The organism is Halorubrum sp. CGM5_25_10-8B, from assembly GCF_005435095.1.
GTDB classification, from domain to species: domain Archaea; phylum Halobacteriota; class Halobacteria; order Halobacteriales; family Haloferacaceae; genus Halorubrum; species Halorubrum ezzemoulense.
The window spans coordinates 1-54,796 of sequence record NZ_SGTY01000001.1; the positions used below are offsets into that span (position 1 = coordinate 1).

At 70.7% G+C, this 54,796-nt stretch carries 61 protein-coding genes and 1 pseudogene (1 of these 62 cut by a window edge); 33 read left to right on the plus strand and 29 right to left on the minus strand.

All coding sequences use genetic code 11. The features are described from left to right. Positions 1-258, minus strand: a pseudogene (locus EXE51_RS00005) (hypothetical protein); the annotation flags it as partial. A gap of 130 nt (positions 259-388) precedes the next feature. Between EXE51_RS00005 and EXE51_RS00010 the strand changes: the two are divergent. Then, entirely contained in the window at positions 389-1,186 is a 798-nt protein-coding gene (locus EXE51_RS00010; RefSeq protein WP_137691820.1) for an aldo/keto reductase, read from the plus strand. Positions 1,187-1,210: 24 nt separating this feature from the next. Here EXE51_RS00010 and EXE51_RS00015 read toward each other — a convergent pair whose 3' ends face one another. Continuing rightward, positions 1,211-2,260: a phosphotransferase family protein gene (locus EXE51_RS00015; RefSeq protein WP_137691821.1), complete on the minus strand. Its 1,050-nt coding sequence runs from the start codon at positions 2,258-2,260 to the stop codon at positions 1,211-1,213. Positions 2,261-2,403: 143 nt separating this feature from the next. Between EXE51_RS00015 and EXE51_RS00020 the strand changes: the two genes are divergently transcribed. Together EXE51_RS00020 and EXE51_RS17620 are read left to right on the plus strand one after the other, a co-directional pair. Continuing rightward, complete coding sequence (locus tag EXE51_RS00020; protein ID WP_137691822.1) at positions 2,404-4,551, plus strand: hypothetical protein; 2,148 nt, start codon at positions 2,404-2,406, stop codon at positions 4,549-4,551. Between the two features lie 67 nt (positions 4,552-4,618). After that, the gene (locus tag EXE51_RS17620) at positions 4,619-4,768 is read left to right on the plus strand and encodes a hypothetical protein (RefSeq protein ID WP_017342927.1); all 150 of its coding nucleotides are present in this window, start codon (positions 4,619-4,621) and stop codon (positions 4,766-4,768) included. 46 nt (positions 4,769-4,814) lie between these two features. Here the strand turns inward: EXE51_RS17620 and EXE51_RS00025 are convergent, their stop codons facing one another. The 3 genes from EXE51_RS00025 to EXE51_RS00035 all read right to left on the minus strand — a co-directional run bounded on the left by EXE51_RS00025 (position 4,815) and on the right by EXE51_RS00035 (position 7,388). Continuing rightward, a complete protein-coding gene (locus tag EXE51_RS00025) occupies positions 4,815-5,270 on the minus strand; it encodes a DUF5799 family protein (protein WP_089307777.1) in 456 nt (151 codons plus the stop codon). Between the two features lie 73 nt (positions 5,271-5,343). Continuing rightward, positions 5,344-6,462 carry an o-succinylbenzoate synthase gene (locus tag EXE51_RS00030; RefSeq protein ID WP_089307776.1) on the minus strand — a complete coding sequence of 373 codons (1,119 nt, stop codon included), beginning with the start codon at positions 6,460-6,462 and terminating at the stop codon, positions 5,344-5,346. Beyond that, the gene (locus EXE51_RS00035; protein WP_086215680.1) at positions 6,459-7,388 is read right to left on the minus strand and encodes a 1,4-dihydroxy-2-naphthoate polyprenyltransferase; all 930 of its coding nucleotides are present in this window, start codon (positions 7,386-7,388) and stop codon (positions 6,459-6,461) included. Before EXE51_RS00035 ends, EXE51_RS00030 begins: the two co-directional genes overlap by 4 nt. Positions 7,389-7,605: 217 nt before the next feature. On the opposite strand from EXE51_RS00035, the gene EXE51_RS17865 reads away from it, so the two are divergent. The 14 genes from EXE51_RS17865 (at position 7,606) to EXE51_RS00105 (ending at position 21,007) form a co-directional block, all read left to right on the plus strand. Then, a complete protein-coding gene (locus EXE51_RS17865) occupies positions 7,606-7,755 on the plus strand; it encodes a carboxymuconolactone decarboxylase family protein (protein ID WP_233125168.1) in 150 nt (49 codons plus the stop codon). A 273-nt stretch (positions 7,756-8,028) separates the two neighbouring features. Further along, entirely contained in the window at positions 8,029-8,307 is a 279-nt protein-coding gene (locus EXE51_RS00045; RefSeq protein WP_086215681.1) for a hypothetical protein, read from the plus strand. Positions 8,308-8,606: 299 nt separating this feature from the next. Continuing rightward, a complete protein-coding gene (locus EXE51_RS00050; RefSeq protein ID WP_049929884.1) occupies positions 8,607-9,584 on the plus strand; it encodes an aliphatic sulfonate ABC transporter substrate-binding protein in 978 nt (325 codons plus the stop codon). Between the two features lies 1 nt (position 9,585). Continuing rightward, positions 9,586-10,455 (plus strand): ABC transporter permease, encoded by an 870-nt coding sequence (locus tag EXE51_RS00055; protein WP_086215682.1) that lies wholly within the window; start codon positions 9,586-9,588, stop codon positions 10,453-10,455. Beyond that, positions 10,439-11,191, plus strand: a complete 753-nt coding sequence (locus tag EXE51_RS00060; protein WP_137691823.1) for an ABC transporter ATP-binding protein — start codon at positions 10,439-10,441, stop codon at positions 11,189-11,191. The genes EXE51_RS00055 and EXE51_RS00060 overlap by 17 nt, the downstream gene beginning before the upstream one ends. 392 nt (positions 11,192-11,583) lie before the next feature. Continuing rightward, entirely contained in the window at positions 11,584-12,744 is a 1,161-nt protein-coding gene (locus EXE51_RS00065) for a LeuA family protein (protein WP_179235213.1), read from the plus strand. 370 nt (positions 12,745-13,114) lie between these two features. Further along, positions 13,115-14,926, plus strand: coding sequence for a biosynthetic-type acetolactate synthase large subunit (gene ilvB, locus EXE51_RS00070; RefSeq protein ID WP_086215685.1), 1,812 nt, complete (start codon positions 13,115-13,117; stop codon positions 14,924-14,926). After that, entirely contained in the window at positions 14,923-15,666 is a 744-nt protein-coding gene (gene ilvN / locus EXE51_RS00075; protein ID WP_094494945.1) for an acetolactate synthase small subunit, read from the plus strand. The genes ilvB and ilvN overlap by 4 nt, the downstream gene beginning before the upstream one ends. Before the next feature lie 33 nt (positions 15,667-15,699). Next, complete coding sequence (ilvC, locus tag EXE51_RS00080) at positions 15,700-16,758, plus strand: ketol-acid reductoisomerase (RefSeq protein ID WP_049929877.1); 1,059 nt, start codon at positions 15,700-15,702, stop codon at positions 16,756-16,758. A 58-nt stretch (positions 16,759-16,816) separates the two neighbouring features. Beyond that, on the plus strand, positions 16,817-18,277 hold the full coding sequence (leuC, locus tag EXE51_RS00085; protein WP_049929875.1) for a 3-isopropylmalate dehydratase large subunit: 1,461 nt from the start codon (positions 16,817-16,819) through the stop codon (positions 18,275-18,277). Further along, on the plus strand, positions 18,277-18,900 hold the full coding sequence (gene leuD, locus EXE51_RS00090; RefSeq protein WP_049929874.1) for a 3-isopropylmalate dehydratase small subunit: 624 nt from the start codon (positions 18,277-18,279) through the stop codon (positions 18,898-18,900). The genes leuC and leuD overlap by 1 nt, the downstream gene beginning before the upstream one ends. A gap of 5 nt (positions 18,901-18,905) precedes the next feature. Continuing rightward, positions 18,906-19,904: an isocitrate/isopropylmalate family dehydrogenase gene (locus tag EXE51_RS00095; RefSeq protein WP_049929873.1), complete on the plus strand. Its 999-nt coding sequence runs from the start codon at positions 18,906-18,908 to the stop codon at positions 19,902-19,904. Between the two features lie 95 nt (positions 19,905-19,999). Beyond that, positions 20,000-20,371 (plus strand): DUF555 domain-containing protein, encoded by a 372-nt coding sequence (locus EXE51_RS00100; protein WP_006113355.1) that lies wholly within the window; start codon positions 20,000-20,002, stop codon positions 20,369-20,371. Between the two features lie 96 nt (positions 20,372-20,467). Next, positions 20,468-21,007 carry a CBS domain-containing protein gene (locus EXE51_RS00105; RefSeq protein WP_137691824.1) on the plus strand — a complete coding sequence of 180 codons (540 nt, stop codon included), beginning with the start codon at positions 20,468-20,470 and terminating at the stop codon, positions 21,005-21,007. Between the two features lie 19 nt (positions 21,008-21,026). Here the strand turns inward: EXE51_RS00105 and EXE51_RS17625 are convergent, their stop codons facing one another. Continuing rightward, the gene (locus tag EXE51_RS17625; RefSeq protein WP_199234015.1) at positions 21,027-21,203 is read right to left on the minus strand and encodes a hypothetical protein; all 177 of its coding nucleotides are present in this window, start codon (positions 21,201-21,203) and stop codon (positions 21,027-21,029) included. Beyond that, a complete protein-coding gene (locus EXE51_RS18090) occupies positions 21,200-21,325 on the minus strand; it encodes a hypothetical protein (protein ID WP_255509785.1) in 126 nt (41 codons plus the stop codon). The genes EXE51_RS17625 and EXE51_RS18090 overlap by 4 nt, the downstream gene beginning before the upstream one ends. A 216-nt stretch (positions 21,326-21,541) precedes the next feature. Here EXE51_RS18090 and EXE51_RS00110 point away from each other — a divergent pair, with 216 nt between their 5' ends. From EXE51_RS00110 to EXE51_RS00120, 3 genes are all read left to right on the plus strand, one after another. Continuing rightward, the gene (locus EXE51_RS00110; RefSeq protein WP_089307769.1) at positions 21,542-21,853 is read left to right on the plus strand and encodes a hypothetical protein; all 312 of its coding nucleotides are present in this window, start codon (positions 21,542-21,544) and stop codon (positions 21,851-21,853) included. Between the two features lie 86 nt (positions 21,854-21,939). Then, on the plus strand, positions 21,940-23,703 hold the full coding sequence (locus tag EXE51_RS00115) for a nitrite/sulfite reductase (protein WP_137691825.1): 1,764 nt from the start codon (positions 21,940-21,942) through the stop codon (positions 23,701-23,703). A gap of 31 nt (positions 23,704-23,734) precedes the next feature. Continuing rightward, complete coding sequence (locus EXE51_RS00120; protein WP_089307767.1) at positions 23,735-24,031, plus strand: DUF6360 family protein; 297 nt, start codon at positions 23,735-23,737, stop codon at positions 24,029-24,031. Between the two features lie 328 nt (positions 24,032-24,359). On the opposite strand, the gene purM is transcribed toward EXE51_RS00120, so the two are convergent. From purM to EXE51_RS00135, 3 genes are all read right to left on the minus strand, one after another. After that, on the minus strand, positions 24,360-25,391 hold the full coding sequence (gene purM, locus EXE51_RS00125; protein WP_137691826.1) for a phosphoribosylformylglycinamidine cyclo-ligase: 1,032 nt from the start codon (positions 25,389-25,391) through the stop codon (positions 24,360-24,362). Between the two features lie 82 nt (positions 25,392-25,473). Next, a complete protein-coding gene (locus EXE51_RS00130; RefSeq protein ID WP_086215691.1) occupies positions 25,474-26,148 on the minus strand; it encodes a metalloprotease in 675 nt (224 codons plus the stop codon). Then, a complete protein-coding gene (locus EXE51_RS00135) occupies positions 26,145-27,929 on the minus strand; it encodes a TraB/GumN family protein (protein WP_094553265.1) in 1,785 nt (594 codons plus the stop codon). The genes EXE51_RS00130 and EXE51_RS00135 overlap by 4 nt, the downstream gene beginning before the upstream one ends. A 123-nt stretch (positions 27,930-28,052) precedes the next feature. Here EXE51_RS00135 and EXE51_RS00140 point away from each other — a divergent pair, with 123 nt between their 5' ends. The 3 genes from EXE51_RS00140 to EXE51_RS00150 all read left to right on the plus strand — a co-directional run bounded on the left by EXE51_RS00140 (position 28,053) and on the right by EXE51_RS00150 (position 29,835). Next, entirely contained in the window at positions 28,053-28,742 is a 690-nt protein-coding gene (locus EXE51_RS00140) for a winged helix-turn-helix domain-containing protein (RefSeq protein ID WP_049929867.1), read from the plus strand. Between the two features lie 72 nt (positions 28,743-28,814). Beyond that, positions 28,815-29,273: a bifunctional nuclease family protein gene (locus EXE51_RS00145; protein WP_049929866.1), complete on the plus strand. Its 459-nt coding sequence runs from the start codon at positions 28,815-28,817 to the stop codon at positions 29,271-29,273. A 79-nt stretch (positions 29,274-29,352) separates the two neighbouring features. Next, a complete protein-coding gene (locus EXE51_RS00150; protein ID WP_049929865.1) occupies positions 29,353-29,835 on the plus strand; it encodes an acyl-CoA thioesterase in 483 nt (160 codons plus the stop codon). A 62-nt stretch (positions 29,836-29,897) separates the two neighbouring features. Here the strand turns inward: EXE51_RS00150 and EXE51_RS00155 are convergent, their stop codons facing one another. The 14 genes from EXE51_RS00155 to glpA all read right to left on the minus strand — a co-directional run bounded on the left by EXE51_RS00155 (position 29,898) and on the right by glpA (position 43,534). Continuing rightward, the gene (locus tag EXE51_RS00155; protein WP_086215694.1) at positions 29,898-30,410 is read right to left on the minus strand and encodes a DUF123 domain-containing protein; all 513 of its coding nucleotides are present in this window, start codon (positions 30,408-30,410) and stop codon (positions 29,898-29,900) included. Positions 30,411-30,447: 37 nt separating this feature from the next. Beyond that, positions 30,448-30,891: a hypothetical protein gene (locus tag EXE51_RS00160; RefSeq protein WP_049929861.1), complete on the minus strand. Its 444-nt coding sequence runs from the start codon at positions 30,889-30,891 to the stop codon at positions 30,448-30,450. Between the two features lie 78 nt (positions 30,892-30,969). Continuing rightward, complete coding sequence (locus EXE51_RS00165) at positions 30,970-31,254, minus strand: hypothetical protein (RefSeq protein ID WP_049929859.1); 285 nt, start codon at positions 31,252-31,254, stop codon at positions 30,970-30,972. A gap of 98 nt (positions 31,255-31,352) precedes the next feature. Continuing rightward, positions 31,353-32,429, minus strand: coding sequence for a metal ABC transporter permease (locus EXE51_RS00170; protein WP_049929856.1), 1,077 nt, complete (start codon positions 32,427-32,429; stop codon positions 31,353-31,355). Next, positions 32,429-33,169 carry a metal ABC transporter ATP-binding protein gene (locus tag EXE51_RS00175; RefSeq protein WP_137691827.1) on the minus strand — a complete coding sequence of 247 codons (741 nt, stop codon included), beginning with the start codon at positions 33,167-33,169 and terminating at the stop codon, positions 32,429-32,431. The genes EXE51_RS00170 and EXE51_RS00175 overlap by 1 nt, the downstream gene beginning before the upstream one ends. Before the next feature lie 100 nt (positions 33,170-33,269). Continuing rightward, entirely contained in the window at positions 33,270-34,313 is a 1,044-nt protein-coding gene (locus tag EXE51_RS00180) for a metal ABC transporter solute-binding protein, Zn/Mn family (RefSeq protein WP_137691828.1), read from the minus strand. 133 nt (positions 34,314-34,446) lie between these two features. Next, complete coding sequence (locus EXE51_RS00185) at positions 34,447-34,932, minus strand: YbaK/EbsC family protein (RefSeq protein ID WP_086215698.1); 486 nt, start codon at positions 34,930-34,932, stop codon at positions 34,447-34,449. A 160-nt stretch (positions 34,933-35,092) separates the two neighbouring features. Then, entirely contained in the window at positions 35,093-35,818 is a 726-nt protein-coding gene (locus tag EXE51_RS00190; RefSeq protein ID WP_049929848.1) for a ribosome assembly factor SBDS, read from the minus strand. A gap of 98 nt (positions 35,819-35,916) precedes the next feature. Then, on the minus strand, positions 35,917-36,117 hold the full coding sequence (locus EXE51_RS00195; protein WP_049929846.1) for a hypothetical protein: 201 nt from the start codon (positions 36,115-36,117) through the stop codon (positions 35,917-35,919). 92 nt (positions 36,118-36,209) lie between these two features. Next, positions 36,210-37,616 carry a CRTAC1 family protein gene (locus EXE51_RS00200; protein ID WP_137691829.1) on the minus strand — a complete coding sequence of 469 codons (1,407 nt, stop codon included), beginning with the start codon at positions 37,614-37,616 and terminating at the stop codon, positions 36,210-36,212. 80 nt (positions 37,617-37,696) lie between these two features. Next, positions 37,697-38,689 carry a hypothetical protein gene (locus EXE51_RS00205; RefSeq protein WP_049929843.1) on the minus strand — a complete coding sequence of 331 codons (993 nt, stop codon included), beginning with the start codon at positions 38,687-38,689 and terminating at the stop codon, positions 37,697-37,699. A 128-nt stretch (positions 38,690-38,817) separates the two neighbouring features. Further along, positions 38,818-40,326, minus strand: coding sequence for an anaerobic glycerol-3-phosphate dehydrogenase subunit C (locus EXE51_RS00210; RefSeq protein WP_086215701.1), 1,509 nt, complete (start codon positions 40,324-40,326; stop codon positions 38,818-38,820). Continuing rightward, complete coding sequence (gene glpB / locus EXE51_RS00215; RefSeq protein WP_137691830.1) at positions 40,323-41,702, minus strand: glycerol-3-phosphate dehydrogenase subunit GlpB; 1,380 nt, start codon at positions 41,700-41,702, stop codon at positions 40,323-40,325. Before glpB ends, EXE51_RS00210 begins: the two co-directional genes overlap by 4 nt. Continuing rightward, positions 41,702-43,534, minus strand: a complete 1,833-nt coding sequence (gene glpA, locus EXE51_RS00220; RefSeq protein WP_137691831.1) for an anaerobic glycerol-3-phosphate dehydrogenase subunit GlpA — start codon at positions 43,532-43,534, stop codon at positions 41,702-41,704. The genes glpB and glpA overlap by 1 nt, the downstream gene beginning before the upstream one ends. Before the next feature lie 380 nt (positions 43,535-43,914). Here glpA and glpK point away from each other — a divergent pair, with 380 nt between their 5' ends. Next, complete coding sequence (gene glpK / locus EXE51_RS00225) at positions 43,915-45,453, plus strand: glycerol kinase GlpK (protein WP_049929837.1); 1,539 nt, start codon at positions 43,915-43,917, stop codon at positions 45,451-45,453. Next, a complete protein-coding gene (locus EXE51_RS00230; protein ID WP_080508546.1) occupies positions 45,454-46,620 on the plus strand; it encodes a hypothetical protein in 1,167 nt (388 codons plus the stop codon). 113 nt (positions 46,621-46,733) lie between these two features. On the opposite strand, the gene EXE51_RS00235 is transcribed toward EXE51_RS00230, so the two are convergent. Continuing rightward, positions 46,734-47,132 carry a hypothetical protein gene (locus EXE51_RS00235; RefSeq protein WP_049929835.1) on the minus strand — a complete coding sequence of 133 codons (399 nt, stop codon included), beginning with the start codon at positions 47,130-47,132 and terminating at the stop codon, positions 46,734-46,736. Positions 47,133-47,292: 160 nt separating this feature from the next. Between EXE51_RS00235 and EXE51_RS00240 the strand changes: the two genes are divergently transcribed. From EXE51_RS00240 to EXE51_RS00250, 3 genes are all read left to right on the plus strand, one after another. Beyond that, the gene (locus tag EXE51_RS00240) at positions 47,293-47,496 is read left to right on the plus strand and encodes a hypothetical protein (protein ID WP_049929833.1); all 204 of its coding nucleotides are present in this window, start codon (positions 47,293-47,295) and stop codon (positions 47,494-47,496) included. Between the two features lie 94 nt (positions 47,497-47,590). Then, positions 47,591-48,763 (plus strand): Cdc6/Cdc18 family protein, encoded by a 1,173-nt coding sequence (locus EXE51_RS00245; protein ID WP_049929831.1) that lies wholly within the window; start codon positions 47,591-47,593, stop codon positions 48,761-48,763. Between the two features lie 84 nt (positions 48,764-48,847). Then, positions 48,848-49,531, plus strand: coding sequence for an HAD-IIB family hydrolase (locus tag EXE51_RS00250; RefSeq protein WP_094582996.1), 684 nt, complete (start codon positions 48,848-48,850; stop codon positions 49,529-49,531). A 115-nt stretch (positions 49,532-49,646) separates the two neighbouring features. Here the strand turns inward: EXE51_RS00250 and EXE51_RS00255 are convergent, their stop codons facing one another. Together EXE51_RS00255 and EXE51_RS00260 are read right to left on the minus strand one after the other, a co-directional pair. After that, positions 49,647-50,309, minus strand: coding sequence for an HAD family hydrolase (locus EXE51_RS00255; protein WP_137691832.1), 663 nt, complete (start codon positions 50,307-50,309; stop codon positions 49,647-49,649). Positions 50,310-50,417: 108 nt separating this feature from the next. Then, complete coding sequence (locus tag EXE51_RS00260) at positions 50,418-50,702, minus strand: ribonuclease P protein component 4 (protein ID WP_049929827.1); 285 nt, start codon at positions 50,700-50,702, stop codon at positions 50,418-50,420. Positions 50,703-50,844: 142 nt separating this feature from the next. On the opposite strand from EXE51_RS00260, the gene EXE51_RS00265 reads away from it, so the two are divergent. The 5 genes from EXE51_RS00265 (at position 50,845) to EXE51_RS00285 (ending at position 54,056) form a co-directional block, all read left to right on the plus strand. Next, entirely contained in the window at positions 50,845-51,039 is a 195-nt protein-coding gene (locus EXE51_RS00265; RefSeq protein ID WP_004596226.1) for a methytransferase partner Trm112, read from the plus strand. A 137-nt stretch (positions 51,040-51,176) separates the two neighbouring features. Then, positions 51,177-51,758: a hypothetical protein gene (locus EXE51_RS00270; protein ID WP_176454919.1), complete on the plus strand. Its 582-nt coding sequence runs from the start codon at positions 51,177-51,179 to the stop codon at positions 51,756-51,758. 100 nt (positions 51,759-51,858) lie between these two features. Further along, positions 51,859-52,047, plus strand: a complete 189-nt coding sequence (locus EXE51_RS00275) for a DUF1918 domain-containing protein (RefSeq protein WP_137691833.1) — start codon at positions 51,859-51,861, stop codon at positions 52,045-52,047. A gap of 21 nt (positions 52,048-52,068) precedes the next feature. After that, the gene (locus EXE51_RS00280; protein WP_086219220.1) at positions 52,069-52,506 is read left to right on the plus strand and encodes an RNA-binding protein; all 438 of its coding nucleotides are present in this window, start codon (positions 52,069-52,071) and stop codon (positions 52,504-52,506) included. Positions 52,507-52,628: 122 nt separating this feature from the next. Next, positions 52,629-54,056 (plus strand): FAD-dependent oxidoreductase, encoded by a 1,428-nt coding sequence (locus EXE51_RS00285; RefSeq protein WP_137691834.1) that lies wholly within the window; start codon positions 52,629-52,631, stop codon positions 54,054-54,056. A gap of 36 nt (positions 54,057-54,092) precedes the next feature. Here EXE51_RS00285 and EXE51_RS00290 read toward each other — a convergent pair whose 3' ends face one another. Next, positions 54,093-54,560 carry a hypothetical protein gene (locus tag EXE51_RS00290; RefSeq protein ID WP_137690320.1) on the minus strand — a complete coding sequence of 156 codons (468 nt, stop codon included), beginning with the start codon at positions 54,558-54,560 and terminating at the stop codon, positions 54,093-54,095. Further along, positions 54,557-54,796 carry the end of a phosphopantetheine adenylyltransferase gene (locus tag EXE51_RS00295; RefSeq protein ID WP_094579638.1) on the minus strand. The gene runs 255 nt beyond the window's last position, so only the last 240 of its 495 coding nucleotides appear in the window; its start codon lies beyond the right edge, outside the window; the stop codon is at positions 54,557-54,559. The genes EXE51_RS00290 and EXE51_RS00295 overlap by 4 nt, the downstream gene beginning before the upstream one ends.

Here is a 54,796-nt window from a genome sequence, read left to right on the forward strand (position 1 = left end):
GGCGTCGACTGCGGGCTCGCCTGCGAACACGTTCAGCGGCGGGAGACCGGACGGGTCGCGGTCTCCCTCCCCGCCCTCCCCGTGCGCCTCACCGGCAAGCTCCGCGACGCTCGGCTCGACGAGCGCCGGGGCGGCCTCCCGGTACGCCTCGACGACCGCGCGGAGCAGTCGTGGTCCGGGGTCGACAAGGATCGGGTCGGAGAGCGCGCCCAGCGGGAGCGTATCCGGGGTCGAGGGGAGCGCGGGTCCGGTCGCCATCGACCCGTCCTACGGGCGCGACGGATTAAGGGTGCGGGGCGCGACAAGCGCACGGGACGCGCACGGAACTGCGGGATCGTGACGTGCCGGCTCGCGCGCCTTTTTCACCCGGCGGCCGGAACGCGAACGCGTGCCACCGCTCGACCTGTCGATCGGGCTCGGAACGTCCGGGCTCGACGACCCCGAGACCTGTACCGACACCGTCGCCGCGGCGCTGGACGCCGGCTACCGTCACGTCGACACCGCGCAGATGTACGACAACGAGGCGGCGGTCGGCGAGGGGATCGCCGCGAGCGACGTCGATCGCGACGACGTGGTCGTCGCGACGAAGGTCCACCCCGAGAACCTCGCGCCCGACGACGTCCGCGAGACGGCGCGGGCGAGCCTGGATCGGCTCGGCCTCGACCGCGTCGACCTCCTGTACGTCCACTGGCCGATCCGAGCGTACGACGCGGAGACCACGCTGCCCGCGTTCGACGAACTCCGCGATGAGGGGGTGACCGACCACGTCGGCGTCTCGAACTTCACGCCCGATCTGCTGCGCGAGGCCCGCGAGATCCTCGACGCGCCGATCGCGGCCCACCAAGTCGAGTGTCACCCGCGGTTCCGGCAGCCGGAACTGCGCGCCCTCGCCGACGAGTTCGACCACCGGCTCGTGGGCTACTCCCCGCTCGGCCGCGGGGAGATCCTCGACGATCCGGCGATCCTCGAAATCGCCGAGCGAAACGACCTCTCGCCGGCGGTCGTCGCGCTCGCGTGGGCGCTCGATCGCGGTATCGTGCCGATCCCGAAGGGGCGAGGCGACCACCTGCGGGAGAACCTGCGCGCAGTCGACGTCGACCTGCCCGACGAGGACCTCGATGAGATCGATGCGCTCGATCCGGGGGAACGTCAGATCGACCCCGACGACGCGGCGTGGAACCGCTGACGGGGCGGCCGGCTGACACCGCGATCAGACCGCGTCGAGCCGCGCCCGCAGCTCGGCGTCCGCCCGATCGACCAAGGCATCGAGGGGCTCGTCGAGGTACGGTACCCACTGATCGATAAATCCCGAGCGTCCGAGCATTCTGACGACCTCGTAGACGGGGCGCCGCCGTTCGAACCCCTCGGGAAGCCCCCCGGCGCGCTCGCGGTATCCCTCGCGGAGGGCCGCGGCGAACCGTTCCGAGCCGGTCGAGTCGAACCCGTTGAGCAGCTGGTCCTCCGCGCGCACCAGGTCCCGAGCCGGGTCGCCGACGTGGGACAGCTCCCAGTCGATCGCCGCGACGCCCGGGCCGTCGGTAGCGTCCGCCCCGTCCCCTTCGGCCGTCACGAAGAGGTTCGGCTTCGTGATGTCGCCGTGGAGCAGCGCCGCCGGCGCGCCGTCGAGCAGGTCCCGGTTCGCGCGCACGCAGTCGACGACGGCGTCGTAGTGGTCGGCGAGCCGCTCCGAGGTGCCGATCTCGCGCGTCCGCTCGACCGTCGCGAGCAGCACGTCCGTCCACGGCGCGAACTCGATCGCGAGTCCGGTCTGCGCGTCGGGTCCCGCGGTCGCCGCTCCTTCCGCCGCGCTCCCGCGCTCCGTCCCCGCGCCGACGATCTCCCCGTGGCTCGCGAACCGGTCGGCGTGGAGCGCGGCGAGCGCGCCCCCGACGCGGCGGAGCAGTCGCTCGCGCTCGTCGTCGCTCGCGGCCTCGTAGGCCTCCAGCAGCCCGCGGCCGGGGGCCGGCGCCGTCGCGAGGTACGCCGGGTCCCCGTCCGGATCGGCCGCCAGCACCTCGGGGACCGGGAGGAGGCCGTGCGCTCCGACGTATCGGAGCACGGCGCGCTCCCGGGTGAGCCGGTGGCTCTCGTCGGCGAGCGCGATCTTGAGGAACGCCCGTCCGCCGTCGGCGAAGGCGACGCCGACCGTCTCGTTGGCGCCGTTCCACGAGGGGCCGACGCCGGTCAGCCGGTCGACCTCGCGGTCAGGAAACGCCGCGGCGAGCGCGCGGTCGATCGGTTCCGATCCGGGCCCGTCCATGCGTGCTCGTCCGAGTCGGCCGATGTTAAGATTGTTGTCAGGGCTGGTCTAAAGCGAGCAAGAACCACGGTAGCACGCTTCAGAACTCCGAAACGAGATAATTACCAACAACCTCATACGTGTTGGCGAATCAGACTAATCTAGTGAACGACGGGTCATCCGAGGGGCGTATCGCGTTCGAGGTCGACGGGACGACGCTCACCGTCCGAGACGTGATCGAGGGCGAGGAGCTGCGGCTCGGCGTCGACCGCGAGCCGGATCTCCGCCCGGCGCTGCCCGCGCTGTTCCCCTCTCCGGTGGACCGCGCGGTCAGCTTCGAAGCGGAATCGCTGGTGCTACTCGACTACGCGTCGATCGTCTTCCGGGACGTTAACGGTGACCATGTCGCCAGACACAACGATTCGATAGAGCTCGAACGCGGCTCGTACTGTATCGAAGTGAACGGGGTGACGAAGGTACTCATCCGCGTGACGGACGTTGAGGTCTCGGCGACCAGTGGCGGAGGTCCCGACCCGGTTACTATCTCGTTCGACCGCCCCCGGACCGTCTCGGTCGGTGCGCGCTCGTTCCACACGCGCCCCGAGGCGACGATCACCGTCCCCGACGACCCGGCAGCGCTGACCGAGGCCGTGTCGCTGCTCGGGTCGTCAGTCAAAGAATTCACCCCGGAGCGGTCGTGGCCGACGTTGCGCGGCTATCCGCCTCGGATCGAGCCCGGCGACTCCCTCGACGTCCCGAGCCCGCTGTCGGTACCCGACACGGGCGTCGAGGTCGTCGTCCGACCGACGTACGCCGACGTGTACCGCCTCTCGACGCTGTCGTACTACCTCGGGGCTCGAATGGTGACGGGCGACGCCCCGGCGATCCGACTGGACACGGGGTACGAGGAACGGCTCCCGACGGAGGGGGAAGCCCTCGGGGAACGGGTCACGGAACTGTTCCGAACGTGGTTCTTCCTCGACACGCTCGCGCGGACGGAGGGGTACGTCCCGTCGGACCGGTACGAGTACGACGCGGTCGGTCCCGATCTCCCGTTTTACCCTCCGAACCTCGCCGACCGATCCATGAGCGAGCGGCTGATGGAGTACCTAGAGGTCGATCCCGAGACGGTCGAACCTCATCTGCCGGCGTGGCCGACCGAGGCCGTCCTCCGGCCGGTTCCCGCGTCCGCGGAACTGCTGCCGCACCTCGCTCACGTCCTCGCGCCGGTCCGCGTCCGGGGCGACGCCGGTTCCTCCGCGTCGGACGCGCCAGTGGGGATTGCGACATCGCCTCAGGCGTCAGCGGATCTGTCCGCCTTTGGCCCTTCGAACACCTCATCGGGACCGGGAAAGACGGCTCCCTCTCGTTCGAGTCGGGTTCCGTCTCCGGACGCGGACCCGATTCCTGCGGGCGCATCCGTGATATCCCCCGACGCGTACGAGAACCGACTTCGGAGACAGATCCCAGAGCGCGGCACCCTCTCGGTCGTGTTCCTCTTCGAGGACGAGGAACGCGCCCGATCCCTTCGGGGGTCGATGGTCGAACCTGCGGAACTCGATGGTATCGGGTCGTTGGACGTGATCGGTTCGCCGTCTCGCGACGCGGTCGTCGAGACGCTGTCCGACCCCGAACTCGACATCGTACTCTGCGGGGCTTCGGTAACCGCCGGCGCCGTGGGACCCGACGGTTCCCTTCCTCTCGACGGGAGGACCGAGGCACCGAAACTGACCGTGTTCGAAGGCACGAGGGACACCGCCGCCGGCATCGACGCCGTCGAGCGCGGCGGGTCGAGCGCGATTCACCTCAGCGACGTCGTGTCCCCGGAGCGGCTCCGGACCATGATCGGCTTGATCGCGGCCGGATCCCCGCTCAGAGTGGCGACTCGACTGAGTCTCCGCGACGGACCTGTGACCGCTCGACACGTCGGTGACCCGGGGACCGCGATCGCCGTCGACCGCGGACTTACGACCCAGCTGTATTCCTGCCGATCACAGACGAACGACACCTATCGCGTGGGCTGTTGGTCGTTCCTCTCGACCGAAGTGTTGATCGGGAGCGAGTACCGGTTCACCGGGGTTTTCAGCGACCGGAAATCGATCCTGAACGGAACGGGCGTGAAGGCCGGGATCACTGACGCTTCGGGGATTCTCGATATCCACAGCGACAAGTCACCCGTCCTCGAGTTCTCGGACGAACTCGTCCTCTGGAGCGACGATCTCTCCGCGGATGAGATCGCAGCGATGGCCCGAAGCCGACGGTCAGACGTCAGCTCAACCGAAGCCGCGTGCGAAGCGGGTAGAGAGGAGTGAATGGCCGCACTCTCGGGACCTCGTTTCCGTCGACATCTTTTATTCTCCGGACGACGAACCGCCGCGTATGCCCCAGATACACCTCGACGAGGAGACGGTCGAGCGGCTGGACGCGCTCCGGGTCGACGACGAGGAGTACGACGAGATCGTCAGCGAGCTCATCAGCATCTACGAGGCGGAGGAGCTCACCCTGTTCCGCGGTAGCGACGTGGAGTAACGAGCCGGGGCGAGCGTCCGCCCGCCGGTCGGACGGCGACCGCCGGCTACTCTTGGTACGCGACGCGGACCTGTTCCCACTTGCCGACTTCTTCGAGGTGCGCCTGTAGCTCGTCGGCGTACTCCTGAACGAGCCGCTCGGCGGCCTCCAGCTCCTCGTCCGAGGGACCGCCGGATCCGCCCCCGCCGCCGAGCCCGAGTGCGCCCTTAATCGAGTCGACCACGCCCCCGCCGGACCCGCCGGAGTCGCCGCCGGGAGCGCCGCCCATCCCCGCCATCTGCGACCGGAGGTTCTCCAGTTCCGGCATGATCGCGGGGAGGTTCGACGTGTCCGCGACGACGCGGGCGGCGTCGGGGTCGTCGGCGTTCTCGATCTCCAGATCGGTGGCCGTCATGATCAGGCCCCACTCCTGGCTGGAGAAGCGCGACGCGGCGACGCGCTCGTTGAACTGGTTGTCGACGGTCATCCGCTCGCCGACGATGGCGTCGGTCCACTCGCTCATGCGACTCCGTTCGCCGGTCGCGGTGAAAAGTCCGTCCCCCTCGCGTCAGGGTGCGGACGCCGACGGGGCGCGCTCACGACCGCCGGAGATCGTCGAACGCGGCGCCCGCGAGTCCGGGTCCCAACGGCACGGCGACCGCGCCCTCTGCGACCGGAGAGGGATCGGGGGCGAGGTCCTCGTCGAGCAGCGTCCCGGTCGCGAGCCCGCAGGGCGACACCTCGGGGACCGCGGCCGCCACGTGGACGGCGGCCGTCCGCGCGACGACCGCGTCGATCGTGGTGGTGACCACCGGGTCGACGCCGGCCGACCGCGCCCGTAGCGCGGCCGCCAGCGCGCGGTCGGGGCCGCCGAGCGCCATCGGCTTGAGGACGACCGCGTCGGCGGCGTCCGCTTCGAGGACGGCGTCGACCCCGTGGACCGCGACCGACTCGTCGGCGGCGATCGGGACCCGCTCGCCGCCACCGTCGCGGCGAAGTTCCGCCAGCCCGCCGAGGTCGTCCGCCGGGAGCGGCTGCTCGACGTACGCGAGGTCGAACGCCGCCAGCGCGCCGAGCGCGTGACGCGCCGTCTCCCGGTCCCACGCTCCGTTCGCGTCGGCCCGGAGCGCGACCCGGTCGCCGACCGCGTCGCGGACCGCGCGGAGGCGCTCGACGTCGGCGTCGACGTCGCGGGCGCCGACCTTCAGCTTCAGGCAGTCGAACCCCTCCTCGACCGCACGCGTCGCCTCGGCGGCGGTCTCCGCCGGCCCGCCGTCCCCGACGGTCGCGTTGACCGGGACGGCGTCAGCGGGCGTCGCGGTCACGCCGGCCTCGACGGCGAGTTGCTCCGCGAGCGGCCGTCCCGCGTCGCGAGCTGCGGCGTCGGCGAGCGCGAGCGAGACGCCGTGTCGCGCGGCTGGCGTCGATTCCGCGTCCGGCACTCCCGGGACCGGTTCGGACATGTTCCCGGCTTCGAGGTCGCCGAGCGCCGCCGCACAGGCGTCGCGCGACTCCGTCCACCCCGGGAGCGGAGTCGCCTCGCCGAGGCCGACCGCGCCTGACTCGTCGCCGCCGCGTCTAGCCGTGATCACGAACCCTTCCCGGCGACGGATCTCGCCGCGTGCGGTTCCGAGCGGTCGGGTCAGGTCGAGCGCGAACGGGCGGTGGCGCACGACCGTGACCGAGGCCTCGCCGCGAGGGTCGTCGTCGGTCACACCGCCAACCCGACGGCGAACGCGACGGCGTACGCCGCGAGCAGTTTGCCGGTCGACTCTAACGCGGGGTTGAGCGCCTCGCCCGAGGTCTCGGTGAGCACCGTCCGCGCGACGGTCGCCGCGAGCGGGAGAGTGACGAGCGGGAGCAGCGTCGCGAGCCCGTCGCCGCGCGCGGCGAACCAGACGGGGACGAGGTACGCGACGGCGAGCAGCGCGAGGTACTCGGCGCGAGCGAACCGGTAGCCGAACCGGACGGCGAGGGTGCGCTTGCCCGTCGAGGCGTCCTCCTCGCGGTCGCGGAGGTTGTTGACGACGAGGATGTTCGTCGACAGCGCGGCGATCGGGAGGCTCGCGACCACCGCCGCGAGCGCGACGGTGCCCTCCGGGGGCCCCGCCGGGAACCACCCTGCGAGCAGCGCGGCGGCCTGAACGTAGTAGGTCCCCGTCACCGCGATCACGCCGAAGAAGACGAACACGAAGAGGTCGCCGAGCCCGTGGTAGCCGAGGGGGTACGGCCCGCCGGTGTAGGCGATCCCGGCCGCCACGGAGGCGAGCCCGATCACGAGGATGGGGACGCCGCCGACGGCGACGAGGTAGGTCCCCACGAGGATCGCTGCCGCGAAGGTGAGCCACATCGCCCGCTTCACCTCGGCGGGCTCGATGAGGCCGCTGGCGACGACGCGCGTGAACCCCTCGCGGTCGTCGGTGTCCGCCCCTTGGATCGCGTCGTAGTAGTCGTTCGCGAAGTTCGTGCCGACCTGGATCAGCGCCGCGCCGACGAGCGCCGCGAGCGCGGGCAGCGGGGCGAACACCCCGTCGGCGAGCGCGAGCCCGACGCCGACGATCACCGGCGCGGCCGCGGCAGGGAGCGTCTGCGGCCGAGCGGCGATAACCCACGCGCGCCGACGGGTCACCTCGGTACTCATTGCCGCCGATTGGCGCGTGGCGTCCCTTAAGCTTGCTATCGCGGATCCCTGCGGACCGGCCCGAACCGGTCGCGGCGAACGGTACCGAGTGGCGTACACCTATGCCTCGCGGGTGCGAGCCCTTCGCCATGGCCCGCGTTCCCTACGCAGAGGCGTCTGACGTGCCGGACGAGTACGGGGAGCTCTCGGGGTCGTCGCTTCAGGGGAACCGCTTCACGTGTGCCGGTCGCTCGGCAACAACCCCGCGGTGCTCGCCGGCCTCTGGTCGTTCCCCGAGTCACTGTGGACCGACAGCCGGCTCACCGAACGGGAGCGTGAACTGGTCATCTTGGCGGTATCGAGCGAGATCGGCAACCGGTACGAGTAGCACCAACGCGGTACCGTCGCCCGCGGGGTCGGGACCGACGACGAAGCGATCGTCGACATCGCCGCGGTCGCCGAGGGTACGACACGCTCGGCGGCGTCATCGACGCGTTCGACCCCGAACTGGAGTCGGGGAGCGAGTTCAACGGGTGGGACCCGCGCTAGCTCCGCGGCCGCGGGCCGCCCGGCACCGGGGCCACGGCACCGGACGGCTCGCGACCGATCGCCCGGTCTCGGCGACCGACAGGTTCGACAGGGACCGGCCCGTAACGCCTGTATGACCGACACGGAGGCCGCGTCGGCGAACGGCATCGAGGCGCGGTACGAGGAGACCGACGGCGAGCGACGGCTCACCTTCTCGCGGGACGGTCGGGAGGCGACCGTCGCGCAGAACGCCGACGGATACGCGATGTTGAAGGTCCGGACCGGCCCGGACGGCGACGAACTGGAGCGCTACTACGGGTTCGACATGGCGCTCGACCACGCGGCCGAGCTGCTCGGCGCCGCCGTCCCAGACCTCCCGGTGCCGGACGCCGCCGCCGATATGGGGATGTAGCCGGAACGCCGGCTCTCTCGGCACGCCGCCGCCGTCGTTCTCTGATCTCCCCCGAGCGGACAGCGCGAGCAACCGGCAGCATGATCCGGGACCCGGAACGCGAGACGAGCGGCTCCGTTCCCGATCGCCCATCTGTCGAAAGCGCCCGTCCGCCCGTCAGCATCCGTGTCGCGACCGTCGACGCCCGTGCCACCACGACGCACGACCCGGCAATGAATAACTCCAAAACATCATAGACGCGATTGAATATTCTCCATAGCCATATTAGCTTATGAGTGGCACCGGTATGCGGAGGTACGATGGAGCGAAGACAGTTCCTCCGCGGCACCGGCGCGGCGATCGGCGGTTCGCTGCTCGCCGGCTGCGCGGGCGGAGGCGGCGACTCGGGCACAGTGACGGTCGATTACGCGTACTACAACCCGGTCAGTCTCGTGTTGCGCGAGAAGGGGTGGCTCGAAGCGGCGTTCGCCGACACCGGAACCGACGTCGAGTGGGTGTTGAGCCTCGGGAGCAACCAAGCGAACGAGTACGCCCAGAGCGGCGAGGCCGACGTCTCCTCGACCGCCGGAATCGCGGCGCTGATGGCCCGCACGAACGGCGTGCCGATAACGACGCCGTACGTCTATTCGGAGCCGGAGTGGACGGCGCTCGTCACGTTCGAGGAGACCGGGATCGAATCGGTCGAAGACCTCGAAGGGAGCCGCGTCGCCGCCACCCGCGGGACGGACCCGTACTTCTTCCTGCTTCAGGCGCTCGACGACGCCGGGCTGAGCGAGGAGGACGTCGAGGTCGTCAACCTCCAGCACCCCGAGGGACAGTCCGCTCTCGTCCGGGGAGAGGTCGACGCGTGGGCCGGACTCGACCCGCACATGGCCGAGTTGGAGCTCGAACACGACGGCGCGGAGCTGTTCTTCCGCGAGCCGCGGTACAACACGTACGGGTTCCTGAACTTCCTCGACGGGTTCCTCGCCGACCGGCCCGAGGACGCGCGTCGCGTGATCGAGGCCTACGAGCGGGGCCGCGAGTGGGCGATCGGGAACCCGACGGCGACCGCCGGGATCCTCGCCGACGCCTCCGAGATGTCCGAGCCGGTCGCGGAGCGCGTGTTCACCCAGCGGAACGACCTCTCGGAGCCGATCCCGGGCGAGCCCCACCGCGAACTGCTCGCGGACCTCTCGCCGATTCTCGAACGCGAGGGGCTCGTGACCGACGACGCCGACCCCGCCGGCAACGTCGACGACCTGATCGACTCCGAGTTCGCGAGCGAGGTCGTCTGAGATGGCCGCCGACACCCGCCGGGAGTCCGGGGTGTCCCGCGACTCCGACTCCGGCCGTGGGTCGACGGCCGGCGAGTCGGCCGGCGGCGCCGAGTCTCGCAGCCTCGGCCCGGTTCCCCTCCCCGCCGCCAGCCGGTTCCGGCCCCTGCTCGGGCTGCTCGTCCCCGCCGCGCTCGTCGTCGTCTGGCACCTCGTCGTCGCGACCGGGATCATCGCGGCGTACCAGCTGCCGACCCCGCTGCGCGTGGCGGAGACGCTCTACGGGATGGCCGCCACCGGCGAGCTGTGGGGCCACGTCGCGATCACGGTCCAGCGCGTCGTTCTCGGTGCCGGCCTCGGCATCGTCGTCGGAACCGTCTTCGGGACCGCCACCGGGCTCTCGCGGACCGCGAGCGACCTCCTCGACCCGCTCCTCCAGAGCCTGAAGAACATCCCGTCGCTGGCGTGGGTGCCGCTGTTCCTCCTCTGGTTCGGCATCGGCGAAAGCGCGAAGGTGCTGCTCATCGCTGTCGGCGCGTTCTTCCCGGTGTACCTCAACCTCTCGACCGGCATCGCCGCGGTCGACGAGGAGCTGTTGGAGGTCGCCGAGGTGTACGACCTCGGGCGCGTCGAGTCGCTGCGCCGGGTCGTGTTCCCGGCCGCGCTCCCGGACCTGCTCGTTGGGATCCGCGGCGGCGTCGGACTGGCGTGGATGTTCGTCGTCGCCGCCGAGCTGATCGCGGCGAGTCAGGGCATCGGATTCCTGCTGAGCGACGGGCGGACCCTCGCGCGGCCCGACATCATCGTGGGGTCGATCCTGCTGTTCGCGTTCCTCGGCAACTGCTCGGACGTCGCGGTCAGAGAGGTGAGAGACCGTGTCGTCGGACGCTGACCCCGTCCTCGCGGTGGACGACCTCCGGAAGCGGTACGGGGACACGGTCGCGCTCGACGGCGTCGACCTCGCGGTCGCGGACGGCGAGTTCGTCGCGGTCGTCGGCCCCTCCGGGTGCGGGAAGTCGACGCTGCTCCGCGTGCTCTCCGGACTCGAAGCCGAGTTCGCCGGGCGCGTCGCCGTCGACGGCGCGGACGTCAGGGAGGGGGGCAGCGACGCCGTCGGGATGGTGTTCCAGGAACCGCGGCTGCTCGACTGGGCGGACGTCCGGGAGAACGTCGCCGTCGGACTCCCGGCCGACGTCGACCCGGACACCCCGGCGGCTCGCGAGCGCGTCGACGACCTGATCGAGACGGTCGGGCTCGACGGGTTCGCCGGGAGCCGCTCGGACGAGCTCTCCGGCGGGATGGCTCAGCGCGTGTCGCTCGCGAGGGGGCTCGCCTACGACCCCGCCGTGCTGCTGCTCGACGAGCCGTTCTCCGCGCTCGACCGGCTGACGAAGGCGGACCAGCAGGACCACCTGCTCGACGTCTGGGACGCGCGCGGGACGACCGTCGTCCTCGTCACGCACGACGTGGAGGAGGCCGTCTACCTCGCGGACCGCGTCGTCGTGCTCGGCGGGCAGCCCGGGAGGGTGGCGTCGGTCGTCGATGTCGAAATCGACCGGCCCCGCGAGCGGGCGGACCCCGACCTCGTCGCGCTCCGGCGCGAGGTGACCGACGCGCTCGGTCGGTAGCGGCGCGTCCGCCGGTCGACCCGGATATCGGTGCGGACCGACCGCCGATCACGGTGGAGATAGCGCCGTGAGACTCGCTGACTCGTCTCGCGCGTGAACCGCCGGCCGCCCGCAGTACGAACGAAACGAACGTCGAGACCACTTATTAACTGACTTCCGAATCGGAATACGTGCCGGATCCCCGGTGTGTGTATTACCTCCTTAAGGTGTATTGACACCGCCGCAGTCATGCGATCTACTGCTCTTCGCCTCTTCGGCTCCGAACTGCCGGTCCGCACCGATTTTGCGATTGTCCAAACGATTAAGTACTCGACCGTCTTGTCGTGAATCGATGACAGACATCACGGAGGCTTCGTCGGACACCCCGGCGGATCGAGTTCTTCCAGGGCACGATAGCTTCTAACGTCGATATCGGTCCTGTCAGGATCTTCGACACGACCCTGCGAGACGGAGAACAGTCACCACGGACATCGTTCAGCTACGATGAGAAACGCCGCATAGCGGCGACGCTGGACGACATGGACACCCACGTCATCGAGGCGGGGTTCCCGGTCAACTCGGACGCGGAGTTCGAGGCCGTCAGCGACATCGCCGCCGCGACGGACACCACCGTCTGCGGACTGGCCCGGGTCGTCGACGGCGACATCGACGCCGCCATCGACTCCGGCGTCGAGATGGTCCACGTGTTCGTCTCCACCAGCGACGTCCAGCTGGAGGACTCGATGCACGCGACCCGCGAGGAGGCGAAGGGGCGCGCGGTCGACGCGGTCGAGAAGGTGAAAGACGCCGGCGTCGAGTGTATGTTCTCGCCGATGGACGCCACTCGAACGGACCCGGACTACCTGATCGACATCGTCGAGGCCGTCTCCGACGCCGGCACCGACTGGATCAACATCCCCGACACCTGCGGCGTCGGGATGCCGACCAGCTTCGGCGAGACGGTGAACGCCGTCGTCGAGGCCACCGACGCCCGCGTCGATGTCCACACCCACGACGACTTCGGGATGGCCGCGGCCAACGCCGTCGCGGGCTTCGAGAACGGCGCGGAGCAGGCGCAGGTGTCGGTCAACGGCATCGGCGAGCGCGCCGGCAACGCGGCCTACGAGGAGGTCGTCATGGCCGTCGAGTCGGTGTATGGCGTCGACACCGGCATCGACACGACCCAGATTACCAAGCTGGCCCGGATCGTCGAGGAGGCCTCGGACATCCCGGTGCCCGCGAACAAGCCGATCACCGGCCGGAACGCGTTCGCCCACGAGTCCGGCATCCACGCCGCGGGCGTCATCGAGAACGCCGACACGTTCGAGACCGGCGTGATGACTCCGGAGATGGTGGGCGCCGAGCGCGAGTTCGTGCTGGGCAAACACACCGGCACCCACAGCGTGCGCAAGCACTTGGTGGAGGCCGGCTTCGACCCGACCGACTCCGAGGTCCGGACGATCACGAAGCGGGTCAAGGAGTACGGCGCCGGCAAGCGGCAGGTGACCGCGGGCGACGTCGAGCGGTTCGCCGAGGAGGCGAACGTCACGCGCGAGGAGGAGGTCCGGGTCTGATGACCCACTCCCCGACCGGAGCGCCCCCCGAGCGACCGCGAGGGCGGTCGCGGGAGCAGTCCCGACCGCGTTCCGTTCCGGACGCCCGACAGGAATTTATACCCCGGCCGCGTTGCTTCGGGCGAGATGCGACGGCACACCGCGCTCGCGGAACGCGCTACCGCGTCCGGAGCCGTCGCGCCGATCATTGTAGGGGTATAAGCCCCTACATTACCCCTTCCTCACCGACGCGACGCGCCGCCGAACGTCGACGGCCGAGCCGTTCTCGACGCGCGAAGCCGCGCCCCCGAGGGACGCGGCGCGGGCCCGCCCGTCGCGCGTTCGCAGCGACCCACACGACGACCCACCAGATGCCACACCAACCACGACAATGAGCGACACAGCAGCACAGCCGCGATCCGACGCGGACGAGTCGGACGACGGCTCGACGGCGGCCGCGACCGAGGAGCCGACCGAACCGGACGAACACCAGACGGCGGGGCCCGTCTCGACGGGCGCCGAGTCGGTCGTCGCCGCCCTCGAGGCCGCGGGCGCGAAGACCGCCTTCGGCGTTCAGGGCGGCGCGATCATGCCTGTCTACGACGCCCTGTACGACTCCTCCGTCCGGCACGTGACGATGGCCCACGAGCAGGGCGCCGCGCACGCCGCCGACGCGTACGGCGTCGTCGCGGGCGAACCCGGGCTCTGTATGGCCACGTCCGGCCCCGGCGCGACGAACCTCGTCACCGGCATCGCCGACGCCGACATGGACTCCGATGCGATGTTGGCGCTGACCGGGCAGGTGCCCACGGAGTTCGTCGGCAACGACGCGTTCCAGGAGACCGACACGGTCGGCGTCACGCGCCCGATCACGAAGCACAACTACTTCGCGAGCGGGGCCGACACCGTCGGCGACACTGTCGGCGAGGCGTTCGAGCTGTCGCGCGCGGGGCGCCCCGGGCCGACGCTCGTCGACCTCCCGAAGGACGTCACGCAGGACGAGACCGACCGGACGCCCGGTCCGGCGACGCCGCCCGCGGGGACCGACCCCGACCCGAACGCCGATGCGGAGTCGGTCGAGGAGGCAGCGCGCGCCATCGAGGCCGCCGAGCGCCCCGTCTGTCTGTTCGGCGGCGGCGTCATCAAGGCGGACGCGAGCGACGAGGCGCGGACGTTCGCCCGGAGCTACGGGATCCCGGTGACGACGACGATGCCGGGGATCGGCTCGTTCCCCGAGGACGACGACCTCTGCCTCTCGTGGGCGGGGATGCACGGAACCGGCTACGCGAACCTGGCGATCACCCACACCGACTGCCTGATCGCGGTCGGCACTCGGTTCGACGACCGGCTCACGGGCGGGATCGACACGTTCGCGCCCGAGGCCGAGGTGATCCACGTCGACATCGACCCCGCGGAGATCTCGAAGAACGTCCACGCCGACTACCCGCTGATCGGCGACGCCGGGCGCGTCCTCGACCAGCTGACCGCCGCGGTCCGCGACGCGCCCGACGCCGAGGCGTGGCGCGACCGGTGCGACGAGTGGCGGGAGACGTACCCGCTCACGTACGCGACGCCCGAGGACGAGCCGCTGAAGCCCCAGTTCGTCGTCGAGGCGTTCGACGAGGCGACCGACGATGACACGATCGTCACGACCGGCGTCGGCCAGCATCAGATGTGGGCCTCGCAGTTCTGGACGTACACGGAGCCGCGGACGTGGGTCTCCTCCCACGGGCTGGGGACCATGGGGTACGGCGTACCCGCCGCGGTCGGCGCGCGGGTCGCGGCCGACACGATGGGCGAGGAGGACCGCGACGTGGTGTGTTTCGACGGCGACGGCTCCTTCCTGATGACGATGCAGGAGCTGTCGGTCGCGGTCCGCGAGGAGCTCGACATCACGATCGCCGTGCTCAACAACGAGTACATCGGGATGGTTCGCCAGTGGCAGGACGCGTTCTACGAGGGCCGACACATGGCCTCCGACTACACGTGGATGCCCGAGTTCGACAAGCTCGCGGAGGCGTTCGGCGCGCTCGGTCTCCGCGTCGACGACTACGACGAGGTCGCGCCCGCGGTCGAGGAAGCCCTCGACTATGACGGGCCGGCCGTGGTCGACTTCCACGTCGACCCCGCGGAGAACGTCCTGCCGATGGTGCCGAGCGGCGGTGCGAACGGGAAGTTCGCGGCCGCGGAGGACCAGCTATGAGCGACGACACCGCGGCGTCCGACGGGGAGCCGCACACCGGGCACGATGAGGCGTCCGCGGCGGCCGACGGCGGGTCGCCCGTCGCGCCCGGCGCCGACTCCCGGCCGCTCCCGGGCGAACAGCCCGGTCCGAACGAGCGCGACCACCCGGAGGGGCGCCGGAACCTCGAGGGGATCCGGATCGACCCCGTCGTCGAGGCCGAACACGAGTCGCACCGCGCCGTCATCTCGGCACTCGTCGAGGACGAGCCCGGCGTGCTGGCGCGCGTCTCCGGCCTCGTCTCCCGCCGCCAGTTCAACATCGAGAGCCTCACCGTGGGGCCGACGACCGTCGACGGTCACTCGCGGATCACCATGGTCGTCGAGGAGACGGACCCCGGAATCGACCAGATCGAAAAGCAGATGTCGAAGCTGAAGCCGGTCATCTCGGTCGGCGAGGTCGCCGGCGACGCGGTCACCTCGGAGCTCGTCCTGCTGAAGGTCGAGGCCGACGACCCCGCGGCGGTCCACGCGGTCGCCGAGATGTACGACGGCCGGACGGTCGACGCCGGCCCCGAGACGATCACCGTCGAACTCACCGGCGACAAGGCGAGCATCGACAACGCGATCGGCGCGTTCGACCGGTTCGGTATCGTCGAGATCGCGCGGACGGGGCCGACAGCCCTCGCTCGGGGTAACACCCCCACGGCGCCCGGCGAGAAGCCCGGCACGGCCGCCGAACCGACCACGCACGACGACTGACACGCGACCACACAGGAACTCACAACGATACACATGACCGAAGACGACACGCAGACGTTCGACTCGACAGTATACTACGACGAAGACGCCGACGAGGAGGCGATCGCGCACAAGACGGTGGCCGTCCTCGGCTACGGCTCGCAGGGCCACGCGCACGCGCAGAACCTCGCCGACAGCGGGGTCGACGTGATCGTCGGCCTCCGCGAGAGCAGCTCCTCCCGGGCCGCCGCCGAAGGCGACGGGCTCCGCGTGGAGGCCCCCGCGGACGCCGTCGCCGCGGCCGACGTGGTGAGCGTCCTCGTCCCCGACACGGTTCAGCCGGACGTGTACGAGAACGCGATCGAACCGAACCTGGACGCGGGCGACACGCTCCAGTTCGCGCACGGGTTCAACATCCACTACAACCAGATCCAACCGCCCGAGGACGTCGACGTGACGATGGTCGCGCCGAAGTCGCCGGGCCACCTCGTGCGCCGCAACTACGAGAATGACCAGGGGACGCCCGGCCTGCTGGCGGTGTACCAGGACGCCACCGGCGACGCCCACGACGAGGGGCTCGCGTACGCGGCCGCGATCGGCTGTACCCGCGCCGGCGTCGTCGAGACATCGTTCCGCGAGGAGACGGAGACCGACCTGTTCGGCGAGCAGGCGGTGCTCTGCGGCGGCGTCACCTCGCTGGTGAAACAGGGGTACGAGACGCTCGTCGACGCCGGGTACTCCCCCGAGATGGCGTACTTCGAGTGCCTCAACGAACTCAAACTCATCGTCGACCTGATGTACGAGGACGGGCTCGGCGGGATGTGGGACTCCGTCTCCGACACCGCCGAGTACGGCGGCCTCACGCAGGGTGACGTGGTCGTCGACGAACACGCCCGCGAGAACATGGAAGAGGTCTTGGAGAAGGTCCAGAACGGCCAGTTCGCCCGCGAGTGGATCGCGGAGAACCAGGCGGGCCGCCCCTCCTACACCCAGCTCCGCGAGGCGGAGAAGACCCACGAGATCGAGGCCGTCGGCGAGGAGCTGCGCGGCCTGTTCGCGTGGGAGGAGTCGGCCGAGGGCGACGAGGAGGAGAGCGCCGAGGTGACCGCCTGATGGGCGTAGCGGTGAGCGGTCGGTCTTCCGACTGCGCGGCGGTCCGGGGTGACGCCCGATGAGCGAGGGAACGCTGTACGACAAGGTGTGGGAGCGCCACAAGGTGACGGAGCTGCCGAACGGGCAGGACCAGCTGTTCGTCGGGCTCCACCTCGTCCACGAGGTGACGAGCCCGCAGGCGTTCGGGATGCTGCGCGAGCGCGACCTCGACGTGGCGTACCCGGAGCGGACGTTCGCGACCACCGACCACATCGCGCCGACGGAGGCGGACAAGCGCGAGCGCCCGCTGGCCGACGACCAGGCCGAGGAGATGCTCTCGGCGCTCGAACGCAACACGAGCGAGAGCGGGATCACCTTCTTCGGATTCGACTCCGGGAAGCAGGGGATCACGCACGTCGTCGCCCCCGAACTCGGCCTCTCGCAGCCGGGGATGACGGTCGCGTGCGGCGACAGCCACACGGCGACCCACGGCGCGTTCGGCTCCATCGGCGTCGGCATCGGGACCAGCCAGATCCGCGACGTGCTCGCGACCGGCTGTATCGCCGCGGACAAGCAGAAGGTCCGCCGGATCGAAGTCGAGGGCGAGCTCGGCGAGGGCGTCTACGCCAAGGACGTGATCATGAAAGTGATCAAGGACCTCGGCGTCGACGGCGGCGTCGGCCACGTATACGAGTACGGCGGCCCCGCAATCGAGGCGCTCGACATGGAGGGACGGCTCGCCGTCTGTAACATGTCCATCGAGGGCGGCGCCCGCGCGGGGTACATCAACCCCGACGAGACCACCTACGAGTACCTGCGGGGCCGCGAGTACGTCCCCGAGGGCGAGGCGTTCGAGGAGCGGAAGCGGTACTGGGAATCGATCGCCTCCGACGACGACGCCGAGTACGACGACGTGGTCACGGTCGACGCCGACGGACTCGACCCGCTGGTCACGTGGGGGATCAACCCCGGGCAGGTGGTCGGGATCGACGAGGCGGTGCCGCACCCGGACGACTTCGAGGAGCGGACCGACCGGGAGGCCGCCGAGAAGGCGATCGACCACATGGAGGTCGAGCCCGGGCAGTCGATGCTCGGGTACGACGTCGACGTGGCGTTCCTCGGCACCTGTACGAACGGCCGCCTTTCGGACTTCAAGGAAGCGGCGCGGATCCTAGAGGACCACAGCGTCGACGAGGACGTGCGCGCGCTCGCCGTGCCCGGCTCGGAGACGGTCCGCGCCCAGTGCGAGGAGCGCGGCATCGACCAGACGTTCATCGAGGCCGGCTTCCAGTGGCGGCGCGCCGGCTGCTCGATGTGCCTCGCGATGAACGACGACCAGCTCGGCGCCGGCGAGGTGTGTGCGTCATCGTCGAACCGCAACTTCGTCGGCCGGCAGGGCTCGAAGGAGGGGCGGACGGTGCTGATGAGCCCCGCGATGGTCGCGGCCGCGGCCGTCGAGGGCGAGGTCGTCGACGCGCGCGACTACCTGGACGACGGACCGACCGGTGGCGCGGGCGGCGTCGAGGAGGTGGCCGACTGATGGCCCCCGACGCCAACGCGGGCGACGACCAACACATCACCGAGGTCTCGGGCACGGGCGTCCCGATCCCCGGCGACGATGTCGACACCGACCAGATCCTGCCGGCGCAGTTCATGAAGGAGGTCACGTTCGACAACATGGCGGACTACCTCTTCTACGACGCCCGGCGCGACGAGGACGGGGAGTTCAACGACCACCCGCTCAACCGCTTCGAGGGCGCGTCGATCGCGGTCGTTAACTCCAACTTCGGCTGCGGCTCCTCCCGGGAGCACGCGCCGCAGGCGATGATGCGGTGGGGCGTCGACGGCGTCGTCGGCGAGTCCTACGCCGAGATCTTCCGCGACAACTGTAAGTCGCTCGGCATCCCCGCGGTCACCGCCGACCACGAGACCGTGGTCGAGCTCCAGGAGTGGATCGAGGCGAACCCCGACGGCGACATCGAGGTCGACGTGGAAGGGGAGACTGTCACTTATGGCGACACCGTCATCGACGTCGAGGTCGACGACGCGATGCGCGAGGCCTTGGTCGAAGGGATCTGGGACACGACCGCGCTGATGTACTCGAACCGGAGCAAGGTCGACGAGACTGTCGCCGACCTGCCGTACGTCGAGGGGGACGACTGAGCCGGATGACCGACGAGATCGTCGTCATCGAGGGCGACGGCATCGGCCGCGAGGTCGTGCCGGCCGCCGTCGAGGTGTTGGACGCGCTCGACCCCGACTTCGAGTTCGTCCGCGGGGACGCGGGCGACGCGACCCGGGACGCGACCGGCGAGGCGCTCCCCGACGAGACGTACGACCTGGTGGCCGACGCGGACGCGACGCTGTTCGGCGCGGCGGGCGAGACGGCCGCCGACGTGATCCTCCCGCTACGCGAGGCGGTGGACTCGTTCGTCAACGTCCGGCCCGCGAAGGCGCTCCCGGGCGTCGACGCGCTCCGGCCGGAGACGGACGTGGTGTTCCTCCGCGAGAACACCGAGGGCGTCTACGCGGGCCACGAGGACCGCCTCTCGGAGGACCTCTCGACGCTGACACGCGTCGTCACGTCGTCGGCCTCGCGCGAGCTGGCCGAGTACGCCTGTGACTTTGTCGAGGACGGGCGCGGCCCCGCCGGGGACCCAGAGGAGGGGTTCACCGTCGCCCACAAGGCGAACGTGATGCGCGAGACGGACGGCCGGTTCCGCGACGAGGTCGCGGCGGTCGCAGACGAGCGCGGCGTCGACGCCGACGAGGAGCTGATGGACGCGTTCGCGACGAAGCTCCCGCTCGACCCGGGCCAGTACGGCGTGATCGTCTGCCCGAACCTCGCGGGCGACGTGCTCTCCGACCTCGCGGCCGGGCTCGTCGGCGGCCTCGGTCTGCTCCCGTCGGCGAACATCGGCCACGACAACGCGCTGTTCGAGCCGGTCCACGGCACGGCCCCGGACATCGCGGGAGAGGGGGTCGCCAACCCGACCGCGGCGGTCCTCTCGGCGGCCATGCTGCTCGAGTACCTCGGCCACGTCGAGGCGGGGCAGCGGGTCCGCGACGCGGTCGAGGGCGTCCTCTCCGACGGCCCGCGCACCGGCGACCTCGGCGGCTCGGCGACGACCGACGAGGTCACCGCGGCGATCGTCGACCGCCTGTAGGGCGCGTCTCGCCGCCGGTTCCGCGTGATCGACGGCTCGTTTTCGACCGCGGCCAAACCACAAGACAAGAAACCCTGCGGCTCCTCCGACCGCGTATGAGCAACTACGAAGTCGCGATGGAAGCCGCCTGGTTGGTCCGTGACGTCGAGGAGACCGACGACGCCATCGGCGTCGCGGTCAGCGAAGCCGGCAAGCGACTCAACGAGACGGACAAGCAGTACGTCGAGGTCGAGCCCGGCGTCACCGGCTGTCCGGCCTGCGGCGAGCCGTTCGACGCCGCGTTCCTCGCGGCGAACACGGCCCTCGTAGGGCTGCTCCTAGAGATCGACGTGTTCAACGCCGACAGCGAGGAGCACGCGGAACGGATCGCGAAAAGCGAGGTCGGCGGCGCCCTCCGCGACGTTCCCCTCGAAGTCATCGACGTCTTCGAGACCGACGCGGACGAGGACGAAGAGCCGGAGCGATAGGCACGGACGCGGTGCGTCGGACGGATCTGCCGGGAGCGATCCCGGTGCCCGGTCGGTGCCGAAAGCTTTTCTAATAACCCTAAGTAATTAGCCGGCATGGAACTGCCGACGCCACAGGATCTCCGCGAGCGCCGGACCGCGCTGGAGCTGACCCAGAGCGAACTCGCCGACGCCGCGGACGTCTCCCAGCCACTCATCGCGCGGATCGAGGGCGGCGACGTCGACCCGCGGCTCTCGACGCTGCGCCGGATCGTCAACGCCCTCCAAGAGGCGGAGGGCGAGGTCGTGCGCGCGGCCGACCTGATGAACGAGACCGTGATCAGCGTCGCGCCCGACGACGCCGTGGGCGAGGCGGTCGATCTGATGGAGGCCGAGGCGTACTCGCAGCTCCCCGTTCTCCAGAACGGCGTGCCCGTCGGGTCGATCAGCCAGGGCGACGTGGTCCACGCCGGCGAGAACGTCGGCGACCACCCGGTCAGCGAGGTGATGAGCGAGTCGTTCCCGACGGTCGCGCCGTCGGCGACCGTCGACGAGGTCCGGAACCTCCTCGACCACTACAAGGCCGTGATGGTCACCGACGGCGGCGAGACGGTCGGGATCATCACCGAGGCCGACATCGCGGCGCAGCTGTCCTGACCGGGCCGCGGACCGTCGCTCACTCCTCTCTCCGCTCCGAGAGCCGCTCCCAGATCTCCGTACAGCCTGCGCCGTCTTCGACGCCGTCGAGGTGGCCGTCGGCGGGCTCGGCGTCCGTCTCTCCCTCCGCGTCGGTCCCGTCCCCGACGTCGCACCGCTCATCGTCGGTCGCTCGGCTGTCGCCTCCCTCGGTCATCGTCGCTCTGAGGCGTCCTCGAAGAGCTCGGGCGCCACGTCCGCGGACGCGTGCTGTCGGTGCCTCCCGTCGGGCGGGTCGACGGGTCGATCGTCGGTGGAGTCGGGATCCGGGTCCGTCATTACACCGACGTACGCGGGCGCGGGTCATAAGCGTCGGCAAGCGCGTAAATCGGACCACTACTCTCGGATACCGGATTTCATGTCCGGTAGATCGGAGACTTATTTTACACAGTATCTCGGTGTAGTCTGCCGGTTTTCGCGTATCTGGTCGTCACCGGTACTGTCGTCGGTTGCGAGCAGCGTCACCCATTGGGTCGTCGCGGCCGAACTCCGGGCGTGACCACTCGTTTACGCGTCCTCGACGACGGTGCATGGATCTCCGTCAACGACAGCCGGGAAGTGCGTGTCAGCGAACTCTGGCGGCTCGACGCGCCGGATCTGTGCGAGTGCGCGCTCGCGGACCTAGCCGTCGAGAACTTCCAGTCGGTCGGCGTGGACGGCTCGACGGTGGATGCGAAGGTGTACGGCCAGTGTGTCGCGTGCGGGGCGACCGAGATCACCGCGTGGGTGCCGATTGGACGGGTACACGGGGACGAATTTGCCGAATTCGACCGTTCCGCCGTTCGACGGGCGCGGCGGCGAGAGTAGCGGCAACACGTGCCACATCGGTGGGGCACCGGGGAAGGTTGATGCCACGCTGTCAGCTATGTGGGTGTCGGCTGTAGGTCGGATCGATGCCAACGGACGTCGAAAACTGGAAATCGGAGGTGTACGGCAACGAGGTGCGCGACCGGCTGTTCGAGTTCGCCGAGGAGGGGTACGACTCGATCCCGGACGACGAGCGGGACGCGTGGTTCGAGCGGTTCAAGTGGTGGGGCCTGTACCACCAGCGGAACGGACAGGAGGGCTACTTCATGCTGCGGATCGGGACTCCGAACGGCGTGCTCGAACCGGGACAGCTCCGCGTCGTCGGGGAGATAGCTGACGAGTACGCCCGCGGTCCCGGAACGAACCCGGTCTTCGGCGACGCGTACGCCGACTTCACCACCCGCCAGTCGATCCAGCTCCACTGGATCGAACTGTCGGACGTGCCGGCGATCTTCGAGAAGCTGGAGGCGAACGGCCTCTCGACCCAGCAGGCCTGCGGGGACTCGTGGCGGAACATCGTCGGGAACCCGGTCGCGGGCAAGGACGGGCAGGAAGTGATCGACGCGTGGCCCGTCATCCGCGACCTCAACGAACGGTTCAAGGGTAACGACGACCACGCGAACCTCCCGCGCAAGTGGAAGGTGTCCGTGACCGGTTCCGCCGACGGCTCCGGACAGGGCGACATCAACGACCTCGCGTTCGAGCCCGCGTACAAGTCGGTCGACGGGGACGGCGACGCGAGCGGGGACGCGGTCGGCTTCAACGTCAGGGTCGGGGGCGGGCTCGCGCGAAACGAACCGCGGTTCGCCCGCGACATCGACGTTTGGGTGCCGCCGGAGCGAGTCCCCGACGTCGCCGGGGGGCTCTCCGCGCTGTTCCGCGACCACGGCGACCGCGAGGACAGATACAACGCCCGGGTGAAGTTCCTCGTCGACGAGTGGGGGGCCGAGGAGGTCCGCGAGACGCTTCAAGCAGAGTACGTCGACTTCGAGCTTGAGACCGCCGGCCGCGACGTGCGCGAGGAGTACACCTACAACGCCGGCGAGGGCGAGCGGAACGACCTGATCGGCGTCCACGACCAGAAGGACGGGGCGAACTTCGTCGGCCTGAACGTGCTCGTCGGGCGGATGGGCGCGGCCGACGTGCTCGACTTGGCCGACCTCGCGGCGGAGTACGGCTCCGGCGAGGTCCGGCTCTCGCAGCGGCAGAACGTCATCGTCACCGACGTGCCGGACGACGCCCTCGACGCGTTCCTCGACGAACCGCTGCTCGACGACTACTCGCCTTACCCGTCGCCGTTCATGCGCGGCTCGGTCGCGTGTACCGGCACGGAGTTCTGCTCGCTTTCGATCGTCGAGACGAAGAACCGACAGGTCCGGTTCGCGCGCTGGCTGAAGGAGAACGTCGACCTCCCCGACGGCGTCGACGAGTTCCACGTTCACCTCTCCGGGTGTACCGCCTCGTGCGCGCAGCCACAGATCGCCGACGTGAGCCTGCGCGGGATGAAGACCCGCAAGGACGGGGAGCCGGTCGAGGCGCTCGACGTCGGTCTCGGCGGCGGGCTCGGAGAGGACCCGGGGTTCGCCCGCTGGGTCACCCAGCGCGTGCCCGTCGATGAGGTCCCCGGAGCGATCGCCAACCTGATCGACTCGTTCGCCGCCGAACGCGACGAGGGCGAGTCGTTCCGAGCGTTCGTCGCTCGCCACGACGAGGACGAACTCGACGCCCTCGTGGACCCGGAAGAGACCGACTACGAGGACCCGATGATGCACAACACGAAGCGCACGTGGTACCCGTACGCCGAGAACGACTCGATGGACGACGCTCCGTCGCCGCCGGCGGACGACTGACGATGCGAGGAACGACCCCGGAGGCGGGCCGATGAGCGACCGCCTGCTCCGCGTGAACGCCTACACGACGCTCGATCTCGTCGAGGGTCGCGCCCGCGGACACGAGTTCGAGGCCGAGGCGCCCGGCGTCGTGAACGTCACGGCGCCGCGAGAGGACCCCGAACAGGTCACGCTGGAGGTCGAACTGGACGGGACGGAAATCGACGACATCGCCGCCCACGCCGACGAGATCGACCTTTCGCCCGCGCAGGCGAGAACGCTCGCCGAGGCGCTGGAGTCGACGGCGGACCGCGTCGAAGCCGCGCGAAACGGCGACGGCTCGCGATAGATAACTGGTGCGGCAGCGCGCGTCGGTGAGCGCCCGACTGGACGCGAGTCGCACGCGCGGGGTCGTCGGGCGTCGCCTGACCGCCGGAGGCGCGTCGCGCCTCGCCGTCGCTGGCGGCGGAGCCGACCGGCCGCCGGAGAGTCTCCCCTTCCCGCTGGACGCGGTGAGTGACGGACGACCGTAGGTGGTCTGAACCGACCGCGGTGGTGTGAGGTGCGGTCACGGTGCGGTCGGGTGAGAGCGAAACGGCAGCCCTGCGGGCCATCGCGGCCGGGACTTTTGCCCGACTCACCGCACCGGCGGCGACCTCGATCCGAACGGCCCTCTCTTACAGCTTCAGGCCGCGGATCGCGACGTTCCCCCCGTCGCCCGCGTGCTTCTCGACTCGCCCGATCACGCGCCCGTCGGTCGCGTCGGCCAGGGCTTCCGCGTCGCCGGGGGCGAGGGCGGCCACGAAGCCGGTCCCCATGTTGAACGTGCGGTACATCTCCTCGTCGGAGACGCCCCCCTCGGACTGGACGAACTCGAAGACCGGCTGCGGGTCGAACGCGTCCTCCACGACGTAGCGGTGGCCGCCGAGCCGGTCGAGGTTGGTCCAGCCGCCGCCCGTCACGTGGGCCGCGCCGCGGACGCCGTGCTCGCGCATCGGGTCGAGCAGGTCCGTGTATATCGCGGTCGGTTCGAGCAGCGCGTCGCCGAGTGTCTCGTAGTCGCCGAACGGGCAGGGGTCCGCGTAGGCGTGGTCGCGCGTGACGGCCTCGCGCGCCAGCGTGAGCCCGTTCGAGTGGATCCCCGACGACTGCCAGCCGACGAGCGCGTCGCCCGGCTCCGCGCGGCCGTCGAACACGCCGTCCTTCGCGGCGAGGCCCGCGCACGTACCGGCCAGGTCGAGCCCGCGGACGACATCCGGCATCACGGCCGTTTCGCCGCCGACGAGTTCGATGTCCGCCAGCTCGGCGCCGCGAGCGAGCCCCTCGCCGACCTGCTCGGCGAACCGCTCGTCCGGCTCGTCGACGGCGAGGTAGTCGACGAACGCGACGGGGCGGACCCCGGCCGCGACGAGGTCGTTGACGTTCATCGCGATACAGTCGATACCGACCGTGGAGTAGTCGCCGAGCGCCTCCGCGACGAGGAGCTTCGTCCCGACGCCGTCGGTCGCGAGCACGAGGTAGCGGTCGCCGATATCGAGGAGGCCCGCGTAGTCGCTCCCCGAGCCGTCCGCGTCGGAGTCCGAGCCGACCGCGCCGATCAGCGCGGCGGTGGCGGCCTCGCTCGCGTCGATATCGACGCCCGCGTCCGCGTAGGTGAGTTCGTCGTCGCCGTCCGGTCCCCCGCCGCCGCTCCCGTCGCCCTCGGTCATGTGTGTGGAGGCACGCCGGCGGAGCAAAAACGCACCGTTCCGGGCGAAGCCGCCGGACGCGCGGCGGTCGCCCGACCGCGGCTCAGAACGGGCCGCCGAAGCCGAGCCCGACGACGAAGACGAGCCCGACGGCGAGCAGGACCGAGGGGACGAAGACGGCCGCCCAGACCGGCTTGCTCCACGATAGCACCGTCTTCCCGTCGAGCGGGCCGTACGGGACGAGGTTGAACGCCGCGAGAAACGCGTTGATCGCGATGCCGCGCGCGCCGAGGATCGTCACGAGTTCGCTGCCGAGGAGCCCGCCGAGCGCGAACAGCGGGAAGAACACGGCCATCAGCCCGAGGTTCACGGCCGGGCCGGCGAGCGCGATATGCCCGTGCTCCCGCGGCGTCAGCCGCCCGCGGTGGTGGACGGCGCCGGGCGCGGCGAAGATGAACCCGAGGAGCGAGCTCATCACGGCAAGGAACAGCATGCTGTTGTCCGCGCGGAACTCCGCGACTTGGTCGTAGTGGACCGCGACGACCTTGTGCGCGACCTCGTGGAGGAGGAAGGCGACCCCAGCGGTCGCGAGCCCGACGAACAGCGGCGGGATCACGCCCGCGGCGAGGATGCGACCGATCCCGGCCGAGCCGCCGACGAAGAACAGGGTGAACGCCACGCCCAAGGCGAGCCACGCGACGAGCAGGTCGCGGAGCTCCGCGCCGCTGAAGTAGAGCCCCGCGATTCGCCGCCCCGAGAACGTCGCGCCGCCGCTCATGCGATCCCCCCCACGGCGCCGCGCACGAGGTCGGCGCCGTTGACCGCGCCCTCGACGAGCAGCCGCCCGACCTCGTCGACGCCGCCGACCTCGGCGCCGAACATCGCCGGGATGACGTACGCCGCGAAGAGGAAGCTCGCGACGATGCTACCGACGTTCGTCATCGCGACGACGACGATGAGCCGGAACAGCGGCACGTCGAGCATCGCGGAGACTAACTCGCCGACCGACCGCGTCTCGTCGCCGAGCAGGTCGTTGAGCGCGCCGATGTCCGCCACGTTCACGGTCAGGCTCCGCAGTTCGACGTAGCCGGTGAACCAGCCGGGCGCGAGCAGCGGGTTGATCGAGGTCATCCACGCGACGGCGCCGCCGACGCCCGCCGAGAGCCAGCGTGCGCCGGCGACCTTCGCGAAGGCGAAGGCGAAGACGCCGTTGATCAGGAACCACGCGCCGAACAGCCGGAGCAGGAACGCGTTGCCGGCGCCGCCGAGCGCCAGCAGGAGGAAGAAGCCGACGAAGCCGACGGTGATCGCGTAGCCGATCGCCTTCTTCCAGGGGAGCCCGCGTCCCGATTCCTCGCCGACCAAGTCGTCCATCGCCGGGAGGGTCGCGGGCTCGGCGAGGTACCGCTCGATCCCCGCCTGGTGGCCCGCGCCGACGACGGCGACCACGTCGTGCCCGGCCTCGCGGAGCGCGACGAGCCGGTGGGCGATGAACGCGTCGCGCTCGTCGATGAGCGCCTCCGCGCCGCCCGGGGAGAACTGCCGGAACTCCTCCATCATCATCGTCACCACGTCCGTGTCGGTGAGGTCCGCGGCGTCCAGCTCCTCGATACCCCCGGCCTCCGGGTCCACCTCGCCGCCGCCGAACCCGCTGACCGCGATCGCGAGGACGGCGCCGACGACGAGACCGAGGCCGATCCCGATCCCGAAGCCCCCGATCGCCGCAACGGGGAACCCGCCGAGGTACGCCGAGACGGGTCCGTTCGCGGCCCCGGTGACCCCGGCGGCGACGCCGGTCGAGAGCCCGGTGCCGACCGCGGCGTAGAGCCGCTGGTCCGGGGAGAGCGCGAGCGAGCCGACCTGGTCGACGGCGATCCCGACGCCGAGCGCGACGAGGACGCCCGCGGCGACGCTCGTCAGGATCGCGTCGGTGATCCCGACGGCGCCGCCGAAGAGGCCGATGGCCGGCCCGGCGAGGATCCCGACCAGGAGCCCGCCGATCGCGCCGGCGACCCGCGGGTCGCTGACGCCGAACGCGAGCCCGCCGACGAGCCGGAGCTTCTCCGTGATCGTCATGCGGGCCCAGAAGCGTTGGATCGTGGTCTGGATGTCGCGGTCGACCAAGGCGACGTCGATGCCGAGCGACTCGGCGATGTCAACGGCGGCCTTCATATCGGCGCCCGGCTCGATATCGAACCGCTCGCCGAGCTGGGTCTGGACGTACGAGAGCATCCAGTACGCCAGGAACTGGAACACCGTGTTCCCCCTGAGCAGGTCGCCGGCGTCGAGGTCGTCGGGCGTCTCGCCGTTCATCTGGCGGTAGCGCCCCTCGTCGAGCTCGACCGCGACGACGTCGGGGCGTTCCCGCTCTATCGTCTCCTCGACCTCGTCGACGGAGCGCTCCGACACGTGCGCGGTCCCGACGACCGTCACGCTCCCCTCGCCGTCGGCGGCGGGTCCGCGGCCCGGCTCCCGGTCGAGGTCGCCGCCGTCGGTGCGCGGCGGTCTGTCGGTCGACGGGGGTGCCTCGTCGTCGGTCCCCCGTGACGTCTCTGTCATCACCCGACGTACTCGGTCACCGCGTTTAGGGTTTGTGCGTCGGTCCCGGCTCCCGCTCGGGCGGGGTCGACCCGTCCCCAACGATCCAACAAGTTTGTATCCTCACGCGCCACAGGATATCGTATGTCCCGGCTGTTGCCCTCCCTGCCGGACGCGACGCCAGAGGAGCGCGAGCCCCGGGTCGTCGGCGTCGACGACGACGAGGCCGACGACCTCATCGCGGCCCTCGGCTCCGAGACGGCGCGCGCGATCCTCTCGACGCTCCACGACCGCCCGGCGACGAAGTCGGAGATCGCCGACGAGGTCGACACCTCGCTCCAGAACGTCCAGTACCACCTCTCCCGGCTCGACGAGGCCGACCTCGTGGAGGTGGTCGACACCGCCTACTCCGAGAAGGGCCGCGAGATGGACGTGTACGCCGCAGCGGACGAGCCGCTCGTGCTGTTCGCTGGCGGCTCCGAGGAGTCGACGGGGATCAAGACCGCGCTCATGCGTCTGCTCGGCGGGTACGGGATCATCGGACTCGCCGCGGTCGCCGCCCAGCGGCTCCTCGCGGTCGGCTCGCTCGCGGACCCGCGGACGAGCGCCTCGGGCGGTGACGACGTTGGGACGGCCAGCACCGACGGCCCCTCGATAGAGAGCGTCCCCGACCAGAACACCGCCGCCGACGGCGCCGACAGTGCGGTCGACCTCGTCGGCCGCCCGCTCGCGGAGTACGCGGTCTCGCTCGTCGAGCCGGGGGTCGTCTTCTTCGTCGCCGCCGCGCTCGTCTTCACGCTGGCGTGGGCGTACTGGTACCGAGCGTCGAGCTAGGGCGGCGGGGGTCGCGGACCGAACGGGACGCGCGTGGGACAGCTATTCAAGCGGCCGTCACCACGTTCCGATATGGAACACGAAGCCGAGGTCGTCGGGGTCGGTGCGGGGTCTGCGCCGAGCGGCGACGTCCCGGCGGTGATCCTCTCCGCGCGCGACGAGTACGTCCCGATATTCGTCAGCGGCGACCAGGCCCGATCGATCGGTATGGCGCTGGAGGGCGAACCGTTCGACCGACCGCTCACGCACGACCTGCTCGTTGACATCCTCACGGAGTTCGGCGGCGCCATCGACCGCGTCCGCGTCGACGACCTCCGCGACGGCACCTTCTACGCGAAGGTCGACGCCGAGCGCTACGAGGAGGGCGAGCCGGAGCGGTTCGTCTTCGACGCCCGTCCCTCCGACGCGCTCGCGCTCGCCGTGCGCCTCGACTGTCCGATCGTCGTCACCGACGAGGTGATAGACGAAGCGGGGCGACCGCCCGACTCGGTCCAGTTTAGCGGCGACGGCGACCCATCGGAGGAGCGCTGAGCCCGGGGCCCCGGACTCGGCGGGCGGCGGGCCCGCGCCGAAGCCCGTCGTTCAAGTTGCCGCATCTCCCACCACGGGCATGGACGAGACCGCGACGCTCGCCTCCTCGCACACGGAGATGACGGAGATGCTCCTCCCGAACGACACGAACAACCTCGGCCGGGCGCTCGGGGGCGCCGTGCTCCACTGGATGGACATCTGCGGCGCAATCGCCGGCATGCGGTTCTCGAACCGACAGGTGGTCACCGCGTCGATGGACCACGTCGACTTCATCTCCCCGATCGAGATGGGCGAGGTCGCGATCGTCGAGGGATACGTGTTCAACACCGGCCGGACGAGCGTCGACGTGAAGGTCGACGTGCGCGCGGAGAATCCCCGCACGGACGAGACGCGCCGGACCACCACCTCCTACTTCACGTTCGTCGCGCTCGACGACGACGGGCGCCCCACGCCGGTCCCCGACCTCGACTGTCCGACCGCCGACGAGGAAGCGCTCCGCGAGGACGCCATGAACGGGCGCGAGGAGCAGCTGCGACAGGTCGTGAACCGGTACGACCTCTGACCGCGCAGACCGACACGACCTCCAGCCCCGTGAACCGGCACGACCGCCGACCGCACGGCCCGTTACTCTCCCGAGCCCGCGACGACCTCGACGGTCGCGTCCGGGTCGGCGGCGGCCGCGACCGCGGCCTCGTGCGCCGCCAGCGCGCGCTCCGCGAGGCCGTCGAGCGCGTCGCGGTCGGGTCCGCTCACCTCGGCCGCCTCGGACCCGTCGCCTGCCGCGAGGTGACTCGGACAGTCGCAGTCGGAGGCGCCGAACCCGTCTACCGGGCCGGCGGGTAGGCGCTCCGCGACCGGACACTCGACGTCGACGCCGAGGCTCCGCACGACGCGGTCGATCCGCGCGGCCGGGTGACCGAGCAGGTAGTCGACGTGCCAGTGGCGGACGTCGTGGTCGCCCCGCGCCGTCCGCCGGTGCCTGTCGACCCGCGAGAACCCGCCGGCGCCGAGCGCGCTGCCCGTGTACGCGTACGCGCCGGCCGGGAGACGGTGTTCGCCGAGCGCGCCCGCCGACAGCGTGGCGTCGGCCGCGAGGGCGACGATGAGGGTGTAGCTGCCGCCGTCGGCGTCGGTCATCCGTCCCCCGCCGGCCGCGACCCGGTCCCGGTCGCGCTCACGACAGCGCGGTCGGCGCCTCGTCGGCGGCCGCCCGGAGCGATCCGACCATCTCGCCCGCGTCGTCGTCCAGTCGGTAGGTGTCGTGGACGTCCGCGGGGTCGCGGCCCCGGCCGGACAGCGTCCCGACGACGTCGGCGATGCGGTCGTAGTTGTCGCGCACGAGCCCGCCGACGATGCCCGGCGTTCCCGCGCGGTCGGCCAGCTCCTCGGCGGCCGACCGCCCCGCGTACACCCGCCGCTCGACCGGGTCGACGAGCACCATCGCGAACGGGCGCGAGCCGAACTGCGCGTCGAGGAACGGGCCGACCGGGTCGGCCTCCCACGGGACCGCGACGACGCCCTCGAGCCGGCGGAGCGCGACGGCGGCGACCGAGCAGTACGGGCAGTCGCCGTCGAAAATCAACACCGGCGCGTCCGCGCCGTCCGGGTCAGTAGACATGCGAAAACGTAGGGACTCGACCGGCTTAAGCGGCCGGTCGGACGAACTCGTTCGGGTGCCGGGGCGCGTCGGACCCGCTCAGTGCGAGTGGCCGAGCGCGTCTTCGAGCGACTGCCCGAACCGCTCCTCGAACAGCTCCGCGGCCGTCTCGTTCATCTCCGCGATGTCTTCGGGCACGTCGCCCTCGCTGTGGTGGACGATGACGTGCGCCTGCTGGGCCATCGCCTGAACGACGACGTCTGAGACCACGGCGGTCGCGGCCTCGCCCTGCTCGCTGAGCACGTCGACGAGGCCGGCGGGCAGTTCGAACGACTCCTCGTCACCGTCGGGACCGGTGACCGTGTAGGTTTCTGTCTCTCCCATATCCGTCGGTCGCGGCCGCGACATAAGGGTCTGTGGAAACCGGACGCGAGCCGCGCACGACCGCCGCCTGCGGCCTCCGAGCCCGCCGGTCCGACCCGTCAACCGTGCGACGAGATCGCCTTCACCGAGGAGCCGGAGCCGACGATGCTGCCGAGGTACACCGCGATGGCCGTGACGACGATCGACCCCCCGGAGGGGAGGCCGAGTCCGATCGAAACGGCGAAGCCGCCGATCACCGACAGCTGGCCGAAGATGACGGCGAGGTACATCGTCTCGCGGAAGCTCCGGGCCACCTGCGAGGCGGCCGCGACGGGGACGACGAGCATCGCCGCCACGAGGATGACGCCGAGCACCTGCATCGCGCCGACGACGACGACCGCGGTCAGCACGACGAGCAGGGTGTTGTAGCCGGTGACGTTCAGCTGGGCGACCCGCGCGGCCTGCTCGTCGAAGGTGATGAAGAGGAGCTGCTTGTACGTCAGCGCAACGCCCGCGACGACGATCAGCGAGAGCGCTCCCATGAGGCGCGCGCCCTCCGGCGTGACGACCGCGAGGTTCCCGAACAGGTACCCCTGGATGTTCACGCCGGTGAGCCCGTCGCCGTAGCTGATGATCAGGGTCCCGACCGCGAAGCTCCCGCTGAGCATGATCGCGATGGGTACGTCGCCGTACGCGTCGGTGCGCTCGGTGAGCCACTGGACCCCGAGCGCCCCGAGGATGCCGACCGCGAGCGCGACGAGCAGCAGCGAGCCGTTCCACCCCGTCGAGGAGGTGACGAGGATCCCGACGGCGACCCCGGCGAACGCGGTGTGCGCGAGCGTCTCGCCGATCAGCGCCATCTCGCGGTGGACGAGGAAGGAGCCGACGAGCGGGGCGACCACCCCGACGAGCACGCCAACCGCCATCGACTGCCACATGATCGGGTGTCGGAAGACGTTCGTCCCGAACGCGGCGTCCATCGCGCGCCCCATCGAGCGGAACGCGGCGTACAGCTCGCTCGCCACCGGCAGGTCCTGCGTCCAGTAGAGGAGGAGGAACGAGAGCATGACCGCCGCGACGACGCCCGTGAGCCCGATCCCGGCGAGCTCCGCGGTCCGGCGGAGTCCTCGTTCGCGGCCGGTCCGGTCCGGACGCGGACGCTCCCGCTCCCGGTCGGCCGGTGTCTCCCCGGTCATCAGTGGTGGTGGTGGACGACCTGTCCGGTCGCGCCGTACGCCTCCGCGAGGGCGTCGCTATCGACGAACGACTCCGTGTCCCCGTGGTGGTACAGCTCGGTGTTGATACAGGCGATGCGGTCCGCGCGGTCGGTGACGACGCCGATGTCGTGTTCGATGAGGATGATCGTAATCCCGTCTTCGTTGAGCTCGTCGAGGAGGGCGTAGAACGCGTCGCGCGACTCGGCGTCGACGCCGACCGTCGGCTCGTCGAGCGCGAGCAGGTCCGCGTCGCTCGCGAGGGCGCGAGCGATGTACGCTCGCTGCTTCTGCCCGCCGGACAGCTCCGAGACGAGCCGGTCGGCCAGGTCCCCGACCCCGACCGTCTCGATGGCGTCCGCGACGGCTGCGCGGTCGGCCGCGGAGAGCCGCCCTCGCCCGGCGTGCGCGAACCGCCCCATCGTGACGCACTCACGGACGGTGACGGGCATCGCGCCGCCGCGGCTCGTCGCCTTCTGGGAGACGTAGCCGATCCGACCGCCGTCGTCGAACTCGTCGACCGGCCGGCCGAACAGCTCGACGGACCCCTCGTCGGGCTCGTGGAGGCCGAGCATGAGGTGGAGCAGCGTCGTCTTTCCGGAGCCGTTCGGTCCGACGAGCCCGAGGAAGTCGCCCTCCTCGACGGTGAGAGAGACGTCTCTCACGGCGACGGTGTCGCCGTAGGAGAACTTCACGCCGTCGAGGTCGACGATCGCGGTCACTTCGTGTGCCCCATCTGGACCGGCCGCACGTTTAGCTCTTTTACTCCGTCGCCGCGCCGCCGGGTCGGGGCGTCGCTCGGCGCGCCGGCGACCGTGCCGGTCACTGCGCCCCGAACGCCCGCTCGAAGGCCGGGACGTTGATCTCGGTCATCTGTTCGAGGTAGCCGTACCCGGCGTCGTTCCACTCCCGCGTCGTCCCCCCGGCCGGCGTGACGGGAACCGCCTCCGTCGCGCCGCTGTTCTCGACGATCGACTCGGCGAGCCGCGGCGACTGGAACCGGTCGTACAGCACCACGTCGATCCCCTCCGCGTCGACGAGGTCGATCGTGTCGGCGATCTCCGACTGGGTCGGCTCGTTCTGCGGCGAGACGCCCACCGGCGAGCGGAGCCGGAACCCGTAGCGCGCCTCCAGGTACTGGAAAGAGTTGTGGCCCGCCAACACCGCCACGTCGCGCGCGGCGTCCTCGGCGATCGACCGGAGGGCGTCGTCGATCGCGTCCAGATCCGCGGCGTACGCCTCGGCGTTGGCGGCGTACGCCTCGGCGTTGTCCGGGTCCGCCTCGCCCAGCCCGGTCGCGATCGTGTCGACCATCTCGGCCGCGAGGACCGGGTCCGTCCAGACGTGGGGGTCGTACCGGGTCCCGTTGTCGTGGTCTCCCTCATCGTGGCCCTCCCCGTCGTGGTCCCCCTCGTCGTGGCCCTCCTCGTCGTGGCTCTCCCCGTCCTGGCTCTCCCCGTGAGAGTGGTTCCACTCGAGCAGATCGCCTTCGAGCCCGTCAAGCACGTCGACCGTGGCGACCGTGTCGTAGTCGCTCTCCAGCGTCGCCGCCAGGTCCTGCGCCCACGCGAACTCCGGACTGTCGAGGTAGACGAACGCGTCCGTCGCCGCGACGTCCGCCGCGAGGGTCCCGTCGGGCGTCCACCCGTGGCCGAGCTGGCCCACGTCGACCGGGTCCTCGAAGCTCGCGTTGTCGCCCGCGACCTCGTTGGCCCAGTCGTTGAGCGTGAAGAACGCGGCGTACCCGGAGTCGAACTCCTCGGAGCTGCCGCCCCCGTTCCCGGTACACCCCGCGAGCGACGCCGCCGTTCCCGCGACCGCCAACCCGGCACCGCGCCGCAGCACCGACCGCCGTGAGTGAGTCATACCGATCTGTAACGCGGATTAATAGAAAAAAGTTATTATTTCATAACTCAGTCTTAATAATCTCGCCCCCGAAACCGACCGTCGATTAACAACGCCGGAGTCGGAGCGGCGTCGGGCCCGGCGCGACGCCGCCTCATTCGGTGAGGTCGACGACCGCGGCGTCCGCGAGGTCGGCGAGCGTCTCGGGGTCGACCGCGAACACCGCGCTCGGCGTCCCGGCGGCGCCGTACACGGTGTCGTACTCGGTGAGCGTCGGGTCGAACACCGTCGGGAGCGCGGCGTCGTGGCCGATGGGCGGCACGCCGCCGATGCTCCAGCCGACGACCTCGCGGATGCGCCCCGGGTCGCCCATCTCGGCGCCGTCGGCGTCGAAGTGGTCGGCGACGGCGTGGAGGTCAAGCCGGTTCGCGCCGCTCGTGATCGCGGCGACGAGGCTTCCATCTCGGTCGCCGCCGGAGAGCGAGACGACGATCGTCGACGCGATCGCGCCCGTCTCGCGGTCGAGCGCGTCGGCCGCCGCGGCCGCCGTCTCCGTGCCGGCGTCGAACTCCAGCACGTCGATTTCGACGCCGTACCGCTCCCGAGCCCGCCGTTCGAACTCCGCCGCGCGTGGGTGCATGCGATACGAGACCGCGCCCCGCGGACATCAACCTCTCGGAGGCGGTGAAACTGCGGCGACGGGCAGAGTCGCGGTCCGCGTCGTGGTCGGTGTCGCGAGCGCGGTCGGCGTTGCAGTCGCTCTCCGGGCGCGGTCGCCGTCGCCGGGCCGTCAGGACCCGTTACCGGGTCCGGAGTTCGTCTTTGTCCTTGATCACGCGGGCGTCGCCCTCGCCCGAGGTGACCTCGTTGACGAGGTCGTAGAGGTCGTTCTGGAGCCCGGCCGGGAAGGTGAGTACCCCAACCCAGGAGCCGTCGTTCTGCCACTCCTCGCGCTCAAGGTCGCCGAACTCCCGGATCTGCGCCTGTCCGGACCCCGCGTAGTCGGCCGGGAGCTGGACCGCCATCGTCACCTCCTCGAACCGGATCGGGATCACCGGTCGCAGCGCGTCGAGCGCGTCGTCGACCTGGTTCTCTACCGCTTCCATCGGGTCGATCTGGAACCCGGCCTCATCCAGCGCGCGCTCGATCCGCTCGGGCGGGTGCGGCGAGTCGTCCATCTGCGGGTTCACGGCGTTGCGCGTGATGGTGGTCACCAGCTGATTGTGCTTCCGCTCTTGCATCTCCGCGCGCTGCTCGGCGGTGATCTGTATCTCCCCGCGCTCGACGACCTCCGGAATGATCGAGAGCGGATCAGTGGTGCCGAAGACGGTCTCTAAATCCTCCTCTGCCGGTCGGTCGCCCCGCGAGGCGTTCTCGAAGACGTCCTCCGCGGCGATGACCTCCTCTAAGTCACCGTCGAACTCGCCGCGCTTGATCGCGAGCGCGGCGTCGGGGTCGATCAGGACCTCGAAGCGCTCCCCGTGTGACTCCAGTCGGGCCGTCACGGCCTCGTCGAGCGATATCATACCGGACGCTACCACCCCCGCGGGCAAAAAGCCTCCCGCCGCCGTCTTCGCCGCAATGAACCGCGGTGTCCGGTCGCGGCGCCCCCGTGCCGACCCGGCTACCCTCCCGCAGACGGCCGCTCGTCGTCCCACTCCTCGCGGCACGACTCCGAGCAGAAGTGTCGGTGGACGATGTCGTCGCCGTCGACCCACGTGATCGTTCGACGACCGCTCCCCAGCGCCGGCTGGCCGCACGTGGCGCACCCGGGCGCGGACTCCTCGTCGACGTCCTCCTCGAGGTCCGAGGTCGGATCTACCATACCTCCCCGTACGTCCGGGGGCACTTGAACCCGCGAAGGGCGGCAGTTCTGGCCACGACGACGCCCGACCCTCGGCGGGACGGGTCCGGCAGCTACCGCCTCGTTCGCGCGTCGCGGTCGGTCGCCCTGCGCGACGGGTGTTCGACGGTGATCTCTTGGTCGGGGCTCGGCCCGACGACGGTCCGCTCGCGGCCGTCGGGCCACCGCACGTCCACGCGCAGCGGCTTCGCGCCGCCGAGCCCGAAGTGCGCGACCGGCTCCGTCTGACAGAGGCAGCCGCCGCCCGCGTCGATCGCCCGCCGCTGGACGCCGTCGGCGGTCTCCAGCGTGACGACCGCGCCGCGCGCCGGCGCGCCCTGCCGCGTCGTCGGGCGCACGCGGAGCCAGCCGGCGTCGGGGGCGTCCGTGGCGCCGTACACCGTCACCGGCTGCGCGGCGACCTCGCCGTGGACGACGAGGAGTTCGAGGGCCCCGTCGCCGTCGACGTCGGCCGCGACCGCGCCGGTGCCGAACCCGTCCGGCTCCGCGGCCGGCCCGAGCGGGACGGGCTCCCACCCCGGCGGCTCGCCCGGGCGGTCGACGCGCTCGAACAGCCGGTTCTCCGCGCCGCAGACGTTGAAGAAGAGCTCCTCGCGCCCGTCGTTGTCGAAGTCCGCGGCGACGACCGTCCGGACCGCGCCCACCTCGCGGAGCGGGGCGGGGGCCACGTCGTCGTAGCCGCCCGCCGGCGAACAGCGCAGGAGGCGGCTGGGCGCGGCCTCGTTGCCGACCGCGAGCGCGAACGTCCCGCCCTCGTCGACGACCGCCGCGCCGCGGGTGTCGCCGCTGGGATCGGAGAGGGCGGGACCGCCGTCCGTGCGGTCGTAGTGGCCGTCGCGGTTGCTGAACAGCCGGTTCGGTCCCCCCTCGACGCCCGCGAACAGGTCGCCCTCGCGGGAGCGGTACGGGACCGCGAGCAGCGACCGACAGCCGCCGTCGACCTCCAGCCCGACCGCCTCGGCCATGTCGGTCACCTCGCCGTCGTCGCCGAGCTCGTAGAACGCGAGCGGGGCGGCGTAGCCCGAGACCGCGACGCCGTACCGGCCGGTCCCCAGTCGGTCGAGCGCCGCGACCGACCGGCCCGCACGGACGTCGAGGCGGTCGGCGTTCACCTCCCGCGCGAACACGTCGGTCCAGCGGTACCGGTCGGCCTCCAGTCGGCTCAAGAGGAGGTCGGGGTCGCCGCCGTCGACGCCGCGCGCGCAGTTGTGGACGTACACCTCCTCGCAGCCGTCGGCGTCGAGGTCGGCCGCGCACACGCCCATCCCGTGGCGCGTCCCGTCGGCGACGATCCCGCAGGCGGTGTCGACGTAGCGGCCGTCCTTCCGGGCGTACAGCCGATTCGGCTCGCCGTAGCCGGCGACGAAGACGAGCGGTCCGTCGCGGCCGGGCGTCACCGCGACCCCGTATCCGCGCATCGGGCGTCCGTCGTCGAGGAGACCGGACCGCTCCGTGAACATGGCCGCCCGTCACCGCTCCGAGAATATGAACGCACGGGTTAGATACGAGCGGCTCCCGCGGTGAGAAATGGTAACCGAGGCTATAAGTTCCGCTCGATGTACCGGTTCACCCGCGATATCCGGTCGGCGTCGAACGTCCACAGCCCGCGCCAGACTCGCGGCTCCGTCTCGACCGCGAGGAGTCCGACGCCGCCCTCGACACCGCGCTTGAGGTCGCTACTCGGGTCGCTCGCGGCCGAGTGCGGTCCCTCCGGCGGCCGGTACACCACGAACCAGCTATCTGTGAAGTCCGGGTCGTTCCCGGCGTGGATCACGGCGTCGAGGTCCGCCGGGAGCCTGTCGGGGACCCCGTAGAGGTGCGTGTCGACGGCGGTCTCGGTGACGCGCTCGTAGACGTTCCGCGTGCCGACCTCGTCGTCGATCCGCGAGAGCCGCTGGAACGACGAGCGCAGGGTGCCGTCGCCGGCGGCCCACGCCGCGCGCTCGATGAACCGCGAGATGGTGATGAGGAGCAGCTTCTGTCGGTTCGATTCGGGATACCCGCGGAGCGTGAACGTCGCGTCGCCGAGGCCGCTTATCACCGACGGGAGATCGACGTCGCCGAGGGACCGGCTGCCGGTGACGTACAGGTCCGAGTTGACGAAGAGCACCGCGTCGCCGAGTTCGGCGAGCGTCGAGCCGGCGACCACCTCGCCGCCCTCCATGAGCAGCACGAGGTTCTCGATCTCGTCGGGGTCGCCGCCGTCGAACGGAACGTCGTCGTGGCGGCGAAGCACCTCGACATCGAGGGAGGGGACGGTCCCGGTGTCATCGTCGAGCACGCCGGTCGTCGCCAGTTCTCGGGCGGTGAGACCGTGCGTCCGCTCGCCGCTCGCGGCTCCGGCTGGCCCCGCGCCGTCGGTGACTCGTCGATCGCCCGAGCCGGTGATCACGCGGCCGTCGACCACTCCCACCGCGTCGTCGCCGAACGTGTCCACGAGCATGTTCAGCACGGGGTCTGGGTCGGTCCGGTTGACGATGACGACGGAGCGCTCGGGGCCGTCGAAGCGATCGAGAAACTGTTCGAGTGTCACGTGTACCGGCGTGGGCGTGTCCTCCTCATAAGGATTCTCGCGCAGTTATCGCGTCCGATAACCACCGGTGAGCGGGGAGACCGCGACGTGCCGAGTCGGGTCCGGCGCGGGGGCGGAGCGACGGGACCTTACGCTCCCAGCGCGTCCTCGAGCAGCTGGAGCGGGTGTTCGATCTCGTAGCCGGTCCCGTGTTCCATCTGCATCGCGCAGGTCGGGCACTCGGTCATCCCGACCTCGCCCTCGGCGTCCTCCATGTGCTCGAACATCTCCGCGCCGATCTCCATCGACTTCTCGTACTTCTCCTCCTTCCAGCCGTAGGTGCCGGAGATGCCGGAACAGGAGTCGCCGACGTCCTCCATCTTCACGCCGTCGACGTCGCGGAACGTCTCGACTGCCTGCCGGGAGAGCCCCTGATTCCGGGCGTGACACGGCGCGTGATACGCGAAGGCGCGCTCGTCGTCGAGCCCGCCGGCCTCGTCGAGCGCCTCCTCTAGGTCCTCGTGGATGCGGAGGTACTCCAGCGCCTCGAAGGTGTGCTCGGCGACGTCGTCGATCCCGTGGAGGTCGAACAGCTCGGGGTACTCCTGGCGCAGCGACAGCGAACAGGAGGTACAGGAGGCGATCACGTCCGCGCCGTCGGCGATGGCCTCGACGAGGTTCTCGACGTTCGTCTCCGCGTGGCGGCGGGCGTCCTTCAGCATCCCGTTCGCGAACATCGGCGTGCCCGAGCACTTCTGGGGCGGGACCATCACCTCGTAGCCGAAGTGCTCGTAGACTGAGACCAACGCCTTGCCGACCTCGGGCGTGTTGTAGTTGGAGTAGCAGCCGTGGAAGTACGCCACGCGCTTGTCGGGGTTCTCCACCTGTGCGCCGCCGCGCGCCTTCCACCACTCGCGGAACGTCTCCGTGGCGAACTCGGGGAAGTCGCGCTCCTTCGGGATCCCCATAACCTTCTCCATCGCCCACCGCGCGGGGCCGAAGTTCATCGCGAACGATGCGGTCCGGGGGAACATACTCGCGAGGCTCGCCGAGGTGCGGTAGTTCGCTAACACCCGATTCCGGATGTACTCGACGGAGAGCTTCTCCATCTGGCGCTCGACGAACTGCCCGCGGGCCTCGTTGTGCATCTGGGAGAGCGGCACTCCCGAGGGGCAGGCGTCGTCACAGCGCATACAGTTCGAACAGGAGGTGATCGACTCGTCGATGTCGTGGTCGTCCTTCCGTTTGAGCCGCCACTGCTCGGGGCCCTGGAACTTCGGCCCGGGGAACTCGTCGTCGACCTCAGCCACCGGGCAGGAGGTATCGCAGCTCGTACACTTGTAACAGGAGTCGGCCCCCTCGCGGAGGTCGAGGTCGCCGCCGGGGAACACGTCGACCGGGTCGTACGCGTCCGGGTCGAGCTCGGTCGAATCCGCTCCGGCCGAGGCGCTTTCGACGCCGCCGTCGGTTGCGGCGCGGTCGCCCGCGGTCGCGTCCGTCTCCGCGACTTCCCCCTCGTCGGGGACGAACACCGACGGCTGCTCGTCGCGGCCGGACTCCGGGACGCCCGGCGTCGGCCCCTCGTAGCCGCCGTCGCTCGACTCGGTCGCCTCGTTCGACTCCCCCGCGTCTCCGTCGTCGTCCGTGTGTCGTGTCATTGGTTCGCCTCCGTCGCCGCCTGTCGCCCGGCCGCGAGGCCGGTCGCAAGCGACACCCCGCTCGCGGACTTCTCCCGCGCCGCGTCCGCGCCGCCGACGACGCCGCCGGCCGCGAACACGTTCTCGTACTGTACCGTTCCCTCGGCGTCCGTGGGGCGACACCGCTCGTCGGGCCGGACCCCGAACCGCGCGTACGGCTGGTCGCCGAACGCGTCGTCGACGAACCACTCGTACCGGTCGTCCGGCTGGTCGACGTGGAGGTTGAGGACGGGCTCCCGGACCCCCTCCCGGTCGGAGTCGAGCCCCTTCCCGACGAGCCCGCCGGTCGCTAGCACGAACGCGTCGGCGCCGTACGGCGCCGTGCGACCCTTCCGATCGACCGCGACCGTCTCCACGCGACCGTCGGTCGCGGACTCGACGCCGACGACGGGGTTCCCGGTCTCGAACCGGACGCCCTCGGCGTCGAGCGCGTCGAACAGGCGGTCTTCGAGCCGCAGGCCGGGGAGGCTCGGCGGGCCCATCGGGATCTCGAACACGTCGGCGCCGAGCCGGTCAGCGAGTTCTTCGCGGACCTCCTCGCCCCGGTCGTCGCCCAGGAACGCGGGGAAGCCGACGCGCTCGACGCGGTCGACGCCGCCTGCCTCGTCGACCACGTCGTGGAGGTGCGGCGCGACCGCCTTCGCGAGCGCCTCGCGGGCGGGGACGCCGTCTATCTCCTCGTCGTGGTCGAGCGCCTTCGCGAGCCGGGTGATCTTCGCGTCGGCGCGGAACGCCTCCGCGAACTCGACCTCCGCGCCCGCGGCGTCGAACGGCACGCCCGCGGCCTCGAGCCGCCCCGCGAAGGCGCGCGCGTCGTACTCCGTGAGCGACCGGAACCCGACGACCAGCATCGGGCGGTCGTCGCTCGCGAGCCCCGCCTCGGCGGCCGCGGGGTAGCGCGCCGTCGGCTTCACCGCGCCGCCGAACGTCGGGACGAGGGCGTTGCGGTCGGTGTGGCCGCCGCGGTACGCGTCGCCCGCGAGGTCGTCGAAGAGGTCGAGCCCCTCCCGGAGCGCGTCGCTCCCGACGACCCGATACGGGTGCGACTCGGGGAGCCGGTCGATCCCCTCGAACGGGTCGGCGAGCGGCCCCTCCGGGTCCGGCCACTCGTCGCGGTCGAGGTTCCGGCCCGCGGTCGGCGGCCCGTCCCGGAGCGGCTTCGCGGGCTCGGTCGCCGGGACGTAGCCGAGCGCGTCGATCAGCCCGGAGGCCTGCCGCAGCGTGCTCGACTTGTGCGAGACGAGCCGCACGTCCGCGCCCTCGCGGGCGGCCGAAACCGCGGCCGTGATCGCGGCGAGGCCGCCGCCGATCACGAGCACGTCGCTGTTTATCGCCATCAGCGCCCTCCGTCGGTGGCCGCGTCGTCACTTGCGCGGCCCCTGTCGGTCGCCGCGTCGTCGCTTGCGCGGCCCCCGTCGGTCGCCGCGTCGTCGCTTGCGCGGCCACCGTCCGCGGCCGCGGTCCCCGTGTCGCCGCCGGAGCCGTCGGCGCCCGGCGCGTCGGCGCCCGCGTCGAACGCGCCGAAGTCCACCTCGCCGTCGAGGTTCGCGGGGTCGCCGTCGCGGTTCATCGTGGTCGCGTGGAGCAGGTGGTTCAGCATCGCCTGCGAGAGCTGTTCGCCCCACAGCGCGTGGCGCTGGCCCTTCCAGCGCTCCTGGTACAGCTCGTCTTCCGCGTCGCGGACGACCGGCTCGGGATACTCCTCGGCGAGCTCCGACGCGATGCGGTGCGTACAGAAGCCGCCCTGGCAGTTCCCCATCGAGGCGCGGGTCCGCAGCCGGACCGCGTTGAGGTCGGAGCCGGCGTCGTCGACAGCGTCCTGGACCTCCGCGCGGGTCACGCTCTCGCAGTTACAGACGATCGGGTTCGGGTCGTACTCGTCGAGCACATCGTCGGCCCGGGAGCCGAGCCGCTGGCCCGAGCGCCGCGCGACGGGCGACCGGAGCCCGAACTCGTCCATCAGCTCCTCCATGCGCGCCGGGTCTTCGGAGCCCGGCAGCGGCGCCTCGGCGGTGTCGCAGGTCGCCTCGTGGCCGAGCGTCTCGCAGACGTGGTCGGAGATGGACTCGGCCATCATCCGGTAGGTGGTGAGCTTCCCGCCGACGATGGTCGTCATCCCCGGAAGGTCGTCGCGGTCGCCGTGGTCGAGGAGGAAGTAGTCGCGCGTGATGTCGGTCGGGTCCTCGGTGCCGGTCCCCGGGGGTTCGTACAGCGGGCGGACCCCCCAGAACGAGCGGAGCGTGCGGGCGTCTTCGAGCGCCGGCACGAGCTCCGAGAGCGTCTCGATCATCAGGTCGACCTCCCAGTCCTCCTCGGGGTAGTCCTCGGGGTCGTCGACCTCCTCGTCGGTCGTGCCGAGGATACAGGCGGTCTCGTGGGGGACGATGATGTCGGCGTCGCCCTTCGGCCGACAGCGGTTGATCACGGTGTCGACCTGCCGGGTGTTCATCACCGTCATCACGCCCTTCGAGGGGCGCACCTCCACGTCGACGCCGGCCATCTCGCCGACGTTCCCCGCCCACGCGCCGGTCGCGTTGACGACGTGCCGCGCGCGGATCTCCTCGGTCGTCCCCGGCTCGCGGTGGACGCGCTTCCCCGGTCCCGTCTCGTGTTCGATCTCGACGCCGACGACCTCGCCGTCCTCGACGAGCACGTCGGTCACCGGTGCGTGGGTCTCGATTCGCGCGCCATGCTCGCGTGCGTCCGCGGCGTTCGACACGCAGAGCCGGAACGGGTCGATCGCGCCGTCTGGTAAGGCGATCGCCTTCTCGACGTCGCGCGCGAGGTACGGCTCGCGACGGCGCGCCTCCTCGCCGTCGATCACCTCGGCGGGAATGTTACACGCCTTACATCCCTCCAGCTTCTCCTGGAAGTACTCCTCGGAGTCCTCGGGTCGCTTGACGAACATTCCCCCCGTCTCCTCGACGCAGTGGGCCGCGATGTCGCGGAGAACTCGGTTCTCCTCGATACACTCCTCCGCGCTCTTCTGGTCCGAGACCGCGTAGCGGCCCCCGCTGTGGAGGAGCCCGTGCATCCGTCCGGTCGTGCCGTGCGTCAGGTTCCCCTTCTCGACGAGGACCGCGTCGAGCCCCCGTCGCGCCAGGTCCCTGACGACGCCGCACCCCGTCGAGCCCCCACCGACGACGACGACGTCCACTTGTCTGTCCATGCGAGCCACTTGGACCCCGACCACTTTACTTTACCTCCCGAGGTGCCCCACCCATAACTATCACGGATATTCAAGTAGTGTAATCCCTGCCAGCGCCGATTTATTTATATACTAGACTTTTTCATTCGCGCCGATGTCCGGATTTCAACAGGAAGATTATTATGGTAGTACATTATGTTCACGATCGGCGTGGTAGCTTCCGTGAAGATATGTCGCGGCGGCGGCGGTGCGTCTTCCGGCCGTTTCGGTCCGGCTCCGGACGGGTCGGCCTCGACGGTCGGACGCCGTGACGGCGAACGCGACCCCGGATTCGCCCTCGACGACGAGGCCGAGCCGGTCGCCGACGCACGCGGACCAGCGCCACAGGAGGGATCCACAACATGACACAGTACGTCGGTGCGATAGACCAGGGGACGACCGGGACTCGATTCATGGTGTTCGACCATGAGGGCCAGGTCGTCGCGAACGCCTACGAACAGCACGAACAGATCTACCCGAACCCGGGCTGGGTCGAACACGACCCGATCGAGATCTGGGAGAACACCCAAGAAGTCGTCCTCGACGGGCTCGCCGAGGCCGGGCTCGACGCCGATCAGCTCGAGGCCATCGGCATCACCAATCAGCGCGAGACGACCATCGTCTGGGACAAAGACTCCGGACGGCCGGTCCACAACGCGCTGGTGTGGCAGGACCGTCGGACGACCGACCGCGTCGAGGAGCTACAAGAGGACGAGAAGGTCGAGGAGATCCGCGAGAAGACCGGCCTCGAGGCCGACGCGTACTTCTCGGCGACCAAGACCGAGTGGATCCTCGACAACGCGGAGCCGCTCAAGATGCAGAGCTCGCGCGGCGGCGACCTCCGCGACCGCGCTCGCGCAGGCGAACTCGTGATGGGCACCATCGACTCGTGGCTCATCTACAACCTGACGGGCAACCACATCACGGACGTCACGAACGCCTCCCGGACGATGCTGTACAACATCCGGGAACTGGAGTGGGACGACGAGCTCTTAGACGAGTTCGACGTGCCCAAGGAGATGGTGCCCGAGGTACGCCCCTCCTCCGACGAGGACTACTACGGCCACACGGACGCCGACGGCTTCCTCGGCGAGGAGGTCCCGGTTGCCGGCGCGCTCGGTGACCAGCAGGCCGCGCTGTTCGGCCAGACCTGCTTCGACGAGGGCGACGCGAAGAACACCTACGGCACCGGCTCGTTCTACCTGATGAACACCGGGACCGACGCCGTCGAGTCCGACCACGGACTGCTGACGACGATCGGGTTCCAGATGTCCGGCGAGCCCGTCCAGTACGCGCTCGAAGGGTCCATCTTCATCACCGGCGCCGCCATCGAGTGGCTCGAGGACGTCGACCTGATCAACAACGCGGCACAGACCGCGGAGCTGGCGCGCTCGGTCGACTCGACTGACGGCGTCTACATGGTCCCGGCGTTCACGGGACTCGGCGCGCCGCACTGGGACGGCCGCGCACGCGGGACCATCGTCGGGATGACCCGCGGCACGAGCAAGGAGCACATCGTCCGGGCGACGCTCGAATCGATCGCCTACCAGACCCGCGACATCGCTGAGGCCATGGAGGCCGACTCCGGCGTGGAGACCACGACGCTCCGCGTCGACGGCGGCGCGGTGAAGAACAACTTCCTCTGTCAGCTCCAGTCCGACATCATCCAGACCGACATCGCGCGGCCCGAGGTCGACGAGACCACCGCGCTCGGCTCGGCGTACGCCGCCGGGCTCGCGGTCGGCTACTGGGACAACGTCGACGAGCTGCGCGACAACTGGCAGATCGACCGCGAGTTCACGCCCGAGAAGGACCAGGCCGATGTCGACAAACTCTACGGCCGCTGGGACGACGCGGTCGAGCGCTCGAAGAACTGGGCGATCGACGAGGAGGACGAATAGATGAGCGTCGAACTGCTGCCGGAACTGGCCGTCGCGGCCGACACCGTGCTACAGGTCGGCTACGACCCGGGCGCGCCGACCGACGTGATCCAGAGCCTGACCAATCCAGCGATCCTTCTCGGGGCGCTCGCGGGCGGCGCCTTCGGGGCGGCGCTCGGCGCCCTGCCGGCGTTCATCTTCACGGGCTTCCTCGTGATCGGCGGGTCGCTCGGCGGCGGTGGATTCGGCGTGGACGTCGGGTTCGGTCCCGTCTTCGGCCCGCATATCTCCTTCGCGGGGGGTGTCGCGGCCGCCGGTTACGCTGCCAACAAGGGCTATATGGAGTCCGGATTCGACTACCACAACGCGAAGGACATCGGCTTCGCGCTGGGGAGCAAACCCGACATCCTCGCCGTGGGGGCCGTCTTCGGCGTCTTCGGCGTCCTCATCGAGCAGCTCTCCCGGCAGCTGGCGATCCCGGTCGACCCGATCCCGGTGAGCATCGTCATCAGCGCCCTCGTCGTTCGGGCGGTGTTCGGATACAGCATCGTCGGCAAGGTGAGCGACAAGGCGAACGGCTACTTCGACATGGGGCCGTTCGAGCGCGAGCAGATGCGCGAGCCCGGCGAAGTGGTGGGCGACGGCGGCAAGGCCAGCGAGGACCGCCTCGCCGTCGAGCCGTGGCTGCCGAACATGTACAAGTGGTCGCACGTCGCGGCGATCGGCTTCTTCGCCGGTCTCGCCTCGGCCGTCATCACGTACAACATGATCACCGGCGGGCACGGCCTCATCGCCGTGTTCGCCGGCTTCGGGATCAGTGCCGGGTCGCTGCTGTTCCTGAACCTCGGCGTCGACCGGATCCCGGTCACCCACCACATGACGCTGGCGGGGTCGACCGCCTTCCTCTCCGTGTGGCAGGGAGGCATCACGACGCTCACGGACCTCTCGGCGGCCGACCTGACCGCGCCGCTGGCGTTCGGCGCCGCGCCCGCGCTGCTGTTCGGCGCGCTGTTCGGCGTGTTCGCCGCGGTCGTCGGTGAGGCGTCGCAGCGCGTGTTCTACGCGCACTCCGACACGCACTTCGACCCGCCGGCGGCCGCCATCGTGGTCTGGTCGCTGACGCTCGGCCTGCTCGTCATCGCCGGACTGCTCAACTGGGCCGTCTGGATCCCCGGCACGGGGATCTAACGCGTCCTCACTTTCGGCAGGGGTCTTTTATTATGGCACATCGCTCATCCGCGGTCGGTCGGAATCGCCCGGACAGCGACCGGTGTCTCGGTGACGGCGCCCCGGTGCGACCGTCAGTCCGGGAGCAACGCGGAGAAGGCGAGGAACGCGCCGGCGGCGACCGCGGACGCGGCGACGGCGACCGTCGTCACCTCGACGCCGAGGTACCGGGCGATCAGGGCGAGCGCGCCCGCCAGAACGAGCGCGACTCCGACCGCGCCGTGGTGGTAGCGCCCCGCGGTCGGCTGGTCGGCGACCGCCGCCGAGTCGCGGTCGACGAAGATCCGGGCGCCCCACCACACCGAGCCGAACCGGGCGCCGATCCCGATCGCGGCGGCGGCGATCGAGACGAACTCGATGTCGCCGACGGTGAACATGCCGGCACCGAACGCGGCCACGGTCGTCAGGACGGCGACAACTTTGCTCCGGTCGTCGACCGTGTGGAGCGCCTCCACGCCCGGGTCGTTCGACATACCAGTCGTAGTTCGCCCGACGCTGGTATAGGTTTCCATCGGGCGAGTCCCGCGCTCGCTCCCGCGACCGCGGTCGGCGCCGTCGAGGGCGCGCGTCCGGTGAGCCCTCGCCGCGGAGCGAACGTAGGGTATTTAATCACCGCGCCGAGGAGGTGGTGGTATGTTGGACCGGCTCGGGCTCGACCGGCGGGATCGGCGGAACCTCCTCGTCGTGATGGCAGTCGTCGCGGCCGTGACGGCGGTGGTCTCGGCGGGAACGATCTCCGTTCGGCTCGTCGTCGGCGTGATAGCCGGCCTCATCAGCGGAGTCGTCTTTGTCGTCTCCACGGCGCTCATCAACCGATACAAACCCGAACACTGGTAACGGGCCGGTCGGCGCGCCGAACCCGCCCGACCGCGCCGCCGCGCGCGCTCCGCGAGTCGCGACAGTTTTGTTCGGCGATCACGGAGGGGGGCCCGTGAACATCGACGACCGGATCGAGCGACGGCTCGGCTACGACGCGGGCATGAGCGTTCTCGCCGACTTCGAGGCCGTCTCCCCGGTCACCCACGTCGACTCGCCGGTCGGCCGCGGCCCGGCTATCGAGCGCCTGCTCGACGTGTTCGAGCCCGCGTTCTCCGGGTCGCTCCCGCCGAGCGTCTACGTGTACGGCCCGAAGGGGAGCGGGAAGTCCGCCGTCGTCTCCTCGCTGTTCGACCGGCTCGCGGCGCACAGCGGCCCCCGTCGGGCCATCCAGACGACGACGCGGGCGGTCGAACCGACGATCCCCGGGTTCGTCTACGTCGACGCCCGGCGGGCGTCGACCCGCTTCCGACTGTACCACGCGATGCTGGCCGCCATGAGCGACGACTCCGTTCCCGACCACGGGATCGGGACCGAGGAGCTGGCCGCCTCCCTGCGCGACGCGATGCGCACCGGTCCGGACCTCGTCGTCGCTGTCGACCACGCGAACGAGGCCGAGACGCCGACGGCGGCGACGCTGATCGACTGGCTGAACGACGTGGGCGAGCGGCTCGTCCCCGCGTTCCTCGGCCGCGATCCGCCGGACGCGATCGGCTGGGAGCCGGAGACGACCGTCGAGTTCGCGAAGTACCGCCGACACGTGCTCGTCGAGCTGCTGACGAGCCGGTGCTCGACGGGGCTCGGCCGAGACGCGCTCAGCCACGACCAGATCCGCGAGGTCGTCGAGTGGGCCGCGGGCGACGCCCACGACGCCCTCGCCGCCGTGATGGGCGCGGCGGTCAACGCGGAGCGGTCGGGGGCGTCGACGATCCGATCCGGCGACGTCGACGCCGGCGTCGACGGCGTTCCCCGGCCCTGCGTGGCGCTGGGGCGCGTGCTCGCGCTCCCCGAGAGCCGCCAGCGGCTCCTCTACGAGCTCGCCGGGCTCTCCGAGGACGAGCGCTCGACCGTCGGCGTGGCGACGGAGACCATCGCGGCGCGCTCGGGCGTCGACCTCTCGGCGTCGACGGTCAGGCGCGTGCTCTACGAGCTGGCCGACGCCGGCCTGCTCGAACGAGTCACCGTCCGCGAGACCGACGGTAAGGGCCGACCGCCGAGCCGGCTCGTCCCGCTGTTCCCGACGGTCGTCTTCAGCGAGCTGTTCGACCGTCGCACCCGCTCCGGGTAGGCGCCGCGCGGGCGGCCGCCGTCCGGTCCGCCCTGCCTCCGTTCGAACGGAAGACAGTTGTCGCCGTGCCGCCGACCCGATGGTATGGTTCCGCCCCTCGCGCTCGACATCGACGGTACGCTGACGACGCCGAGCGGCCGGATCGATCCGCGAGTCTTCGAGTTGTTGCCCGGGTGGGACGCGCCGGTCGTGTTCGCCACCGGCAAGGCGTTCCCGTACCCGGTGGCGCTCGCGCACTTCCTCGGCCGCGAGGAGACCGTGATCGCGGAGAACGGCGGCGTCGCGTACGTCGGCGGCGAGACGACGCTCGTCGGCGACCCGGACGCGGCGTGGGCCGTCGTCGAGGCGTTCCGCGAGCGCGGCGGAGCGATCGGCTGGGGCGACGGCGACACGGTGAACCGCTGGCGCGAGACGGAGGTCGCGCTCGGACCCGACGTCGACGCGGGGCTGCTCCGCGAGGTCGCCGCGGCCGCGGGCGACGACGTGGAGATCGTCGACACCGGCTACGCCTACCACGTGAAGTCGGTGGGGGTCAGCAAGGGTCGCGCGCTCCGCGTCGTCGCCGAGGCGCTCGGCGTCGACCCCGCCGCGTTCGTCGCGATCGGCGACAGCGAGAACGACGCGTCGACGTTCGGCGTCGCCGGCGAGTCGTACGCGGTCGCCAACGCCGACGCCGCCGCCCGCAATGCCGCCGACGAGGTGGTGGACGACGGGTACATGAACGGGACGGTCTCGGTGCTCGAACGGCTGCGCGAGCGCGACGAGTAGTCCGTATCCGACGGCGGAGCGCGTCCGCTCTGCTCAGCTCGTCCCGGCGACTCCGGGGGACGCGTACGGGTCATCAGTTCGATTCGGGGGTATCGCCCTCGGGGTCGGTCTCCGCTCACGCGTCCGTCATGGCCGCGAGTTCGCGGAGCGAGTCGATTTCGTGGGTGGGCGCGACGGAGAGGGTCGTGTCCCGGCAATGTGGCCGTCGGACGAACGCCGAGTCCAGCCCGGCCCGGTGGGCCGCTCTCACGTCGCTCTCGCTGTCGCCGACGTAGAGCGCCGACTCGGCGCCGAGCTCCGCGAGCGCCCGGTCGAGATAGTGCGTGTTCGGCTTCTTCAGGTCCAGGCTCTCGACACTCTTCTCTCGGCCGTGATAGGTGTCGAACGCGTGCCGCAGGCCGAAGAAGTCCAACACGAACGCGACCGTGCTGTGGTGGTTGTTGCTCACGACGCCGCGGGGTCGATCGAGGTTCGTGACGCTCCGAACGTCGTCGTAGAGCGCCCGTGACCCCGACTCGAACTTCTCGAACTGAGACCGTTCGTCGAGCCGCTCTCGGGCTCGCCAGAACGCCTCCACGTCCACATCGTAGACCGCGCACATCTCACGCAGTCTCTCGACGGTCGTCCCGCGTACGACGTCGTCGACGTGCGCTTGGTCCGGGTCCCGGACGCCTACCGCTTCGAACGCTTCCCGCGTCGCTTCGACCGCCGTCTCGTGGGCCGGCGGCTCGACCAAGACGCCGTCGTTGTCGAAGAGAACCGCGTCGTATCCGGTCACGTCTCCGTGTTTCCCGAAATTCGGATTAGTCGTTTCGGTGTCCCGGTTCGACCGGCCACACGGCGGCCGCGTCGAGAGGGTGGCGTCGTCGGCCAGCGACCGCTGCGATCACTCCTCACCGTACGGATACCGCGCCGTCGACCCGCATTCCGTACACCGGACGACCACGCGCCCGGGTCGCGTCCGGACGCGGCTCGTCTTGCCGGGGCGGAGGTAGACGGCGCAGTCGTCGCAGGCGCGCCGTGAGAGCTCGGCGGGAACGCCGCAGCGGTTGCGCTCGGCGATCCGGCGGGCGCGGGCGACGTACTCGCGGGCGCGGTCGTACTCGTCGTCGACGACGGCCTCGCGAGCGAGCGCGAACAGCCGCTCGATCCGCTCCGCCGGGATGCCCATGTCACCGAGGGCGGCGCGCGGCGCCAAAGAGGTTGTTATCCGGGTCGGGCGGGGCGGCCGCCCGGACCGTGCCGACGCTCCGGACGCGGGGCGCCGGCCGGGACCCGCACGCTTTTTTATCGGTCCGACCTAACCGAGCGATATGAAAGAATCCCTGATGGACGTGATCTGCTGTCCGCTCGACAAGGCGACTCTCGAACTCGACGTCGACGACGCGGACGACGAGGAGGTCCTCGCCGGGACGCTCACCTGTACGGAGTGCGGCGAGACGTACCCCATCGAAGACGGGATCCCGAACCTCCTCCCGCCGGACATGCGCGAGGAGGCGGCTGCGTAGGGGGTTCCGCTCCGGAGCGGCGGGAGCGGATCCGCCCCGAGGCGCCGACCGCGGCGACGGCCTCCGGCGGTCGACGCCGCCGCCCGAACTCCTCGCTCGTGTGAATCTTTTTTTAGTGCGGGGTCGTGGTTCCACCCGTGCCGACACTCGACGTCGAACTGAACGGGGAGGCGGTCCACGACATCGACGCGCCGGACTCGTTCGTCACCGACGGGCCGTTCCCGGTCGTGCTCGAGAACAGCGGCCGCTCGACGCACGTCCACCTTCACTTCGACGACGAGCTGGACCGGGTGGCGACGCTCGACGAGGGGAACCACTTCGTCGCCGACGAGGCCACCCGTCACGTCCACGTGTCGACCGCCGACGTCGACGAGCGGGTCCGCGGCAAGCTGAAGATCGTCACCGGCTACGGGTCGAACACGCGCTACGTCGACGTGCGGGTCGATCCGTCGCCCGACTCCCCGAGCGAGCCCGTCGCCGTCGACGAGACGCTCTCCGCCCCCCCGGAGCAGACCCCGGAGGTGCCGCCCGGGCAGCGCGCGGTGAACGCGCTCGACCGACTCGTTCGGCGCGGCGGGGTCGCGGGCGCGGCGTTCGGGCTGATCGCGGTCGTCGCCGCGGTGGGAGTCGCGCTCGCCGCCGACAGCGCCGTCGTCTGGCTCGCGGTGGGGGTCGCGCTGATGACCGCGTTCGGCGCGGTGCTGCTCGCGGTGACGTGAGGCGACGCGGGTCGCCGTCCCGCCCGTTCCCCCGCGCGCGGTCCGCGTCCTCTCAGTCGGGATCCGCGCGCTTTTAACCGTCCCGGCGGAACGAAACGCCATGAGCTTCGAGAAGGAAGACGAGGTCGTGTTCCACGACAAACACAGCGAGTACGACGGCGAGTCGGGCACGATCACGCAGGTGATGGAGACCATGTTCGGCGACGCGACGTACACGGTCAGCTTCGAGGACGGCCAGGAGACGGGCGTCCCCGAGGACGCGCTCGACGCCGTCGAGAGCGAGGAGTAACGCCGCCCCCACCCGTCCCGCATGCCGAAAGTCCCCTTCCACTACGTCGACCTCCGCGCGTTCTCGTACGCCACCGAAGACGTCAAACGGGTCGAGCAGGCGCTGTACTCCCTCCTCCCCGACGAGGTCGAACTCGACCGCGTCGAGAACGTGGGGCACCACGGGGACCGCATCGTCGTGCTCTCGGCGCGGGTCGAGCGGGCCGACGAGATGCGACACGTGTTAGACCGGCTCGCAGAGCTGGAGGACCTCGACCGCGTCCTCGACGAGCTCGACGAGCGGGTCGACGACAACTGCGCGCTGTTCCTCCGCCTCGACAAACAGGCGGCGTTCCGCGACGAGGTCCGCCTCGGCCCGGGTCTCACCGTCCGCACGAAGGTCGAGGCGTACCCGGCGAAGAAGGAGAAGGCGGTCGCGAACGCCCGCGAGACGCTCTCGCGGCTGGCCGACGACGACTGACAGACTACTGCTCGGCGACAACTGATCGACGACGGCCGCGCGATCGAGCCGCGCTCTCCCGGTCGCGTGCCCCGGCCGCACCCGCGGCGTGACTTTTTCACCCGTCCCGTCGATGTCACGTCATGACCGATCCGTTCGTGGTCGTCGGCGCCGACGCGGCTGGATTGAGCGCGGCCAGCAAGTTCCGTCGCGAGGCGCCCGACCGAGAGGTCGTCGTCTTCGAGAAGGGTCGCTGGATCTCGTACGCCTACTGCGGGATGCCGTACTTCATCGCCCGCTACGTCGACCGCATGTCGGACCTCCTGTCGCTGTCGCCGAGCGAGGTCGACGAGCGGGGGATCGACCTCCGACGCGGCCGCGAGGTGGTCGCCGTCGACCCCGACGCGAAGCGCGTCACGGTCGAGACGGCCGACGGTGATCGAGTCGAGCAGGCGTACGGCGACCTCCTCGTCGCCACCGGCGCGCGCGCCGACTCCGGCCCCTTCGACGTGCGCGGCCTCGACGGCGCGTTCACGCTTCACGACATGGACACGGCGGCCGCCATCGACGCGTACGTCGCGGACCCCGACGACTACGACTCGGACCGCGTCGACGTGAGCGCGGTCGACCGCGACCGCGTCGAGCGCAACGCGGCGATGCCGGCCCCCGAGACCGCCGCGGTCGTCGGCGGCGGGTACGTCGGCGTCGAGGTCGCCGAGGCGCTCTCGGAGCGCGGGGTCGACGTCCGCGTCTTCCACCGGTCCGGGCACCTCCTCTCGCCGTTCGGCGAGGCGGTCGGGAACCGCGTCGAAACCGCGCTCGAGGCCGAGGGCGTCAGCGTTCGCACCGACGCCCCGGTCGAGGCGCTCGTCGGCGACGAGCGGATCGAGGCGATCGACGTCGGCGGCGACCGCGTTCCGGTCGACATGGCCGTCGTCGGGGTCGGGATTCGACCGAACACCGAACTGCTCGACGGCACCGGGGTCGACCTCGGACCGGGCGGCGCGGTCCGGGTGGACGACCACGGCCGGACTAGCCTCCCGGACGTGTACGCGGCGGGCGACTGCGCGACCGCGCGCCACGCGGTGACGGGCGAGCCCGACTGGATGCCCCTCGGACTCACCGCGAACCGCGCCGGTCGCGCGATCGGTGCGACGGTCGCGGGGGATCCCGCGCCGGTCGGGGACATCGCGGGCACGGCGGCGGTGAAGGCGTTCGACACCGAGGGGGCCCGGGTCGGGATCCTCGACCCCGAGGCGGCCGAGGCGGCTGGGTTCGACCCGGTCAGCGAGACGGTGACCGCGGGGTCGCGCTCCGGCTACTACCCCGGTGCGGCCGAGACCGAGGTGACGCTCGTCGCCGACCGCGACACGAGGCGACTCCTCGGCGGGAGCGTCGTCGGCACCGACCGCGCGGCGATCCGGATCGACACGCTCGCGACCGCGATCGAGGCGGACATGACCGTTCCCGAGGTAGAGCGCCTCGACCTCGCGTACGCGCCGCCGTTCAGTCCGGTGTGGGACCCGATACTGGTCGCCGCGAAGGTGTTGAACGGAAAAATCGAGGACTGAACGGCGGCGACGGCGGTGCGGCCCGGACGAAGTCGCTCACTCCCGTATCCGACCGACGAGGAACCCGACCACCGCCGCCGCGAAGCCGACCGCGACCGCAGCGGCGGCGGCGAGCGCGAGCGGCGCGGTGACCGCCGAGAGGGGCGGGCCGCCGAGGCCGCCCGGGACCGCGTACGGCGTCGGTCCGAGCCCCCGCAGCAGGGTCCCTGCGAAGGGCCCGTACGCGAGGAGGGCCGTCGGGAGGGCGCCGCCTCCGGTCGCGGCGAACGCGACCGCGCCGACCGCCGCCACCGCGGCGAGGACGCCGGTGGTCGCCGGGGCGCCGACGCCGACCGCCGCCGTCGCGTCGAAGGCGACGTACGACAGCGCGAGCCCGACCGCGCTCCACACCGTCGCTCGCTCGAAGCCCGTCTCGCCGAGCGCGATCCGCCGGAGCGCCGCGCGACCGGAAGCGGCACCATCGGCCCCGCCCGCGTCGCCCTCGGTCGCGTTCGCGTCGGTCATTCCGGTCGCGTCGCCCCCCGCCCCTCGCGGTCCGGGGTGAGGTTGCCGTGTTCGTCTATCTCGCCTGCGACGATCCGCGTCGAGGAGATGCGCTCGCCGTCCTCGGCCGCGACGTGGTCGACGACGACCAAGTCGAGGGGATCGCGCCCGCGCTCGCGACGGATATCGTTGATCCGCTCGCCGCCCGCCTTCGTCTCGGGGGAGACGATCAGCGCGTCGAACTCCGGCTCGACCGC

Bases quoted from the DNA above. Each gene is read 5' to 3' on its own strand.
- EXE51_RS00180 (WP_137691828.1), bottom strand. From the start codon at position 34,313: ATGACTCACTCACGGCGGTCGGTGCTGCGGCGCGGTGCCGGGTTGGCG.
- EXE51_RS00265 (WP_004596226.1), top strand. From the start codon at position 50,845: ATGAAAGAATCCCTGATGGACGTGATCTGCTGTCCGCTCGACAAGGCG.
- EXE51_RS17625 (WP_199234015.1), bottom strand. From the start codon at position 21,203: ATGACCGAGGGAGGCGACAGCCGAGCGACCGACGATGAGCGGTGCGAC.
- EXE51_RS00160 (WP_049929861.1), bottom strand. From the start codon at position 30,891: ATGTCTACTGACCCGGACGGCGCGGACGCGCCGGTGTTGATTTTCGAC.
- EXE51_RS00280 (WP_086219220.1), top strand. From the start codon at position 52,069: ATGCCGAAAGTCCCCTTCCACTACGTCGACCTCCGCGCGTTCTCGTAC.
- EXE51_RS00015 (WP_137691821.1), bottom strand. From the start codon at position 2,260: ATGGACGGGCCCGGATCGGAACCGATCGACCGCGCGCTCGCCGCGGCG.
- EXE51_RS00150 (WP_049929865.1), top strand. From the start codon at position 29,353: ATGGACGAGACCGCGACGCTCGCCTCCTCGCACACGGAGATGACGGAG.
- EXE51_RS00230 (WP_080508546.1), top strand. From the start codon at position 45,454: ATGAGCGTCGAACTGCTGCCGGAACTGGCCGTCGCGGCCGACACCGTG.
- leuC (WP_049929875.1), top strand. From the start codon at position 16,817: ATGAGCGAGGGAACGCTGTACGACAAGGTGTGGGAGCGCCACAAGGTG.
- EXE51_RS00240 (WP_049929833.1), top strand. From the start codon at position 47,293: ATGTTGGACCGGCTCGGGCTCGACCGGCGGGATCGGCGGAACCTCCTC.
- ilvB (WP_086215685.1), top strand. From the start codon at position 13,115: ATGAGCGACACAGCAGCACAGCCGCGATCCGACGCGGACGAGTCGGAC.
- EXE51_RS00140 (WP_049929867.1), top strand. From the start codon at position 28,053: ATGTCCCGGCTGTTGCCCTCCCTGCCGGACGCGACGCCAGAGGAGCGC.
- leuD (WP_049929874.1), top strand. From the start codon at position 18,277: ATGGCCCCCGACGCCAACGCGGGCGACGACCAACACATCACCGAGGTC.
- EXE51_RS00055 (WP_086215682.1), top strand. From the start codon at position 9,586: ATGGCCGCCGACACCCGCCGGGAGTCCGGGGTGTCCCGCGACTCCGAC.
- glpA (WP_137691831.1), bottom strand. From the start codon at position 43,534: ATGGACAGACAAGTGGACGTCGTCGTCGTCGGTGGGGGCTCGACGGGG.
- EXE51_RS00100 (WP_006113355.1), top strand. From the start codon at position 20,000: ATGAGCAACTACGAAGTCGCGATGGAAGCCGCCTGGTTGGTCCGTGAC.
- EXE51_RS00285 (WP_137691834.1), top strand. From the start codon at position 52,629: ATGACCGATCCGTTCGTGGTCGTCGGCGCCGACGCGGCTGGATTGAGC.
- glpB (WP_137691830.1), bottom strand. From the start codon at position 41,702: ATGGCGATAAACAGCGACGTGCTCGTGATCGGCGGCGGCCTCGCCGCG.
- EXE51_RS00025 (WP_089307777.1), bottom strand. From the start codon at position 5,270: ATGAGCGAGTGGACCGACGCCATCGTCGGCGAGCGGATGACCGTCGAC.
- EXE51_RS00250 (WP_094582996.1), top strand. From the start codon at position 48,848: ATGGTTCCGCCCCTCGCGCTCGACATCGACGGTACGCTGACGACGCCG.
- EXE51_RS00235 (WP_049929835.1), bottom strand. From the start codon at position 47,132: ATGTCGAACGACCCGGGCGTGGAGGCGCTCCACACGGTCGACGACCGG.
- EXE51_RS00145 (WP_049929866.1), top strand. From the start codon at position 28,815: ATGGAACACGAAGCCGAGGTCGTCGGGGTCGGTGCGGGGTCTGCGCCG.
- EXE51_RS00115 (WP_137691825.1), top strand. From the start codon at position 21,940: ATGCCAACGGACGTCGAAAACTGGAAATCGGAGGTGTACGGCAACGAG.
- EXE51_RS00260 (WP_049929827.1), bottom strand. From the start codon at position 50,702: ATGGGCATCCCGGCGGAGCGGATCGAGCGGCTGTTCGCGCTCGCTCGC.
- EXE51_RS18090 (WP_255509785.1), bottom strand. From the start codon at position 21,325: ATGACGGACCCGGATCCCGACTCCACCGACGATCGACCCGTCGACCCG.
- EXE51_RS00045 (WP_086215681.1), top strand. From the start codon at position 8,029: ATGACCGACACGGAGGCCGCGTCGGCGAACGGCATCGAGGCGCGGTAC.
- EXE51_RS00200 (WP_137691829.1), bottom strand. From the start codon at position 37,616: ATGTTCACGGAGCGGTCCGGTCTCCTCGACGACGGACGCCCGATGCGC.
- EXE51_RS00035 (WP_086215680.1), bottom strand. From the start codon at position 7,388: ATGAGTACCGAGGTGACCCGTCGGCGCGCGTGGGTTATCGCCGCTCGG.
- EXE51_RS00190 (WP_049929848.1), bottom strand. From the start codon at position 35,818: ATGATATCGCTCGACGAGGCCGTGACGGCCCGACTGGAGTCACACGGG.
- EXE51_RS00195 (WP_049929846.1), bottom strand. From the start codon at position 36,117: ATGGTAGATCCGACCTCGGACCTCGAGGAGGACGTCGACGAGGAGTCC.
- EXE51_RS00165 (WP_049929859.1), bottom strand. From the start codon at position 31,254: ATGGGAGAGACAGAAACCTACACGGTCACCGGTCCCGACGGTGACGAG.
- EXE51_RS00120 (WP_089307767.1), top strand. From the start codon at position 23,735: ATGAGCGACCGCCTGCTCCGCGTGAACGCCTACACGACGCTCGATCTC.
- ilvN (WP_094494945.1), top strand. From the start codon at position 14,923: ATGAGCGACGACACCGCGGCGTCCGACGGGGAGCCGCACACCGGGCAC.
- EXE51_RS00185 (WP_086215698.1), bottom strand. From the start codon at position 34,932: ATGCACCCACGCGCGGCGGAGTTCGAACGGCGGGCTCGGGAGCGGTAC.
- EXE51_RS00275 (WP_137691833.1), top strand. From the start codon at position 51,859: ATGAGCTTCGAGAAGGAAGACGAGGTCGTGTTCCACGACAAACACAGC.
- EXE51_RS00135 (WP_094553265.1), bottom strand. From the start codon at position 27,929: ATGACAGAGACGTCACGGGGGACCGACGACGAGGCACCCCCGTCGACC.
- EXE51_RS00095 (WP_049929873.1), top strand. From the start codon at position 18,906: ATGACCGACGAGATCGTCGTCATCGAGGGCGACGGCATCGGCCGCGAG.
- glpK (WP_049929837.1), top strand. From the start codon at position 43,915: ATGACACAGTACGTCGGTGCGATAGACCAGGGGACGACCGGGACTCGA.
- EXE51_RS00130 (WP_086215691.1), bottom strand. From the start codon at position 26,148: ATGAGCGGCGGCGCGACGTTCTCGGGGCGGCGAATCGCGGGGCTCTAC.
- EXE51_RS00210 (WP_086215701.1), bottom strand. From the start codon at position 40,326: ATGACACGACACACGGACGACGACGGAGACGCGGGGGAGTCGAACGAG.
- EXE51_RS00155 (WP_086215694.1), bottom strand. From the start codon at position 30,410: ATGACCGACGCCGACGGCGGCAGCTACACCCTCATCGTCGCCCTCGCG.
- purM (WP_137691826.1), bottom strand. From the start codon at position 25,391: ATGACCGAGGGCGACGGGAGCGGCGGCGGGGGACCGGACGGCGACGAC.
- EXE51_RS00050 (WP_049929884.1), top strand. From the start codon at position 8,607: ATGGAGCGAAGACAGTTCCTCCGCGGCACCGGCGCGGCGATCGGCGGT.
- EXE51_RS17620 (WP_017342927.1), top strand. From the start codon at position 4,619: ATGCCCCAGATACACCTCGACGAGGAGACGGTCGAGCGGCTGGACGCG.
- EXE51_RS00290 (WP_137690320.1), bottom strand. From the start codon at position 54,560: ATGACCGACGCGAACGCGACCGAGGGCGACGCGGGCGGGGCCGATGGT.
- ilvC (WP_049929877.1), top strand. From the start codon at position 15,700: ATGACCGAAGACGACACGCAGACGTTCGACTCGACAGTATACTACGAC.
- EXE51_RS00105 (WP_137691824.1), top strand. From the start codon at position 20,468: ATGGAACTGCCGACGCCACAGGATCTCCGCGAGCGCCGGACCGCGCTG.
- EXE51_RS00170 (WP_049929856.1), bottom strand. From the start codon at position 32,429: ATGACCGGGGAGACACCGGCCGACCGGGAGCGGGAGCGTCCGCGTCCG.